The organism is Novosphingobium sediminis (assembly GCF_007991615.1).
Taxonomy (GTDB): Bacteria; Pseudomonadota; Alphaproteobacteria; order Sphingomonadales; family Sphingomonadaceae; genus Novosphingobium; species Novosphingobium sediminis.
Window position 1 is genome coordinate 1 of the sequence record NZ_BJYR01000014.1, and the last position, 54,661, is coordinate 54,661.

The 54,661-nt window shown below is 65.5% G+C and carries 58 protein-coding genes (1 of these 58 cut by a window edge); 29 read left to right on the forward strand and 29 right to left on the reverse strand.

The window, feature by feature from the left end; all coding sequences use genetic code 11:
• Positions 1–192 (reverse strand): hypothetical protein (locus tag NSE01_RS21545; RefSeq protein WP_218033267.1); only part of this gene is annotated, 192 nt, incomplete at its 3' end.
• 173 nt (positions 193–365) lie between these two features.
• Between NSE01_RS21545 and NSE01_RS11040 the strand changes: the two genes are divergently transcribed.
• From NSE01_RS11040 to NSE01_RS11060, 5 genes are all read left to right on the forward strand, one after another.
• Positions 366–1,340: a glycosyltransferase family 2 protein gene (locus tag NSE01_RS11040; RefSeq protein WP_170233818.1), complete on the forward strand. Its 975-nt coding sequence runs from the start codon at positions 366–368 to the stop codon at positions 1,338–1,340.
• A gap of 2 nt (positions 1,341–1,342) precedes the next feature.
• Complete coding sequence (locus tag NSE01_RS11045) at positions 1,343–2,866, forward strand: lipopolysaccharide biosynthesis protein (protein WP_147159670.1); 1,524 nt, start codon at positions 1,343–1,345, stop codon at positions 2,864–2,866.
• Positions 2,867–2,922: 56 nt separating this feature from the next.
• Complete coding sequence (locus NSE01_RS11050; protein ID WP_147159671.1) at positions 2,923–3,837, forward strand: aspartyl protease family protein; 915 nt, start codon at positions 2,923–2,925, stop codon at positions 3,835–3,837.
• A gap of 219 nt (positions 3,838–4,056) precedes the next feature.
• Positions 4,057–5,907, forward strand: a complete 1,851-nt coding sequence (locus NSE01_RS11055; RefSeq protein WP_147159672.1) for an ABCB family ABC transporter ATP-binding protein/permease — start codon at positions 4,057–4,059, stop codon at positions 5,905–5,907.
• 12 nt (positions 5,908–5,919) lie between these two features.
• Positions 5,920–6,573, forward strand: a complete 654-nt coding sequence (locus tag NSE01_RS11060) for a hypothetical protein (RefSeq protein ID WP_147159673.1) — start codon at positions 5,920–5,922, stop codon at positions 6,571–6,573.
• Between the two features lie 22 nt (positions 6,574–6,595).
• On the opposite strand, the gene NSE01_RS11065 is transcribed toward NSE01_RS11060, so the two are convergent.
• Complete coding sequence (locus tag NSE01_RS11065; RefSeq protein ID WP_147159674.1) at positions 6,596–6,796, reverse strand: DUF1737 domain-containing protein; 201 nt, start codon at positions 6,794–6,796, stop codon at positions 6,596–6,598.
• A gap of 92 nt (positions 6,797–6,888) precedes the next feature.
• Between NSE01_RS11065 and NSE01_RS11070 the strand changes: the two genes are divergently transcribed.
• Positions 6,889–8,265: a peptide MFS transporter gene (locus tag NSE01_RS11070; RefSeq protein WP_147159675.1), complete on the forward strand. Its 1,377-nt coding sequence runs from the start codon at positions 6,889–6,891 to the stop codon at positions 8,263–8,265.
• 117 nt (positions 8,266–8,382) lie between these two features.
• Here NSE01_RS11070 and hslU read toward each other — a convergent pair whose 3' ends face one another.
• The 3 genes from hslU to NSE01_RS11085 form a co-directional block, all read right to left on the reverse strand.
• On the reverse strand, positions 8,383–9,684 hold the full coding sequence (gene hslU, locus NSE01_RS11075) for an ATP-dependent protease ATPase subunit HslU (protein WP_147159676.1): 1,302 nt from the start codon (positions 9,682–9,684) through the stop codon (positions 8,383–8,385).
• Positions 9,685–9,788: 104 nt separating this feature from the next.
• On the reverse strand, positions 9,789–10,346 hold the full coding sequence (gene hslV / locus NSE01_RS11080) for an ATP-dependent protease subunit HslV (protein WP_147159677.1): 558 nt from the start codon (positions 10,344–10,346) through the stop codon (positions 9,789–9,791).
• 44 nt (positions 10,347–10,390) lie between these two features.
• Positions 10,391–10,897 (reverse strand): outer membrane protein assembly factor BamE, encoded by a 507-nt coding sequence (locus NSE01_RS11085; protein WP_147159678.1) that lies wholly within the window; start codon positions 10,895–10,897, stop codon positions 10,391–10,393.
• A 190-nt stretch (positions 10,898–11,087) separates the two neighbouring features.
• On the opposite strand from NSE01_RS11085, the gene NSE01_RS11090 reads away from it, so the two are divergent.
• Genes NSE01_RS11090 through NSE01_RS11100 form a run of 3 tightly spaced genes read left to right on the forward strand, consistent with a single transcriptional unit; the run spans position 11,088 to position 13,616 of the window.
• The gene (locus tag NSE01_RS11090) at positions 11,088–11,603 is read left to right on the forward strand and encodes a ubiquinol-cytochrome C chaperone family protein (RefSeq protein ID WP_147159679.1); all 516 of its coding nucleotides are present in this window, start codon (positions 11,088–11,090) and stop codon (positions 11,601–11,603) included.
• Positions 11,600–12,118: a YceD family protein gene (locus NSE01_RS11095; protein WP_147159680.1), complete on the forward strand. Its 519-nt coding sequence runs from the start codon at positions 11,600–11,602 to the stop codon at positions 12,116–12,118. Before NSE01_RS11090 ends, NSE01_RS11095 begins: the two co-directional genes overlap by 4 nt.
• Before the next feature lie 52 nt (positions 12,119–12,170).
• Entirely contained in the window at positions 12,171–13,616 is a 1,446-nt protein-coding gene (locus tag NSE01_RS11100) for an MATE family efflux transporter (protein WP_147159735.1), read from the forward strand.
• Here NSE01_RS11100 and NSE01_RS11105 read toward each other — a convergent pair.
• Entirely contained in the window at positions 13,613–14,500 is an 888-nt protein-coding gene (locus NSE01_RS11105) for a LysR substrate-binding domain-containing protein (protein ID WP_147159681.1), read from the reverse strand. The genes NSE01_RS11100 and NSE01_RS11105 overlap by 4 nt on opposite strands.
• A 145-nt stretch (positions 14,501–14,645) precedes the next feature.
• Here NSE01_RS11105 and NSE01_RS11110 point away from each other — a divergent pair, with 145 nt between their 5' ends.
• Genes NSE01_RS11110 through NSE01_RS11120 form a run of 3 tightly spaced genes read left to right on the forward strand, consistent with a single transcriptional unit; the run spans position 14,646 to position 17,020 of the window.
• Positions 14,646–15,167 (forward strand): ester cyclase, encoded by a 522-nt coding sequence (locus tag NSE01_RS11110; RefSeq protein ID WP_218033268.1) that lies wholly within the window; start codon positions 14,646–14,648, stop codon positions 15,165–15,167.
• Between the two features lie 15 nt (positions 15,168–15,182).
• Positions 15,183–16,061 carry a PhzF family phenazine biosynthesis protein gene (locus tag NSE01_RS11115; RefSeq protein ID WP_147159682.1) on the forward strand — a complete coding sequence of 293 codons (879 nt, stop codon included), beginning with the start codon at positions 15,183–15,185 and terminating at the stop codon, positions 16,059–16,061.
• Positions 16,058–17,020, forward strand: a complete 963-nt coding sequence (locus NSE01_RS11120) for an ornithine cyclodeaminase family protein (RefSeq protein ID WP_147159683.1) — start codon at positions 16,058–16,060, stop codon at positions 17,018–17,020. The genes NSE01_RS11115 and NSE01_RS11120 overlap by 4 nt, the downstream gene beginning before the upstream one ends.
• A gap of 57 nt (positions 17,021–17,077) precedes the next feature.
• Here the strand turns inward: NSE01_RS11120 and NSE01_RS11125 are convergent, their stop codons facing one another.
• The 5 genes from NSE01_RS11125 to NSE01_RS11145 form a co-directional block, all read right to left on the reverse strand.
• Positions 17,078–18,811 (reverse strand): ATP-binding protein, encoded by a 1,734-nt coding sequence (locus NSE01_RS11125; protein WP_174812035.1) that lies wholly within the window; start codon positions 18,809–18,811, stop codon positions 17,078–17,080.
• A 117-nt stretch (positions 18,812–18,928) separates the two neighbouring features.
• Entirely contained in the window at positions 18,929–19,687 is a 759-nt protein-coding gene (locus tag NSE01_RS11130; RefSeq protein WP_371863212.1) for a TIGR02186 family protein, read from the reverse strand.
• Positions 19,684–20,598, reverse strand: a complete 915-nt coding sequence (locus tag NSE01_RS11135; RefSeq protein WP_147159684.1) for a sulfite exporter TauE/SafE family protein — start codon at positions 20,596–20,598, stop codon at positions 19,684–19,686. Before NSE01_RS11135 ends, NSE01_RS11130 begins: the two co-directional genes overlap by 4 nt.
• A gap of 63 nt (positions 20,599–20,661) precedes the next feature.
• Positions 20,662–21,849 carry a hypothetical protein gene (locus NSE01_RS11140; protein ID WP_147159685.1) on the reverse strand — a complete coding sequence of 396 codons (1,188 nt, stop codon included), beginning with the start codon at positions 21,847–21,849 and terminating at the stop codon, positions 20,662–20,664.
• 13 nt (positions 21,850–21,862) lie between these two features.
• Positions 21,863–23,242 carry a glycosyl transferase family protein gene (locus NSE01_RS11145; RefSeq protein ID WP_147159686.1) on the reverse strand — a complete coding sequence of 460 codons (1,380 nt, stop codon included), beginning with the start codon at positions 23,240–23,242 and terminating at the stop codon, positions 21,863–21,865.
• Positions 23,243–23,343: 101 nt separating this feature from the next.
• Here NSE01_RS11145 and nhaA point away from each other — a divergent pair, with 101 nt between their 5' ends.
• The 3 genes from nhaA to NSE01_RS11160 all read left to right on the forward strand — a co-directional run bounded on the left by nhaA (position 23,344) and on the right by NSE01_RS11160 (position 25,564).
• Positions 23,344–24,516 carry a Na+/H+ antiporter NhaA gene (gene nhaA / locus NSE01_RS11150; RefSeq protein ID WP_147159687.1) on the forward strand — a complete coding sequence of 391 codons (1,173 nt, stop codon included), beginning with the start codon at positions 23,344–23,346 and terminating at the stop codon, positions 24,514–24,516.
• 103 nt (positions 24,517–24,619) lie between these two features.
• Positions 24,620–25,075, forward strand: coding sequence for a Dps family protein (locus tag NSE01_RS11155; RefSeq protein ID WP_147159688.1), 456 nt, complete (start codon positions 24,620–24,622; stop codon positions 25,073–25,075).
• A 3-nt stretch (positions 25,076–25,078) separates the two neighbouring features.
• A complete protein-coding gene (locus NSE01_RS11160) occupies positions 25,079–25,564 on the forward strand; it encodes an NUDIX domain-containing protein (RefSeq protein ID WP_246135169.1) in 486 nt (161 codons plus the stop codon).
• Here the strand turns inward: NSE01_RS11160 and dinB are convergent.
• Positions 25,553–26,701, reverse strand: a complete 1,149-nt coding sequence (dinB, locus tag NSE01_RS11165) for a DNA polymerase IV (RefSeq protein WP_371863213.1) — start codon at positions 26,699–26,701, stop codon at positions 25,553–25,555. The genes NSE01_RS11160 and dinB overlap by 12 nt on opposite strands.
• A 78-nt stretch (positions 26,702–26,779) precedes the next feature.
• Between dinB and NSE01_RS11170 the strand changes: the two genes are divergently transcribed.
• Positions 26,780–28,063, forward strand: coding sequence for a multidrug effflux MFS transporter (locus NSE01_RS11170; RefSeq protein ID WP_147159690.1), 1,284 nt, complete (start codon positions 26,780–26,782; stop codon positions 28,061–28,063).
• On the opposite strand, the gene NSE01_RS11175 is transcribed toward NSE01_RS11170, so the two are convergent.
• The 3 genes from NSE01_RS11175 to apaG form a co-directional block, all read right to left on the reverse strand.
• Positions 28,043–30,031 (reverse strand): putative bifunctional diguanylate cyclase/phosphodiesterase, encoded by a 1,989-nt coding sequence (locus NSE01_RS11175; RefSeq protein ID WP_246135170.1) that lies wholly within the window; start codon positions 30,029–30,031, stop codon positions 28,043–28,045. The two genes, NSE01_RS11170 and NSE01_RS11175, sit on opposite strands and share 21 nt — an antisense overlap.
• Positions 30,032–30,172: 141 nt before the next feature.
• The gene (locus NSE01_RS11180) at positions 30,173–30,982 is read right to left on the reverse strand and encodes a LysR family transcriptional regulator (protein WP_147159692.1); all 810 of its coding nucleotides are present in this window, start codon (positions 30,980–30,982) and stop codon (positions 30,173–30,175) included.
• 14 nt (positions 30,983–30,996) lie between these two features.
• A complete protein-coding gene (apaG, locus tag NSE01_RS11185; RefSeq protein ID WP_147159693.1) occupies positions 30,997–31,395 on the reverse strand; it encodes a Co2+/Mg2+ efflux facilitator ApaG/CorD in 399 nt (132 codons plus the stop codon).
• 98 nt (positions 31,396–31,493) lie between these two features.
• Here apaG and recO point away from each other — a divergent pair, with 98 nt between their 5' ends.
• Genes recO through NSE01_RS11205 form a run of 4 tightly spaced genes read left to right on the forward strand, consistent with a single transcriptional unit; the run spans position 31,494 to position 34,872 of the window.
• Positions 31,494–32,108 (forward strand): DNA repair protein RecO, encoded by a 615-nt coding sequence (recO, locus tag NSE01_RS11190; RefSeq protein ID WP_147159694.1) that lies wholly within the window; start codon positions 31,494–31,496, stop codon positions 32,106–32,108.
• A 19-nt stretch (positions 32,109–32,127) separates the two neighbouring features.
• Positions 32,128–33,183 carry a 3-isopropylmalate dehydrogenase gene (gene leuB, locus NSE01_RS11195; RefSeq protein WP_147159695.1) on the forward strand — a complete coding sequence of 352 codons (1,056 nt, stop codon included), beginning with the start codon at positions 32,128–32,130 and terminating at the stop codon, positions 33,181–33,183.
• 11 nt (positions 33,184–33,194) lie between these two features.
• Entirely contained in the window at positions 33,195–34,316 is a 1,122-nt protein-coding gene (locus NSE01_RS11200; RefSeq protein ID WP_147159696.1) for a glycosyltransferase, read from the forward strand.
• Between the two features lie 46 nt (positions 34,317–34,362).
• Positions 34,363–34,872 carry a hypothetical protein gene (locus tag NSE01_RS11205; RefSeq protein WP_147159697.1) on the forward strand — a complete coding sequence of 170 codons (510 nt, stop codon included), beginning with the start codon at positions 34,363–34,365 and terminating at the stop codon, positions 34,870–34,872.
• Positions 34,873–34,879: 7 nt separating this feature from the next.
• On the opposite strand, the gene NSE01_RS11210 is transcribed toward NSE01_RS11205, so the two are convergent.
• Positions 34,880–36,202, reverse strand: coding sequence for a phospholipid carrier-dependent glycosyltransferase (locus tag NSE01_RS11210; RefSeq protein WP_246135171.1), 1,323 nt, complete (start codon positions 36,200–36,202; stop codon positions 34,880–34,882).
• A gap of 129 nt (positions 36,203–36,331) precedes the next feature.
• Between NSE01_RS11210 and NSE01_RS11215 the strand changes: the two genes are divergently transcribed.
• The gene (locus NSE01_RS11215; RefSeq protein WP_147159698.1) at positions 36,332–37,540 is read left to right on the forward strand and encodes a trans-sulfuration enzyme family protein; all 1,209 of its coding nucleotides are present in this window, start codon (positions 36,332–36,334) and stop codon (positions 37,538–37,540) included.
• Positions 37,541–37,717: 177 nt separating this feature from the next.
• On the opposite strand, the gene NSE01_RS11220 is transcribed toward NSE01_RS11215, so the two are convergent.
• The 3 genes from NSE01_RS11220 to NSE01_RS11230 all read right to left on the reverse strand — a co-directional run bounded on the left by NSE01_RS11220 (position 37,718) and on the right by NSE01_RS11230 (position 39,524).
• A complete protein-coding gene (locus NSE01_RS11220) occupies positions 37,718–37,963 on the reverse strand; it encodes an accessory factor UbiK family protein (protein WP_147159699.1) in 246 nt (81 codons plus the stop codon).
• Positions 37,964–38,059: 96 nt separating this feature from the next.
• A complete protein-coding gene (locus NSE01_RS11225; RefSeq protein WP_147159700.1) occupies positions 38,060–38,614 on the reverse strand; it encodes a TspO/MBR family protein in 555 nt (184 codons plus the stop codon).
• A 136-nt stretch (positions 38,615–38,750) separates the two neighbouring features.
• Complete coding sequence (locus tag NSE01_RS11230) at positions 38,751–39,524, reverse strand: TlyA family RNA methyltransferase (RefSeq protein WP_246135172.1); 774 nt, start codon at positions 39,522–39,524, stop codon at positions 38,751–38,753.
• A 25-nt stretch (positions 39,525–39,549) separates the two neighbouring features.
• Here NSE01_RS11230 and NSE01_RS11235 point away from each other — a divergent pair, with 25 nt between their 5' ends.
• The 3 genes from NSE01_RS11235 (at position 39,550) to NSE01_RS11245 (ending at position 42,686) form a co-directional block, all read left to right on the forward strand.
• Positions 39,550–40,152, forward strand: coding sequence for a hypothetical protein (locus NSE01_RS11235; RefSeq protein WP_147159702.1), 603 nt, complete (start codon positions 39,550–39,552; stop codon positions 40,150–40,152).
• A gap of 425 nt (positions 40,153–40,577) precedes the next feature.
• On the forward strand, positions 40,578–41,681 hold the full coding sequence (locus NSE01_RS11240; protein ID WP_147159703.1) for a branched-chain amino acid aminotransferase: 1,104 nt from the start codon (positions 40,578–40,580) through the stop codon (positions 41,679–41,681).
• A gap of 96 nt (positions 41,682–41,777) precedes the next feature.
• The gene (locus NSE01_RS11245; protein WP_147159704.1) at positions 41,778–42,686 is read left to right on the forward strand and encodes an SDR family NAD(P)-dependent oxidoreductase; all 909 of its coding nucleotides are present in this window, start codon (positions 41,778–41,780) and stop codon (positions 42,684–42,686) included.
• 3 nt (positions 42,687–42,689) lie between these two features.
• On the opposite strand, the gene NSE01_RS11250 is transcribed toward NSE01_RS11245, so the two are convergent.
• The 5 genes from NSE01_RS11250 to NSE01_RS11270 all read right to left on the reverse strand — a co-directional run bounded on the left by NSE01_RS11250 (position 42,690) and on the right by NSE01_RS11270 (position 46,193).
• The gene (locus tag NSE01_RS11250) at positions 42,690–42,998 is read right to left on the reverse strand and encodes a hypothetical protein (protein ID WP_147159705.1); all 309 of its coding nucleotides are present in this window, start codon (positions 42,996–42,998) and stop codon (positions 42,690–42,692) included.
• A gap of 149 nt (positions 42,999–43,147) precedes the next feature.
• Complete coding sequence (locus NSE01_RS11255) at positions 43,148–43,513, reverse strand: DUF2794 domain-containing protein (protein WP_174812037.1); 366 nt, start codon at positions 43,511–43,513, stop codon at positions 43,148–43,150.
• A gap of 5 nt (positions 43,514–43,518) precedes the next feature.
• Positions 43,519–44,241 carry a serine O-acetyltransferase EpsC gene (epsC, locus tag NSE01_RS11260; RefSeq protein ID WP_147159706.1) on the reverse strand — a complete coding sequence of 241 codons (723 nt, stop codon included), beginning with the start codon at positions 44,239–44,241 and terminating at the stop codon, positions 43,519–43,521.
• Positions 44,242–44,282: 41 nt separating this feature from the next.
• Complete coding sequence (locus NSE01_RS11265; protein WP_147159707.1) at positions 44,283–44,909, reverse strand: HdaA/DnaA family protein; 627 nt, start codon at positions 44,907–44,909, stop codon at positions 44,283–44,285.
• 3 nt (positions 44,910–44,912) lie between these two features.
• Positions 44,913–46,193, reverse strand: coding sequence for a heavy-metal-associated domain-containing protein (locus NSE01_RS11270; RefSeq protein ID WP_246135173.1), 1,281 nt, complete (start codon positions 46,191–46,193; stop codon positions 44,913–44,915).
• A 119-nt stretch (positions 46,194–46,312) separates the two neighbouring features.
• On the opposite strand from NSE01_RS11270, the gene purM reads away from it, so the two are divergent.
• From purM to NSE01_RS11285, 3 genes are read left to right on the forward strand one after another with little or no spacing between them, the layout of a single operon-like run.
• Complete coding sequence (gene purM, locus NSE01_RS11275) at positions 46,313–47,419, forward strand: phosphoribosylformylglycinamidine cyclo-ligase (protein WP_147159708.1); 1,107 nt, start codon at positions 46,313–46,315, stop codon at positions 47,417–47,419.
• Entirely contained in the window at positions 47,412–48,356 is a 945-nt protein-coding gene (gene purN / locus NSE01_RS11280) for a phosphoribosylglycinamide formyltransferase (RefSeq protein ID WP_147159709.1), read from the forward strand. Before purM ends, purN begins: the two co-directional genes overlap by 8 nt.
• A gap of 11 nt (positions 48,357–48,367) precedes the next feature.
• Complete coding sequence (locus tag NSE01_RS11285; protein WP_147159710.1) at positions 48,368–49,516, forward strand: MFS transporter; 1,149 nt, start codon at positions 48,368–48,370, stop codon at positions 49,514–49,516.
• A gap of 345 nt (positions 49,517–49,861) precedes the next feature.
• On the opposite strand, the gene NSE01_RS11290 is transcribed toward NSE01_RS11285, so the two are convergent.
• Entirely contained in the window at positions 49,862–50,371 is a 510-nt protein-coding gene (locus NSE01_RS11290) for a conjugative transfer relaxase/helicase family protein (RefSeq protein WP_147159711.1), read from the reverse strand.
• Positions 50,372–50,460: 89 nt separating this feature from the next.
• Between NSE01_RS11290 and NSE01_RS11295 the strand changes: the two genes are divergently transcribed.
• Positions 50,461–51,255 carry an ATP-binding protein gene (locus tag NSE01_RS11295; RefSeq protein ID WP_147159712.1) on the forward strand — a complete coding sequence of 265 codons (795 nt, stop codon included), beginning with the start codon at positions 50,461–50,463 and terminating at the stop codon, positions 51,253–51,255.
• 132 nt (positions 51,256–51,387) lie between these two features.
• Positions 51,388–51,555 (forward strand): hypothetical protein, encoded by a 168-nt coding sequence (locus NSE01_RS21310; RefSeq protein ID WP_170233819.1) that lies wholly within the window; start codon positions 51,388–51,390, stop codon positions 51,553–51,555.
• 279 nt (positions 51,556–51,834) lie between these two features.
• Here the strand turns inward: NSE01_RS21310 and NSE01_RS11300 are convergent, their stop codons facing one another.
• The 4 genes in view from NSE01_RS11300 to NSE01_RS11315 are tightly spaced (at most 21 nt apart) and all read right to left on the reverse strand, a layout consistent with a single transcriptional unit that may run on beyond the window.
• Entirely contained in the window at positions 51,835–52,614 is a 780-nt protein-coding gene (locus NSE01_RS11300; RefSeq protein WP_147159713.1) for a sulfite exporter TauE/SafE family protein, read from the reverse strand.
• 7 nt (positions 52,615–52,621) lie between these two features.
• Positions 52,622–53,539 (reverse strand): MBL fold metallo-hydrolase, encoded by a 918-nt coding sequence (locus NSE01_RS11305; RefSeq protein ID WP_147159714.1) that lies wholly within the window; start codon positions 53,537–53,539, stop codon positions 52,622–52,624.
• The gene (locus NSE01_RS11310) at positions 53,536–54,384 is read right to left on the reverse strand and encodes a class I SAM-dependent methyltransferase (RefSeq protein ID WP_147159715.1); all 849 of its coding nucleotides are present in this window, start codon (positions 54,382–54,384) and stop codon (positions 53,536–53,538) included. The genes NSE01_RS11305 and NSE01_RS11310 overlap by 4 nt, the downstream gene beginning before the upstream one ends.
• A gap of 21 nt (positions 54,385–54,405) precedes the next feature.
• On the reverse strand, positions 54,406–54,661 hold the 3' portion of the coding sequence (locus NSE01_RS11315; RefSeq protein WP_147159716.1) for a carboxymuconolactone decarboxylase family protein. It continues 98 nt past the right edge of the window; the window shows 256 of its 354 coding nt (coding positions 99–354); its start codon lies beyond the right edge, outside the window; the stop codon is at positions 54,406–54,408.

Consider the following 54,661-nt stretch of genomic DNA (forward strand, 5'->3'; position numbering starts at 1 on the left):
TTGAGAAGGAAGCGAAACCGCCGTTCCCTGCCGGTGAAGGGGCATATATGTAGGGGGTTCCGACCCGTCAACGGCTTTCTGCATTTTTTCTGCAACAAGTCCCAAACCCCCCGAAAACTCGGCACTTTGCGAATGTTGCGCAATTGGGAAGAATCCGGTCGCCAGCGAGTTACTTTCGAGAATCGCCAGCAAATCCGGGGATTCGCATAGATTCGCCAAACGATTCGGTTTCGTAAGCAAAACCTTAAGCGCCTCAGGGTTAGTCCGAATTGGAGATGACCAGCGATTCCCCCTGGGTGCCCCCTTCCGCAACTACTGAAGGAGGGGCGAGTGTTCCTGACGTGCGCGCGCACGGGGATGCGCGCGTGTCCGTGATCGTGCCTGCCTATGGTGTCGCGCATCTTCTCGGCGAAGCCCTCACGTCGCTGCAGCGCCAGTCTTTCACCGAGTGGGAATGCATCGTCATCGATGATGGCGCGCCCGATGATGTCGCGGGGGCGGTGGCGCCCTTCCTTGTCGATCCCCGCATCCGCTTTCTCGCGACAGCGAACCACGGTGTCTCGTCGGCGCGCAATACTGCTATCGCCGCCTCCACCGCGCCGCTCGTCGCGCTCCTTGATGGCGACGATCTGTTTCGTCCCGGTTATCTCGCCGCGGTCGTGCCGATCCTCGAGAACGAACCGGACGTCCGCCTTGTCACCTGCAATGCCTTGATCTTCGGCGCGGTCGCGCGGCTGCGCACCTGCGTGGAACGTCCGCAGCCAATGCACGGCACGCTGGCGCAGGTGCTCGACCGCTCGTTCAACGTCTATATCGGCACCACCTTCCGCCGTGCAGACTTCGACGCGATCGGCGGCTTCGATACGCGCATGGCCCAGTCGGAGGATTTCGATCTGTGGGTGCGGCTGATGATGATCGGCGGCACTGCGCGCTACATCGATACAGTGCTGGGTGAATATCGCGTCCGTCCGGGCAGCGCCTCGGCCAATGCCGGGCGGATGCTGCTTGGCAATATCCGCACCTATGAGAAAGCGCGCGCTGCCCTGCCGGCCGGTGCGCCCGAGATCCCATTGCTAGACCGGCTGCTTGCCGACAGCCGCGCCGCGCTTGACTTCGAGCACGCGATAGATTGCATCGTCGATGGCGATACCAGGCGGGGGCTCGCCGCGCTTCACCGGGCCCGCAGTCAGGTCGGCGGGATTACCTGGCAGCTTTCCTTCATGCTCTGGCAACTCTTCCCCGCACTGGCCCGGCCGATGCTGCGCTGGCGCCGCCGCGCCCACAGCCGCGGCGCGGCTGGATCCGCGGTCTATCCCAGCTTCCTCGAATCCGAGGGCTGAGCATGACCCGCACCGATCGCCTCATTGCCGAGCTTGCCGAACAGCCGCCCGTCATGTCGGTCCGCACCGCGGCTGCATGGGCGTTGGTCTCGCAATACTCCTCCTTCGCGATCCAGTTCGCCACGAGCGTCGTCCTCGCGCGCTGGTTCATCACCCCGGCCGAGCTTGGCCTGTTCTCGATTGCCTTTGCCGCGATCACGCTCGTCGCATTCCTGCAGGACTTCGGCGTCACCCGCTACATCAATGGCGAGCGCGATCTTACTGCGGAAAAGCTCCACACCGCCTTCACCGTCTCGGTCGCCTTTGCCTGGGGCATTGCGCTCCTTGCCATTCTCGCCTCTGGTCCGATCGCCGCGTTCTATCACGATCCCGCGATGCGCCCGGTGGCACTGGTGATCGCCTGCTCCTATCTTCTGGTTCCGCTGGCGATCGTTCCGCAGGCAACTTGCCAGCGGCGGATGGACTACAAGTCCAACACCATGATCGAGGTCGGCTCCGCCATCGCCAATGCCGGTGTCGCGATCACGCTGGCTCTGTTCGGCTATGGCGCGCTGGCCCTCGCGTGGGGCGCCTTTGCCCAGCAAGCGGCGCGGCTGATCGTCAGCCAATGGCGCGCAGGGCTCATGTTGCCGTGGCCGCTGCGGATCGAAGGCGCGGCCCCGGTGTTCCGGCTGGGCGGTACCAACAGCGCGCAGGCCATGTGCAATTCGATCACCGGCCGTGCTCCCGAGCTCGTCATCGGCCGCCTCATCGACAACGTCGCGGTCGGCCTGTTCGCCCGCGCCTCGGGCCTTGCGCTGCAGCTGCGCCTGCTCGTTGCGGGCGCGGTAACCGGTGTGTTCTATCCCGCCTTCCGCCGCGTACGCGACAACGGGGAGCCGCTCGGCCCGCCATACTTGCGCGTGGTTGCTGCTTACACCGGGGTGACATGGCCAGCGATGGCGGGCATCGCCGTCCTCGCCGAGCCGATCATCCACCTCCTCTATGGGGAGCGGTGGCTTGCCGCTGCGCCGCTGCTTGGCTGGGTCGCGCTCTCGCAGCTCTGCTATGTCGCCATTCCGCTCAATGGCGATCTGCCCGTGCTGTTGGGCCGGATGCGCAGCCTGCTTCACCGCAACCTCGCCGAGACCGCCGCATCGGTGCTCCTCCTTGCGCTGACGGCACCATTCGGCCTGATCTGGGTTGCCATCTCGCGTTTTGGCCATGGCATAGTGTTCATGCTCATCTATGCGCCGTTCATGCGGGAGTTGCTCGGTTTCCGCTGGCGTGAGCTGGCTGTCATCTACCTGCGCAGCCTCGTGGTAACCGCCGCCGCGATCTTGCCGGTCCTGGTGGGCTATCACGCATGGGCGCCGCCGGCCGAGGCTGGCGCGCTGCAAATGCTGGTCACTGCCAGTGCCGGGGCGCTGCTCTGGCTCATCGCACTTCGCCTGATCGGCCACTCGCTGTTTGCCGAGATCACCGGGCTTCTCGGCGAACTTCTCGGCGCAATCCGCCTCCGCCGCGTGGAACCCGCAAGACCCTGAAATACATAGGCAGCGCCCAAGGAAAGGCGTATGCTCCGGCGCAGGAGAAGGACGCCATGGGTCTGCTCGCACTCGCATCAGCCGGCGCGCTTGCGCTGGCCACACCCGCACCGGTGCCTCCGGCAGAGGCCGGGTCGGGCGCGGTCGACGTCGTCAAGGCCGATATCGATCGGCACGACCGCATGACGGTCCCGGTCCGGATCGGTCAGGCTGGCCCTTACGATTTCCTCGTCGATACCGGCGCCGAACGAACCGTGCTCGCCCGCGATATTGCCACGCGGCTCCAGTTGCCGATGTCCGGCAAGGGCCTTCTCATCGGCATCGCCGGCACGCAGAGCGTCGATCTTGTCGAAGTCGACGAAATCAACCTCGGCCGCCGCAGCTTCTACGGCCTCACCGCCCCGCTGCTCGAAAGCAACAATATCGGCGCGGATGGCATCATCGGGCTCGACAGTCTGCAAGACCAGCGCGTCCTCCTCGATTTCGCCAAGAAGCGCATGACCATCGGCGATGCGATGCAGCTCGGCGGCAGCCGCGGGTTCGAAATCATCGTCCAGGCCAGGCGCCGCTCGGGCCAGCTCATCATGACCAACGCTCTGATCGACGGCGTCCGCACAGATATCGTGATCGACACCGGCTCCGATACCTCGATCGGTAACCGCGCGCTGCAGAAGGCGCTGGCCCGCCGCCACAAGGGCGAAACGACCGAGCTTCAGTCCGTTACCGGGCAGACCATCATGGCCGATATCGCCATGGCCCGCACAGTGAAGCTCGGCACGATGACGATGAGCAATTCGATGCTCGTGTTTGCCGATACCCCCGCCTTCGAGAAGCTCGAGATGGTGAAGCGCCCGGCGATGTTCATGGGCATGAACCAATTGAAGCTGTTCCACCGCGTCGCCATCGACTTTTCGACCAAGCGGATCCTGTTCGATCTGCCGGACAACGCGGAAATCCCGATCCGGTTCTGAGGTGCCTTCATTCACGAATGCCCCGCTTTTCCGGCGTCATCCCCAACCCGCTGATGCTGAGCTCATCCTGAGCCTGCCGAAGGACGAAGCATCTTGGGCGGCGGTCGTGCCAGCACCCTTCGGCAAGCTCAGGGTGAGCGGGGTTGGGATGAAGGCGTAAGAGGCGGAAAAACCCCATAAGCACTGGCGAAACGCGCCAAACCTCCTATCTGAAGGCTCATGCCGCCAGATACCGCAACCAACACTGCAGATGCCCGCCACGATGGCTGGGGCACGCTTCGCCGCTTCCTGCCCTACCTCTGGCCGCGCGATAACCCGGTGCTCAGGCGACGCATCATCGGCGCCACGCTGCTGATCCTCGCGGCGAAGGCGACCACCCTCGCCCTCCCCTATGCCTACAAGCGCGCCATCGATGCGATGAGCCTGCCGGGCGGCGTTCAGGGCCTTGGCCCCGGCACGACCAGCGGCGCCTACGCCATCGCGCTTGCCTTCGTCCTCGCCTATGCGCTCGGCCGGTTCAGCGGCGTCGCCTTCGACAACCTGCGCAACATCGTGTTCGAGCGCGTCGGGCAGGATGCCACCCGCGCGCTGGCAGAAGACGTGTTCGGCCGCCTTCACAAGCTGTCGCTGCGCTTCCACCTCGCCCGCCGCACCGGCGAAGTCACCAAGGTGATCGAGCGCGGCACCAAGAGCATCGACGTGATGCTCTATTTCCTGCTGTTCAACATCGCGCCCACGGTGATCGAACTCGCCGCTGTCGCGATCATCTTCTACATCAGCTTCGGCTGGCCGCTCGTTGCCGCCACCGCGCTCGCCGTCGTGCTCTATGCCTGGACCACGCGCACGATTACCGAATGGCGCAATGCCCTGCGTGAGAAGATGAACCGGCTCGACGGGCAGGCCATGGCCCGCGCGGTCGATTCGCTGCTCAACTATGAGACGGTGAAGTACTTCGCCGCCGAAGCGCGCGAGGAAGCCCGCTACGCGCAGGCCACCCGCGCCTATGCCGATGCGGCGGTGAAGAGCGAGAACTCGCTTGGCCTGCTCAACATCGCGCAGGCGCTTATCGTCAACCTGCTGATGGCGGGCGCGATGGCCTACACCGTGTGGGGCTGGTCGCAGGGCCGACTCACGGTAGGCGATGTCGTCTTCGTCAACACCTACCTCACCCAATTGTTCCGCCCGCTCGACATGCTCGGCATGGTCTACCGCACCATCCGCCAGGGCCTGATCGACATGGCCGCCATGTTCAAGCTGATGGACGAGCCGCAGGAAGTGGCGGATGCGCCCGGCGCCCCTGCCCTCCTGATCCGCCAGCCCACAGTCGTGTTCGACAATGTCACGTTCGGCTACGACCCGGACCGCACGATCCTCCATGGCCTGAACCTCGAGATCGCCGCCGGCAGCAAGGTGGCCATCGTCGGCCCCTCGGGCGCGGGCAAGTCAACCATCGCGCGGCTGCTGTTCCGCTTCTATGATCCGCAGGCCGGGCGCATCCTGATCGACGGACAGGACATCCGTCTTGTCACGCAAGTTTCCTTGCGCGCCGCACTCGGCATCGTTCCGCAGGATTCAGTCCTGTTCAACGATACCATCGGCTACAATATCGCCTACGGGCGCGACGGCGCCGGCCCTGCCGATGTCGAAGCCGCCGCCCGCGCTGCCGCGCTGATGCCGCTGATTGATCGCCTCCCCAAGCGCTTCGAAACCGAAGTCGGCGAACGCGGCCTCAAGCTTTCGGGCGGCGAGAAGCAGCGCGTCGCCATCGCGCGCACGCTGGTCAAGAACCCGCCCATCGTCCTCTTCGACGAAGCGACCAGCGCGCTCGATACCCGCACCGAGCAGGACATCCTGTCCACCATGCGCGGCCTTGCCGAGCAGCGCACCACGATCTCGATCGCGCACCGCCTTTCGACTATCGCCGATTCCGACCGCATCTTCGTGCTCGATCAGGGCCGCCTCGTCGAAAGCGGCGGCCACCTCGAACTGCTGCGCCGCGACGGCCTCTACGCCGAGATGTGGAACCGGCAGGCCGCCGAGCAGGCAGACCTCAGCGAAGCGGCGGAGTAGGCAAGGCGGGCGATGCTCTCTCTCGCCCTCTTCCTTGCCGCCCTGCAGGCCGAACTTGCGCCGCCGCCGCCGGTACCCTGCGCTGACAAGGGCGGCCTGCTGCCCGGTACCGGCCTCTGCCGCGCCGATGCGCTCGCCCGGCTACCACGCGGCGCGTGGGCTCCTCCGCAAGGCTGCGATGTCACCGCTCAGGAAGCCCAACTCACCGGCGGCCGCTGGCTGCTCTACGCTGCACAGCGCTGCGGCGAGAAGACCGCCCGCCTCACGGTAACGCCACAGCAAGGTGGCGCGCTCGTGCTGCGCTATGCCGAAACCGCCCGCAATACCGAGCTCATGGGCCGCAAGGCGCTGACCATCGTCGAAAGCAATCCGGCGCACCTCGCGGTCTACACCCTCGCCTCCGCCGGCCTGCCCCAGCCCCAGACCCAGCGCTGCGCCCTGCGCACGCCGCGCGGCGAGGGTTATCCCTACGATGCCTTTGTCTACGATCTCGCCGCCAGCGAATCCCGCGTGACTGCCGCACTGGACCTGCCCTGCGGTCCCTTTGGCCGTTCCGCCTGGCCTGATACCTACTGGCGCCTCTTCTCCGGCATCGGCGTCTATTTCCAGTCCGCCGGTGACCGGCCCGAGTTCGATCCGGAAAGCCTGACGGTGTTCAAGCCCTGAGCCAGCGCTCAGCCGCCCGCGCTCACTTCACCACATCGGCCTCGTGCCAAACAACCGCCTGCGCCGCCTTCATGCAGCCGCCCTCCTCGTCCCACGTGATCGTGGGCGAACCATAAAGCCGCCAGCCCTGCATCAGCGCTTCCGAAACGCGCTCGCAAAAGGCGCGGTCGTCCTTTCCGGTGAGAAGGCGGTAGATCGGGCGGTCATCGGGGGTCGTGTACATCCCCGTACCATAGGGCAATAAGCCCGGAGACGCACCGGCAATCCTTGCATTCTCCGCCGCTTGGGGCACCTTCCGCCGCGCGGAGGGCAGCAATGGACGCAAATACGGCAGCGGGTACACCCGAAAACGGCGATCTGTTCGGCCAGCCCAAGGGCCTCTGGGTGCTCGCCAGCACGGAGTTCTGGGACCGCATCTCGTTTCACGGCATGGTCGCCATGCTCGTGCTCTACATGACCGGCGACTTGCTGCTGCACCCAGACCGCGTCGCCACGATCATCGGCTTCGCGCCCTATCGCGCCGCGCTCGAGGCCCTTTCGGGCACGCTGAGCCCGCAGGCGCTCGCGCTGCAAACTTTCGGCTATTACTACGCCTGCGTGACCGGCCTGCCGCTGATCGGCGGCTGGATGGGCGACCGCGTGATCGGCCGCAAGCTCGCAGTCGGCGGCGGCGCCGCGATGATGACGGCGGGCCACTTCGCCCTCGCCTTTGACCGCACGTTCCTCATCGCACTCGTGCTCCTGATGTGCGGCGCGGGGCTCCTGCGCGGCAATCTCTCGGCGCAGATCAAGTCGCTCTATGCCGATGGCGACCCGCGCGAGGTCAACGCCTTCCAGTACTACTACCTCGGCATCAATTTCGGCGCCGCCGCCGCACCGATCCTCAGCGGCAGCGTCGCCGCGATCTGGGGCTGGCATGCGGGCTTTGCCGTCGCGGGCTTTGGCATGCTGATCGGCCTCGCGCTCTACCTCGCCGGCCAGCGCTGGCTCCCCGCCGAACAGCAACGCGCCCGCGCGCCTTCGGGCAAACGAGCCTCCCTCACCCCCGGCGAGCGCCGCCGCGTCTTCGGCCTGCTCCTTATCTGGCCGCTCGTCGTCGGATACTGGACCGCGCAGGCGCAGATCTGGAACGTCTACAATATCTGGCTGCGCGACACGGTGAACCTCGACGTCGGCGGTTTCTCCGTCCCCGTCCCGTGGTTCCAATCGCTCGATGGCCTCGCGCCGGGCCTGTTCATCCCGCTCGTGCTGTGGATCTGGAGCCTTCAGGCAAAGCGCGGCCGCGAACCGGATGTGCTGACCAAGCTTGCCATCGGCAGCGTGATCTTCGGCCTCAGCGTCGGCCTGCTCGCCGCCGGACCGCTGCTTGCCAACGCGCAGGGCCGCGCGCCCATCGCGCTGCCGCTGCTATTCCACATCACCTCGAACTTCGGCGCGATGTACTACGCCCCCGTCATCCTTGGCCTCTACGGCACCCGCGCCCCGCAGTCCTTGCGCGGCACGCTGGTCGGCGTGAATTACATGGCCGTTGCCGCCGGCAGCGTCCTCAGCGGCTGGATGGGGGGCCTCTACGAATCGATGGGCCCCGCCCCATTCTGGCTCCTCAATGCCGCGATCTGCACCGGCGCAGGCCTTGCCATCGCCCTGTTCGCACCGGCGCTGAACCGCCTGCTCGCGCAGGATGAGGGCTAGGAACCCCTACGCCTCACCCACCAGACCCGCTCATGCTGAGCTTGTCGAAGCATCAGCCGCAACGGCCGCGCCAGCACCCTTCGACAAGCTCAGGGTGAGCGGGGATCGCTTGCAGGATTACAGGATATACTTCGAAAGGTCCGCATTCCCGGCGAGACCGCCCAGCCGCTCGCTCACATAAGCCGCGTCCACCGTCACCGTCGTCCCGCGCCGGTCTTCGGCCTCGAAGCTCACTTCATCGAGCAGCTTTTCCATCACCGTCTGCAGCCGCCGCGCGCCGATATTCTCGACTGTTTCGTTCACTTGCGCCGCGGTCTTCGCCACCGCACGGATCGCGTCCTCGGTGAACTCGACCTCTACCTGCTCGGTCGCCAGCAACGCGCGGTACTGCTCGACCAGATTGGCGCGTGTCGACGAGAGGATATGCACGAAGTCATCCTCCGAAAGCGCCGCCAGTTCCACCCGGATCGGCAGGCGGCCCTGCAGTTCGGGGAGCATGTCGCTCGGCTTGGCCACATGAAACGCGCCCGATGCGATGAACAGCACGTGGTCAGTCTTCATCGGCCCGTACTTGGTGGCGACCGTCGTGCCCTCGATCAGCGGCAGCAAATCGCGCTGCACGCCCTCGCGGCTCACCGAACCGCCGCGCACGTCGCTCACCGCGATCTTGTCGATCTCGTCGATGAACACGATGCCATTCGTTTCGGCATTGATGAGCGCCGCCCGCGCGACATCGTCCTGATCCATCCGCTTTTCGGCTTCTTCGTCGACCAGCTTGTCCCACGCATCCGCCACGCGCAGTTTGCGGCGCTTCAGCGGCTTCTGGCCAAACGCCTTGCCCATCATCTCGGACAAGTTGATCATGCCGATCCCGCCTTGCATGCCCGGGATTTCCATCTGCTTGGCGGGCGTATCCTCCACCTCGATCTCGACTTCGACGTCGTTCATCGAGCCTTCAGTGATCCGCTGGCGGAAGCTCTCGCGCGTCGCTTCGCTCGCGCCGTCGCCCACCAGAGCCTTGAGCAGCCGGTCCATTGCCGCCTTGCTCGCCGCCTCACGCACGGCTTCGCGCCGCCGGTCCTTTTCCAGCCGCACCGCTTCTTCAACCAGGTCGCGCGCGATCTGCTCCACATCGCGGCCTACATAGCCGACTTCGGTGAACTTGGTCGCCTCGACCTTCACGAACGGCGCATCCGCCAGCTTCGCCAGCCGCCGGCTGATCTCGGTCTTGCCGCAGCCCGTCGGCCCGATCATCAGGATGTTCTTCGGCGTCACCTCATCGCGCAATTCGGGCGAGAGCTTCTGCCGCCGCCAGCGATTGCGCAGCGCCACCGCAACAGCCTTCTTGGCATCGCGCTGGCCCACAATATGCGCATCGAGCGCGGCAACAATGGCTTTGGGAGTAAGGGTATCGGTCATGGAATCTCTCACTTCCCTCCCACTCGCGGGAGGGCGTTTCCTGTCTTCTCCCCTCCCGCTTGCGGGAGGGGTCGGGGTGGGCTTGTTCGCGGCAGCCGCCGCGCTCAGATTTCTTCCAGCGTCACGCGGTCATTGGTGAAGACGCAGACCTCGGCCGCAACCTGCATGGCCCGCCGCGCGATCTTTTCGGCATCGTCCTCGTAGGGATCGAGCGCCCGCGCCGCCGCCAGCGCATAGTTCCCGCCCGAACCGATGGCGGCAATCCCGCCTTCCGGCTCGAGCACATCGCCATTGCCGGTAAGGATCAGCATCGTCTCGGCATCCGCGACGATCATCAGCGCTTCCAGATTGCGCAGGTACTTGTCGGTGCGCCAGTCCTTGGCGAGCTCAACCGCAGCGCGCATCAATTGTCCGCGATGCTGCTCCAGCTTGCGCTCCAGCCGCTCGAAGAGAGTGAAGGCGTCAGCGGTGGCGCCCGCGAATCCGGCAATCACCTTGCCTTCCCCGATGCGCCGAACCTTGCGCGCATTGGGCTTCATCACGGTGTTGCCCATGGAAACCTGCCCGTCACCGGCAATGACGGTGCGGCCGTTCTTCTTGACGCCGATGATGGTCGTTCCGTGCCACTGCACGAGCCCGTGGGCTGAATGGGAGTCTGTCATGCGCCCGATATGGGAGGCGCATTTTGCCATTCAAGCCGAAGCGATCAGCTGCCGTTCGGACCGGAACCCTGCGGACCGCCGCCGACACCGCCCTGGCCCGGAATCGCGCCAACCGAACCGATGTTGCCGAACAGATCCTCGAAGAAGCTGCGGTTGCGGCCCAGCGTCGGCGTCTTGTGGCCGTCCGGGTTCAGCGAGACGACCTTTTCCATGCCGCGCCGATCGACGGAGGCGACATTGCCCTTCTCGTCGAAGCTCACCATCAGCACGTTCTGCGTTTTCGCCTGCGGCCGTTTGAACGGGCGCTGCTTGGTGTCGATCGAGACGTAGTACCAGATCTGCTTGCCGAACTCGCTCTTGAAGGTCGGCTGGCCCAGCGCCCGCTCGACCGAAGTGCGGTTGTCGATACCGGGCTGGACCGAACCCGTCAGCGCCGGATCGATCAGATAGCCACGGTGGTCCTTGATGCTGGCGCAGCCGCCGGCCATCAGCGTCAGCGCACCCAGCGCCGATGCTGCCAGCAGTCTCGTGTTCCAGCCCTTGCCAAGCATGCTTCACTCCGAATTCACCGGGCCGCCGACGTTGCCGCCGTGCCCATCGGGGCGTTTGCCAATTGGCCCGCGCACCCTATATCGCCGTCTATCGCCACGTGCCTTACGGTGCACGGCGCGTTACTGCAATGGCGCTCAGCCGCTTTCCCAGCCCTGAACCGCGCCGCAAGCCAAGAAGGACGCCATCCCCATGTCATTCCTCGCCCGCCTCTTCGGCACTCGCCAGGATGATCGCGATTCGGTGCGCGAACTGTGGCACCGCACCGTCGCCATCGCGCGCGAGAAGGAATGGTACCGCGATTGCGGCGTGGCTGACACGCTCGCCGGGCGGTTCGACATGATCACGCTGGTGCTCAGCCTCGTCATGCTGCGGATGGAGCGCGAGGAAGAATTGATCGCTCCCAGCGCCCGGCTCACCGAACTGTTCGTCGAAGACATGGACGGCCAGCTGCGCGAACAGGGGGTGGGCGATGTCGTCGTTGGCAAGCACATCGGCAAGCTGATGGGAACGCTCGGCGGCCGCCTCGGCGCCTACCGGGAAGGCCTTGCCGGTGGTGAGGACACCATGGCCGAGGCCGTCCGCCGCAATGTCACGCTCACATCGGGCACCGATCCGCTCCTCACCGCCCAGCGCGCCCGCGCGTTTGCGGCGGGGCTCGCGCTGGTCCCCGGCTTCCGCGTGCTTGCCGGAGAAATCGGACGATGACCGCGCCGGAGCCGGAATACAGCCATCTGGTCGATCTGCGCCAGATCACCGATGCGCCGCTCACGCTTGTGGCCGACGAAGCCGCCCGCCGCCGCCTTGCGGGACGCTTCGGTATAACGGCCATTTCCGCGCTGGAGGCCACTGTCCAGCTCGTGCGTGAGGGCGAGCAGGTGACCGCCACCGGCCGCCTCGTTGCCGATGTCATCCAGGCCTGCCGCGTCTCGGCAGAGGACTTGCCCGTCCATATCGACGAGCCCATCCACATGCGCTTCGTGCCTCCTGCGGGTGCCATCACGCCGGACGAAGAAATCGAACTCACCGCCGACGATTGCGACGAGATCGAATATGAAGGCACTGCCTTCGATCTCGGCGAAGCGATCGCGCAGACCCTCGCGCTAGCCATAGATCCCTTTGCCGAAGGCCCGAACGCGGACGCCTTTCGCGCCGAACATGGCCTCAATGATACCGCCAAATCCGGCCCCTTCGCCGCCCTTGCGGCACTGAAGAAGGACTGATCCGGTGGACCAGCCCACGTCACCCGCGCGCACCACGCCAGGTGCGGGGCCAATGCGCGGCCCAAAGGGTGGCCACCGCGACCTGACGCAGGGCCCCATCCTCTCCACCTTGCTGATCTTCTCCGCGCCAACGCTCGCCTCGAACATCCTTCAGGCACTCAATGGTTCGGTCAATTCGGTCTGGGTCGGCCGCCTGCTCGGCGATTCCGCGCTCGCGGCCACCGCCAATGCCAATGTCGTGATGTTCCTGCTGTTCGCCGCCGTTTTCGGCTTCGGCATGGCCGCCACGGTCAAGGTCGGGCAGGCGTTCGGCGCAGGCAACGTCGATGCCGCGCGCCGCACCTTCGGCACCGCCATCGGCCTTTGCGTCGGCCTCAGCCTTGTCCTCGCGCCGCTCGGCTGGTTGCTCACCCCGCATCTCCTGCATGCGATGAGCACCCCGCCAGAAATCTTCGGCTTCGCACTCATCTACCTGCGGCTGATCTTCGTCGCGATGCCCGCGTCCACCATCACCGTCATCATGGGCATGGGCCTGCGCGGCGCTGGGGACGCGCAGACATCGCTGCGCTTCATGATCGTCTCGGTCGTGCTCGATGTCGGGCTCAACCCGCTGCTGATCGGCGGCTTTGGCCCGATTCCGCCGCTTGGCATCGCAGGCTCCGCGCTCGCCACCGCCATCGCCGCCTATGTCTCGATGGCCGGCCTCATCATCTACGTCTATGCCAAGAGCCTGCCGCTGCGCTTGCGCGGGCGGGAACTGGCCTATCTGATCCCGCACCCCGCAGAGCTGCGCTACATCCTCACCAAGGGCCTGCCGATGGGCGCGCAGATGCTGATGATCTCGGCCTCGGGCCTCATCATCATCGGCCTCGTCAATCAGGAAGGCGCGATGACGAGCGCGGCCTATGGCGCCTCGCTGCAGGTCTGGACCTACCTGCAAATGCCCGCGATGGCGATTTCCGCTGCGCTCAGCGCGATGGCGGCACAAACCATCGGCGCCGGCCTTGTCAGCCGCCTTGGCAAGATCACCCGCGCGGGGCTCATCCTCAACGTCTCGATCACCGGCGCGCTGACACTGCTGCTGCTCGCCTTCGACCGCCCGGTGCTCACCCTGTTCCTCGGCCCGACCAGCCCCGCGGTCGATGCCGCGCGCCACATCCAGTTCCTCGGGAGCTGGAGCTACATCCTGTTCGGCATGACCATCGTCCTGTTCGGCACGATGCGCGCCGGCGGTGTCGTCATCACCCCGATCGTGATCCTCGGCATCGCGATGTACCCGGTCCGCCTCGGTTTCTACGCCCTCGCCTACCCCAAGCTCGGCCCCGATGCGCTGTGGCTGTCCTTCCCGGTCGGCTCCGCCGCCGCGCTGATGATGGCCACTTACGCCTATCGCCGCCCCGGCTGGCGCCAACACGCCCGCGTCGTCGATCAGGACGAATGCAGCGAGGAAGCGCAGGCCGATGGCGATTGCTCGGGCCGCATGGCACCTTCGCTTTAGGCCGCCTCAGCAAACATCCGGGCTTCGGCCAACAGCCACTGCCTGAAAATTGCGGCACTTCGCGAAGGCGCCCGCCCCTTCGCGCAAAGCAGCCAGTAGGCAGCACCATCCGGCGCTGACACCACCGGCAGCGGCGCAATCAGGGCTCCGGTGCGCAGCCGCTCGCGAACCAGCGAGAGCCGGCCCATCGCAACCCCCTGCCCTTCAGCGGCAGCCTGCAGCACGAGGTTGTAGTCCACCAGTTGCAGCGTCCGTGCCTCGGCCAGATCCACCCCGCAGGCCTCTGCCCAGACCTGCCAATCCGTCTCACGGCGGCTCAGCAGTAGGGTGTGCCGCAAGACATCGCGCGGCTCGCGCAGCGGTTTGATGTTGCCGCTCAGCACCGGCGTCACCGCCTCGCGCATCAGGCATTCCGCCTCCAGCCCGGGCCAGTCAGGTGCGCCATAGCGAATGGCGAGGTCAGCCGTCCCTTGGCCAAGATCCACGGTTTCCAGACTGGGATCGAGGTCCACCACGATATCGGGATTGAGCGCGCGCAAGCGCGGCAGACGCGGCACCAGCCAATTGGCGGCGAATGACGGCAGCAGGCTTACCCGGACGGTAGAAGGATCGCCCCGCACCTCGCGCACCCCCGCCTCGATCGCTGCAAAACCGGCATCGACCCGCGCGAGGAATGACCGCCCCGCAGGCGTCAGCGAGATCGTGCGCCCGTGCCGCTCGAACAGCGCAGTGCCAAGGTAATCCTCCAGCTGCTTCACATGATGGCTCACCGCGCTTTGCGTGATGAGCAGCTCCTCCCCCGCCTTGCGAAAGCTGAGCAGCCGCCCGACCGCAGCGAAAGCTCGCAGCGATGGCAGGGGCGGAAGTGTAGCCGATCTTCGCATGGACAACCCGTTCCCGGTGGATGGCTCACGGCCTTACACCGCCGCCCACTCATGAGCCAGATCGATCACATCCGCACCTGCTTTGAATTGGTCCGCCCGCCACAAACGCGCGAAAATGCCGGCCGCAACAACAGGACGATGGACGATGCAGTTTCCGCTTTTGACGACTGTGATGATGATTGCCTGCGCGGCTGCACCCGCCAGCGCAAGTCCGCGCGCGCAAGAGGTACCTAAGGCGGTCGTGCAAGGCTTCCTCGATACCGTCCGCACCGGGCGCGATCCCGATGCCGCCGCGCGTTATTTCGCGCCGCAAGTCCTTGCCCATCAGATGACCTCGGAAGGCCAAACCACCGTGGTGCGCACGCCGCAAGACTATGCCGCGCATATCCGCGAATTTCTCGCAACTTACGGCCAGTTTTCCCTCGAGGTTGCAGATGTGATCGCGGATGGAGACCGGGTCTTCGTGTGGTGGCGCCAGCATGGCCATCACGTCGGCCCGGTCAATGGCGAACACCCCACCGGCGCTCCGCTGACCTCAATCGCGGCTGCGGTCTATCTCGTCCGCAGCGGCCGGATCACCGAATACTGGATCCTCGAAGATCGCAAGGGGCTCGATATCCAGCTCCAGCGGCTCGCCGAGCAATCTCCAATCCCCACTCATCCTTGATCCGCAGGTCGCCCCATGCCCAGCCTTGATTACGTTCACGTCGATGTTTTTGCCGACGCTCCACTTCGCGGCAACAGCCTGCCCGTCTTCCACGATGCACCCGATCTTGCCTCATCGACCTTGCTGGCGATCACGCAGGAGCTGCGCCATTTCGAGGCGATCTTCCTGCAACCGACTGGGGAGGCCAATTTCATGCGGGCGCGCATCTTCGATCTCTTCGAGGAACTTGCCTTCGCCGGCCACCCGCTGATCGGCGCGGCTGCCGTGTTGCAACACCGCGCCGCTCCGGCCACCTCGGGCGAGTGGACCTTCGCGCTCTCCGACCGGCAGGTCAGCGTCCGCGTGACGCATGGCGAAGGTGGCTACTTCGGCTTGCTCGATCAGGGAGCGCCCCGGTTTCTGGGCACGGTGGATGCGCGCGCGGAAATCGCCGCCGCGTTCGGACTTGGCGCCGAAGATCTCGATGATCGGCTGCCGATCGAATTCGCCAGCACAGGGCTGGACTACATGGTGATCCCACTGCGACCAGACCGCATCGGCACCGCCCGAATTGGTGCGGACATCACCGCGCTGTTGCGGGGCCACGGCGCGCAGTTTGCCGTCCTGCTCGATCCCGCCGCGCGCGAGATCCGGCACTGGAACAACGATGGCATCGTCGAGGATGTCGCCACCGGCAGCGCCGCCGGCGTCGTCGGCGCCTATTGCCGCAAGCACGGTATCACGCAGCCGGGTGAACCACTCCTTCTCGCCCAAGGCCGGTTCGCCGGGCGGCCAAGCCAGTTGGAAGTATCAGCCGAGAGCGAAGGGCAGACGATCACCCGGGTCCTCGTCGGCGGGCCTGTCGCGTTCGTCGGGCGCGGCGCGCTCGATTTCATCCCGGAGCCACTCGCATGAAGGCGCCGCCATTCGTCACCGCCGCAGAACTGCGCAAGGCACTGGGGTTTGCCGGGCTGATCGAGCCGGTGGCCGATGCATTCCGCCGAACCAGCATTGGCGAGGCGCATAACGGGATGATCATGCTTGTCCCGGGCGAAACCGCGGCGGCCGGCGATGTCTATGTAAAGACCGGTGTTCTCAAGGACGAGGCGATCTTCATCGTCAAGGTCGCTCCGTGGTTTGCCGCAAACGCTGCCGCCGGTGCGCCGCAAGGCGGCTTCGTTGCCGCGGTCGACAGCCTCACCGGATACACACGGGCGATCCTTGCCGACGAGCACTACCTTTCAGACATCCGCACCGCTGCTGCTGGCGCCGTTGCCGCGCGGTTGTTCGCTCCGGCGCAAGTCGAGACCGCTGCCGTGCTCGGCGCCGGGGTGCAGGCCTGGTGGCAGACCCTCGCGCTGTTTCACGAGCGTCCCTTCAGGCGCCTACTGGTCTGGGCGCGCGATGCCGGGAAAGCAGACAGGCTGATCGACCGTCTCGCCGCAGAGCTGCCCGATGTGGTGTTCGAACGCGCGCGATCTGCCGAAGAAGCCGTCTGCAGCGCCGAAGTGGTCATCACGGCGACACTCGCCCGCCAGCCAGTCCTGCGCGGCGCGTGGCTGCGCCCCGGCCAGCACATCACCGCAGTGGGCGCGGACGATCCCACCAAATGCGAACTCGACCGGGAAGCCCTCCAACGTGCGCGGGTGTTTGTAGATGAACGGGCCACCGCCATGGCCAACGGCGATATTCACGCCGCCGCTTCAACCGATGCCGACCGTGCCGCGCTGATCCATGCCGAAATCGGCGAGGTCCTTGCCCATCCGGCAAGAGGGCGGACATCCGAGGATGGAATCACGATCGCAAAGCTTGTCGGGATCGGGGCGCAGGATGTGGCGGCGGTGACCGCCGCGCTCAAGGCGCTGAAACTCTGACGTTGCCGGGCGCCGGAACACGCCAGCGCAGCCCGGCCACTGAAGGCGTCCCCGCCGTTACCGCGATTGCGCGCGCCAGCGCTGAACTGTCCGTTCGACGGCAAACTCCTCGCCGCCCGTCTTGCCCCACAATTCGGAGAACGAAGGGTCCGCTGATGCCGGGCGCAGTTCACCCGCCAGATCGTCGAACGCAACGCGGATCGGGATCGAAACGCCTTCGCCGCAGATGATGCATTCGCGGTTGCGCAGTGCCGGGATCGAATCGAGGAAGCCGCGCGCGCCTTCAGGCATCGCCGCCTTCACGAAGGCCTGATCGCGCTCGTTGTTGAGGCGCATGGCGATGATCGTGCCGCACTGGCTCAGCACGCCCTCGGCAAGGTCGGACGGCCGCTGCGTGATGAGGCCAAGCGAAACGCCGTATTTGCGGCCTTCCTTGGCGATGCGTGACAGGATGCGGCCAACCGAAGAGCCGTTGGAGTTCTTCTCTGCCGGCACGTAACGGTGCGCTTCTTCGCAGACCAGCAGGATCGGCCGGGTTTCCTCGTCGCGCGACCAGATCGCGTAGTCGAACACGAGGCGCGAAAGCACGGCGACCACGGTCGAGGTGACTTCCGAAGGTACGCCCGAAACGTCGATGATCGAGATCGGCTTGCCGTGCGAGGGCAGGCGGAACACGCGGCCGATGAATTCGGCCATCGTATCGCCCACCAGCATTCCCGAGAACATGAACTGGTAGCGCGGATCGCCGCGCAGTTCTTCGATCTTGGTCTTGATCCGCTGGTAGGGCACCGAAGTATGGCCCTTGTCCAGCTTGCCCATCTCGTTGTTGAGGATGTTGAGCAGGTCCGAGAGCAGATAGGGGATCGGCGAATCAACCGTGATCTTGCCGATCTGCTCCGCCAGCCGGTTCTTGTGCCGCGCCTGCAGCAGGCACTTGCTCAGGATGTCCGAATCGATCTGGCGGTCCACACCAGTCGAGGTGAGAAACACTTCGCAGTGCTCCTCGAAGTTCATCAGCCAGTACGGCATGTTGAGATTGTTGACGTCGAGCAGCTGGCCGTGATTGCGGAAGGCCTGCATGTATTCGCCGTGGGGGTCGATCATTACGATATGGCCCTCGGGGGCCAGTTCGCAGATGCGGTGGAGAATCAGGGCGGCGCTGGTCGATTTGCCGGTACCGGTCGAACCCAGCAGCGCAAAGTGCTTGCCCAGAAACGCGTCGACATAAAGCCCGGCGCGGATATCGCGGGTCGGGAAAACCGTGCCGATGGTCACGTTGGTGCGTCCGTCGCTGGCATATATCTGGCGAAGGTCGGTGCTGGTGGCGGGGTAGATCGGCGATCCGGGCACCGGATAGCGCGTAACACCCCGGCGAAAACCGTAGATCTTGCCGGTCAGGCGCTCTTCGTCGCCTTCGCCGAGGAAGTCGACCTGCGCGATGATCACGCCGTCGTGGCCTGCAGTCATGTCCTGCCGCTGGGTGCGAACGCTGGCGAGCAGCCAGCCGGTACCGACGCGAACCTTGAGCTGGCTGCCGACCTGGCCTGCCAGCGATATCGACGGATCGCCGTCCGCCATGCATTCCTCGAGCCGGGTCAGATCGAGCGCGATGGCGCTGCCTGCGCCCGAAACTTCGAGCACATAGCCGATCGGGCGGCGGGCATTGTCCGCAGCCGGACGCGGCGCGCCGCGTGCATCGTTGCTGACTGCTGGACGCGCACCGTTAGCCGCGAGGTCGGCGGGAGTTGCCCTGCCGGCACTATTCAGGCCGTTGATGCTCATATCGCTCATTGCCACTTGTTCCCCGCCAGACACGGCTTCGTGTAGGCAAGGACTAACCTTCGACGGTTAAAAACTGCCTAAGCATTCGCAGCCGGAAGGCTTTTGCCAATCGGAGCGCGGCAATTCCTAGATCAGCGCGAAAAGTCGGCCGGCAATCCACCCCATCGAGATCGAAACGATCACGGCAAACAGGCCATAAAAGAACCCGTTACGCTCGGCATTGTAAGCCACCAGCCGTTCAAAACCTTCCTTCCGAACCGTAACGCGCGAGATCGCCGAGGCGACCACACGGCCCTCGCGCACGGCAAAGGTTTCTGCGGTATATGTGCCTGTCTGAACGCTCGACGGCAGGGAAATCCGCGCCTGATAAAGCACTTGTCCGCTGATTTTAACCGCGCCTTCGTTTTCCTGATAGAGGCCCTGCCGCCGCATCAGATCGACCAGCCCTTCGGAAAACCGCTTTTGCTCCACCGGATCGATCACCCCCACCGGCGAGAGTTGCAGCCATTTGAGGCCCATCTCATAGATCGCTGCCGTCTTCCCATCGACCAGCGAGCCGACCGGCCGCGATGAAGCCATCGCATAGAAACTCGGCGCGGAACGGAACTCGGTGCTTTCGGCATTGATCCAGATGCCTGCCACCTTGCGCTTCTCGCGCACCACGATCGAGCGCGCCGGCCCTTCGAGCAGTACGACGATATCGTAGTCCCCCGCGGCACGCGCGCCTTCGGGCGTAAGGATCGCGCCGAACAGCAGCAGATCCGCCCCGGTAAAGCCCTGCCGCACCTGGATCTCGTGCTGCGAGATTTCCGGCACCAGGATCGGCCCCCGTGCGCCGGTGCACGCCAGCAGGGCGAGCAACAGCAAGGCAAGGCGGCCGATCACTGTGTCACCACGGTGTAGATCTCGTCCGGCCGGTAGCCGAGCCCGAGCGCCATCCGGATGGCGACGCCCAGCACGATTACCGCGAGAATCAGGCGCAGTTGCTCGGGCTTTGCCTTCTGCGCGAACTGCGCGCCGACCTGCGCGCCCGTCACCGATCCGATCAGCAGCATGACCGCGAGCACGATATCGACCGCGCGCGTCGTCAGCGCGTGCATCATCGTCGTCGCCATGGTCACGAACAGGATCTGGAACAACGAGGTGCCGACAACCACCGTCGCCCCCATGCCGAGGATGTAGAGCATCGCAGGCACGAGGATGAACCCGCCGCCGATGCCCATCAGCATCGTGAGAATGCCGGTGAATATGCCCAGCAGCAGCGGTGCAAGCGGTGAAATATAGAGGCCCGAGCGATAGAAGCGCCAGCGCAGCGGCAGGCTGGCGACGAGCGGATGGTGCCGCCGCTTGCGGGGCGGCTGCGGCCTGCCGCTGCGCTCGGCCCTGAGCGCGCCAAGGCTTTCGTGCGCCATCAGGCCGCCAATTCCGCCCAGCATCAGCACATAGAGAATGTTGATCACGGTATCGATCTGGCCGAGCGATTGCAGCAGCCGGAACAGCAACGCACCAAGCCCCGTGCCGATGACCCCGCCCGCCACGAGCACGCCGCCCATCTGGTAATCGATGCCGCCGCGCCGGGCATGGGCGAACGCGCCCGAAACGCTGGCGCCGGTCACCTGGCTTGCAGCCGATGCCGCCGCCACGGTGGGCGGCACGCCATAGAAGATCAGCAGCGGTGTCGTGAGGAAACCGCCGCCCACGCCGAACATGCCCGAAAGCAGCCCCGTGAGCGCACCCAGCGCGACGATGACCAGGCCGTTGACCGAAAGATTCGCGATGGGGAGGTAAACATCCATCCTGAGGGCAAGGCTAGCCGCTCTGTCGCCGCTTGGGAACGCTCGCGCGCGGGTTTTTCCCGATCAGAATCCCGCCGCCACCGTCAGCGCCGGGCCCGATCCCGGCTCGGCCTTTCCGGCTACACGAAAACGCCAGTCGACACCGACCCGCACCCCGATCCGCCGCCGCGGCGGACCAAGCATCCCCCGCAGTTCAAGGCGCGGCCCGACATCGAGCCGCGCCGCCCCGCGTTGCCCGCCGCTCCACACGCCGCCACCCGCGCTCAATTGCATGCCTGCGAGCGGATGCAAAACGCGGCGCTGCGCCGTGGCGGAAAGATCGTAGAACAGCGTCGCATCGCGCCCGCCAGCCCATCCGCCCTGAACATAGGCCTCGGCTTCCACACCATAGGGAAGACGCATCGGCGGGAGTTCGGTGACCCCCATGACGACGGGCCGCATCCGGGTCTGTCCCGGCTGGCGCTGCAATCGCCACTCACCCAGCAGCGCCAACGGCAAGCGCCGCACCGGGCGGATCATCAGGCCGAGCGCCACCTCGTTCTGCTGCACCCCGCTGCCGATCGCGCTGGAAGCGCGAAGATAGGCCTGCGGTCGCAGCGCGCTCCCTGGCGCGAACCCGTAGCGGAGCACGGAGCCGGCCTGGCTCCCGCCATAACCGGCCGCGCGCGCCGCCAGACCCGGCGCCTGATTGCCGCCGCGCGCCAGGAGCCAGCCATCGGCAGACCAGCGCGATGCGCGCAGCGGCACCTGATCGGGCGCGGATTCCGGCATTTCCGCGCTCGCTGCCGCGCCATATGCCAGGCGCGGACCGCTCGGCCCGGTGTCATCGGACAGATCTGTCAGCTGGAATTCAGAGCCATGCAGCGCGGCGCCACCCGCCCTCCCACGCGCAGGATGCGCGAAATCGGCTGCGGCCACCTGCCCGCTATAGCGGGCGCCGGCGCTTGCGCTGCGGCGAGGCGCATAGGGCAAGGAAAGCGAGGCAAGCCCGGCACAGCGCTGTTCCAGATTGTCCAGTGCGTTCGGAACATTCGGACGCGGCGCGGGCACGACTATCGGATTCGGCTGGGTAATGCGGGCCAGTTGCCAAGCGTCCTCACGCTGAAGGGCAACCGGCACCACGCGGCCCTCCAGCGCGATGAAGGTCATCCGCATGGCGATCCACACCGCGAGGATCATTGCGAGGGCAATGACCGGCTGCCCGCGCGGAACCCGTCCTCCGCGCTCCACCGTGCTGAGGCGGGGCGTCATCCCGGTGCCGGAGTCAGCGGACGGAGGCCAGCGCGGGGTGGTTCAGATGGACCGTATGGTCCCATTTGACCCGGCCGCTGTAGAGCGAGACGAGATAGGCCGAGAGCGCGCGGCGCCCAGCCATGATCGCGATCACGTTGGCCAGCGGCATTCGCAGCACCGCCATGATCCCCTCGCCGAGCGAGTATTCATGCGCCGTGAACGCCGCGCGCAGCAGGCAGCGCCACGCAAGCCCGGCAAAATTGGCGATCAGCAACAGCTTCAGCAGCGGATCGATGGGGCGCGATTGATAAACTCCCAGTTGCGAGGCGATGTAGAGCAGCGGCGAGATAATGAGCAGTATGTAAGCGCAAGCCAGCACGATGGCGGTCAGCGGCGCGCGGCGGTCGCGCAGCCGCATCCACAGTTCGAGCGGACGCGCGTCCCAGCCCAGCCGGTCCCAGCCCTGAAACGCGATGCCATGCATCCAGCGCGTCTTCTGGCGAACCGACGGGCCAAGGCCAGCCGGAAAGAACTCGCGCGTGGCGACAAGATGCCCATCGTGATCGCGCATGCGCAGGAACTTTGCCGCCCCGCCGATCTGGCCGACCAGCAGTCCGCACTCATAGTCTTCGGTCAGGCATTCCGCGGCAAAGGGCTCTGCGGTCCCGCGCCGAACCGCAATGGCTTCCACCGAAGCGCGGCTGAATGCGCAGCCAACGCCCGCCGAGGGCAGGCCGACACCGAGCCAATCGCGCACCACCATTGCCTTGCCGTGGGATTCGGCAAATTCGTCGCAGTAGTGACCGGCGATCCAGCGTGAGCCCGCCTGCGGTTCGGGCCGCACCGGAAGTTGCACGAAATCGGCATCGTCCAGCCCGCGGTCGAGCAGCGTCAGCGCTGCGGGGTGCACCATGTCCTCCGCATCATGGAGTATCACGCTGCGCGCCCTGAAGCCGCCGCGCGCCTCATCCTCGGTCAGCGCGGCATAGAGCCGGTTGAGGCAATCGGCCTTCGTAGTCGGCCCCGCACAATCATGCACCACGATGCGCAGCCGCGGATCGCGCGCTGCGGACACCATCGCCATCAGCGTTCCGGCATCGTTGCGATAGCACCCAGCGTAGATGCGCAGATCCTTCTGCGGCCATACCTTGAGCGTATGCGTCAGCATCGCACCGACCACCGCCGCTTCCTGCCACGCCGGAACGAGGACAGCCGCAACCCCTCGGAGCGGTGCATCGATATCCGCTGGCGCCTTGCCGGTTTGGACACGTCCGCTGAGCCGCAGCCACAGCCACAGCAGGTCGATTCCGAGTTCATCGAGTGTGCCCACCGCGAACCAGATCGCGGCGAAAAGAAGAAGCTCATGCTCGGCACGTCCGAGCCACTCCAATGCCGTGTAAAACGGCGTCATTACCTTGCCCTCGCGCCAAAAGAGGCACTATTCCCTATGACTTGAGTTACGCCCGATTATTTAACGTGGCAACGACACCAGACCAAAGGATTGGTTCGAGAATGGCGAGAAACCATGGCTCCGGCGGGCTCCGCACCAAGCTGGCCGCAAGCGAGGCAGCACCCGGGCTGATCCTGATGGCTTGCGCTGCAGTGGCCCTCGTGCTGGCCAATTCGCCGCTCGCTCACGGCTGGCACGACGTGTTCCTGCACGCCTTGCCGTGGAGTCCCGTGGCAAAACTCGCAAACCTGCACGAATGGATCAACGATGGCCTGATGGCCGTATTCTTTCTCGTCGTAGGGCTTGAAGTAAAACGGGAATTTGTAATGGGCGCGCTGTCGGACAACGCGCGCCGCCGCCTGCCCGTAATCGCGGCGATGGCCGGCATGGCGGTGCCTGCGCTCGTCTATCTCGCTGTCACCGGCAGGCACCCGGAGTTGCGTGGCGGCTGGGCCATACCCGCGGCGACCGACATCGCCTTCGCGCTTGGCGTGCTGGCCTTGCTGGGCAGCCGCGTGCCGCCATCCGTGCGCTTGTTCCTGCTGACGGTTGCGGTCGTCGATGACATTGGCGCAATTGCTGTCATCGCCCTTTTTTACACGACATCGCTCAATCTGATCTGGCTTGCACTGGGATTTGCGCTCTTCGCGGTGATGGTTGTTTTTAACCGATTCGGTGTGCGGGCGCTACCGCCCTATCTGGTTCTTGCCGCTGCACTGTGGTTCGCGGTGCTGCATTCGGGCATTCATGCCACGGTGGCCGGCGTGCTCGCGGCCTTCACCATCCCGGTAGCGCTCGATCGCCATGGCGACAGCCCCCTGCTGCGGCTCGAACACGCACTTGTCGGCGTCAGCGGCTTTTTGATCGTGCCGCTGTTCGGCCTTGCCAATGCCGGCGTTGCGCTCGGCGCCGGCAATCCGCTTGCGCCGCTGCCGCTGGGCATCGCGCTGGGCCTTATTCTCGGCAAGCAGGCCGGGGTGATGCTCGCCGTGTTTGGCTGCGAGCGATTGGGCATCGCATCGCGCCCGGCCGGTGCCACGCTCCTGCACGTGTGGGGCATGGCGCTGCTCTGCGGGATCGGCTTCACCATGAGCCTGTTCATCGGCGCCCTCGCCTTCACCGCGGCCCCTCAACTCGTCGAGGACGCCAAGCTCGGGGTGCTCGGCGGATCGCTCATTTCCGCGCTGCTAGGCGCCGCAGTGCTGCGTCTCGCCCCGCGCGCGGTACCGCGCTGATCGACAGCGGCGATCACGCAGACCCGAAACTTGCGTGAAACATCGCGGCGCAAAGGGTGTAAAGCATTGTGTACGCCACACATTCAAGGAAAGGACGCGGGACATGCCCGGTGACAATGCTTCCAAGGCCCTGATCGATACGCTCAACGGCCTCCTTGCGGATTACTTCGCGCTCTATCTCAAGACCAAGAACTACCACTGGCATGTGAAGGGCCCCCAGTTCCACGATCTCCACCTGCTGTTCGATGCGCAGGCGGCCGAGCTGTTCGCGCTCACCGATGTGATCGCCGAACGCGTCCGCAAGAACGGCGGCAATACGCTGACCTCGATCGGCGCGATCGCTGCGCGCAGCACCATTGCCGACGATGACCGCAACGGCGTGGATGCGGCAGCGATGATCGCCGCGCTGCGCGATGACAATGCCGCGCTGGTGGAGCGTATCCGCGCCGCCAAGGCTGCGGCGACCGCAGCCGGTGATAACGCCACCGAGGGCATGGCCGACGACTGGACCGATCAGGCGCAGCAGCGGGTGTGGTTCCTCAGCTCGATCCTCGGCTGACGGGTGCTTTCGCGGCTGCCGCCTTCGCTCCACCGCGCGCTGCTGCGGATCGGCCAGCCGGTCCGCCTGCGCGTGTGGGGCCTGCTGCGCCGCGAAATGCGTGGCTGCGGCGTGCTCGCTTTCGACCAGGCGGGGCACCTTTTGATGGTCCGGCACAGTTATCACCAGCGGGATCGCTGGCTGCTGCCGGGCGGCGGACTGGTGCGCGGCGAGGATCCGGTTCGCGCCGGCACGCGCGAACTGCTCGAGGAAGCGGGCTGCCGGCTCATCGACGGGGCGTGGATCGGCACCGACTTGCGGCAGATGCCCGGTGGCTGGATCAACCGGATCGAACTCATCGCCGGACGCAGCGAAGGCATACCCCACGCCGACGGGCGGGAAATCGCCGAAGCCGCGTTCTTCCCGCTCGATGCCCTGCCGCAATCGACCGGCGAAGTCGTCCACGTCGCGCTTGGTATCTGGCGCAACTGGCGCGCCTCAGAACGGTAGGCTGCCCTGTGCCGGATTGGGCCCCGTCTCGTCGGCCCGCGCCGGCACTGGCGCGCCGGCTTCCCCTTCCAGCGCCGATAGCGTCAGGCCCATCAACCGCACCGGCTGCTCCAGCGGGAGGAGCGCATCGAGCAACCCGCGCGCCGCTTCGGCGAACTGCGCTTCATCTGCCACCGGCCCCGGCAGCGATTTCGCCCGCGTGATCGTGCGGAAGCCGGTGTCCTTCAGCTTGAGCGTCACCGTCCGCCCCCGCGCGCCGCTGCGCTCGATCCGCTCCCACACCAGGCTGATGATCCGCTCCAGCACCTCGCGCAGCGCCGGGCCGGTCGCGATGTCGCGCTCGAACGTGCGCTCCCCGCCGACCGACTTGCGCGGACGATCCGCCCGCACCCGGCGCAAGTCGATCCCCCGCGCCGCGCGGTAGAGGTAATCGGCCTGCGATCCGAAATGCTGGCGCAGGAAGGCCAGGTCGCGCTGCGCAAGATCGCCCCCCGTCTCGATCCCCAGCGCCGTCATCTTCTCCGCCCCGCGCGGACCGACCCCGTGGAAGCGCTTCACCGGCAGCTTGGCCACGAATGCGGCGCCCTCGCCCGGCCGGATCACGCAGAGGCCATCGGGCTTGTTCTGGTCGCTCGCGATCTTGGCGAGGAACTTGTTGTAGGAAACCCCCGCGCTCGCCGTAAGTCCGGTTTCGGCCTTGATCCGCGCGCGGATCAGTTCGGCGATGCGCGTCGCCGAGCCGATTCCGCGCAGATCATCGGTCACGTCGAGATAGGCCTCATCGAGCGACAAGGGCTCCACATGCGGGGTGAAATGCAGGAAAATCCGCCGGATCTGCTGCGAGACCACCTTGTAGACATCGAACCGTGGCCGGCAGAAAATGAGCTCCGGACATAGCCGCACCGCGCGCACCGAAGGCATTGCCGAGCGCACACCGAACACCCGCGCCTCATAACTTGCCGCTGCCACCACGCCCCGCGCAGAGGAACCGCCCACCGCGACCGGCTTGCCGCGCAGTTCGGGATTGTCGCGCTGCTCCACGCTCGCGAAGAAAGCGTCCATATCGATATGGATCACCTTCCGCAGACCGCTGGTGGTCTCCTCTTCATCCGGATCGGTGGGCGGCTGCGCAGACATAGCGAGCATCCTACCCCTTTTCGCAGTGCAGCATAAAGCGCTGGGAACAATTGTCCGACATGCCTATAGGCTGCCAGCATGACGTCCCTTAATTCCGCCTCCGCCAGCCGGCCCGGCGCATCCCGAATGGGCCCGCGCGAGTTCGTGGTACTCATGGCGATGTCGATGGCGCTGCAGGCGCTGGCGATCGATGCCATGCTCCCCGCGCTTGCCGGAATTGCGCAGGATCTCGGCGTGAGCGATCCCAATCGGCGCCAGCTGATCGTCGGCATCTTCCTGATCGGCAGCGGACTTGGCGCGCTGATTCCGGGTTCACTGGCAGACCGCTACGGCCGCCGCCCCGTGCTGCTCGCAGGCCTTGCCGTCTATATCGCCCTTTCACTGGGCTGCGCGCTCGTCACCGATTTCTCCTCGCTTCTTGTGCTGCGTGCCGCGCAGGCTGTCGGCAGCGCCGGCCTTTCCGTCCTGCCCTCGGCGATTATCCGCGACAGCCACGGCGGGGATGCCATGGCCCGGCAGATGTCGACGATCACGGTGATCTTCATGCTCGTGCCGATGGTCGCGCCCAGCATTGGCCTCGCCGTGCTCCTCGTCGCAAGCTGGCGCTGGATCTTCGCGCTGCTCGCCTTGATGGGGGCCATCGTCGCGCTGTGGGTCTGGTTTCGCCTTGAGGAAACCCTCGATCCCGCCAACCGCCAGCCGATCCGCCCGATGACGATCGCGACCAACATGGTCACCGCTGCATCGGACCGCGCCTCGTTCGGCTATGTCATCGGCGGCGGCCTCATCCTCAGCGCGCTTTTCGGGTACGTGAACTGCGCTCAGCAACTGGTTGGCGAACACTTCGGCGCGGGGGCGTACTTCCCGCTGATCTTCGGCGCGACAGCACTGTGCATGGCCTTCGCCAGCTTCTTCAACTCGCGCATCGTCGAACGCTTCGGCGCGCGGCGAGTCAGCCACGCTGCAGTGCTGATATCGATAACCTTAAGCGCACTTCAGGTCTGGAATGCATCCAGCCCGGGCGAGACTTTGCTCGAGTTCATGCCGGTGATTGCGCTCAATATCTGCATGGTCGGCTTCATCGGCGCAAACTTCAGCTCGATCGCGCTGCAGCCCTTCGCACACATGGCGGGGGCAGCCAGCTCGGTGCAGGCGTTCCTGCGTATGCTGATCGGATCGGGCATCGGCATGGTGATCGGCCTTGCCTACGATGGCACCGCCCGCCCCCTCGCTCTCGCCTTTCTGGGCTGCGGCCTCAGCGCATTGGTGCTGGTGCTGTGGAGCGAGCATGGCCACCTGTTCCGCCGCATCAACCCGCGCGGCACCATGCGCGAAGTGCCGCTACCCGACACTCATTGCTGAAGCGGGGCCAAGCAGCCCCGCATAGAGCCGCAGCGCCTGCATGGCGGGCTCTGGCCGCCCGAAGTGGTAACCCTGCATGAGATGAATGCCGAGGGCCCGCGCGGCATTTGCCTGCGCTTCGCTTTCCACGCCCTCGATCGAGCAGCCGATGCCGAGTTGCCACGCCAGCGCGACGATCATGCCGGTCACCGCCCGCGCGCCCGGATCGCTGGAAAGCGCGCCGACAAGCTGGCGGTCGAGCTTGATCCGGTCCAACGGCAGGTCGCGCAGCTGCGACAGGCTCGACCAGCCTGCCCCGAAATCGTCGAGCGCGATGCGGAAGCCCTTGTCACGCAGCGCCACCAACTGCGCTGCCGCGCGCTTCGGATCTATCTGAAGCGCGCGTTCCGTCACCTCGAGCATCACCGAGGACGGGGCAGCACCAGCCTCGGCGACAATTTCGGCAATCGTGTCAGCCAGCCCCTCGCGCGCCACATCGCGCGCCGCGAGGTTGATCGAGACTTCGAGGCCCGTTTCCCATGGCCGGCATTCGGCAAGCGTTCGTGCCAGCACCAGCCGGGTCAGCTCGCCAGTGCGCCCCGTCGCATCGGCAATCGCCAGAAACTCGCCCGGCACCTGCCATTCGATTCCGTCCGGTGACCAGCGCGCCAGTGCTTCCATGCCCACCACGCGGCCATCGCGGCAATCAAAGATCGGCTGATAAAGCAGCCGCAGGCGGTCTTCGAGCGCGCAATCGTTGAACTGGCGCATCACGGCGATGTGCTGCTGCAGCGCAACCTCATCGTCCGGCCCGAACGCGACGATCGCCCCGTCACCGAGCTCCTTGGCCTTGTAGAGTGCCGCGTCCGCGCGTTCCAGGCACGTCGAAGCGGTATCACCATCGGTGCGATAGAGGCCGATCGAACCGTAGAGCCGAAGCGTTGCACCATTGAACGGGATCGGCTCGCGAACAGCATGCGAAAGCCTGCGCGCCGCCGCGATCACGGCATCGGCATCGCATGTTCCATCGAACAGGATGGCAAACTCGTCTCCGCCCAGGCGGCCGTGGGCCGTGACCCCTTCGATCAGGCCGATGCGGTGGTTCACCGTTAGCAACACATGATCGCCCGCGGCATGTCCGAACGTATCGTTGACGTGCTTGAACCCGTCGAGATCGAACAGCGCCAGCCACGGCCTGATCGCATCCTCGGGTGCGGCGAGATGCTCCTCGAGGCAGGCGAGGATGGCCCGGCGGTTGCGTCCGCCGGTGAGGTGATCGACCGTTGCCTGCCGGTAATGCGCGCTCGCCAGTTCGGCGGTCTGCCGCTCGCGCCGCACCAGCAACTGGCGCGACAGCTCCAGCCGCACGAAATCGCGGTGCTGGATCTGCGTCATCGCCAGCAGGATCACGGTGATGAACACCTGCGCCAAAGCGATTGGAACCGCATTGGGATGGCCGCTCGCCAGCAGGAACAGGCTCCACGGCAGTGTGAAGGCCATACCGAGGCGCAAAGCCGTCTGCGGCGAGTTGGCCATGCCGAGCACGGCCGAGAACATCGTGACCGCGATCACGAAGTGCAGCAGTTCGCGCTGGCCGGGATCGCCATAGGGATAGAGCCCGAGCGACCACGCGACGAACAGGAGCGCCGCCCAACCACCGAGTCGCTGCATTCCCTGAAGATCGGCACGCAGGCGCTCGACCGGTCGCTGGGCAACCTTGTCCGGCATCCAGTGCCATGCGCGATGCACGGCAACGAGGCTCATGACCGGACCGATCAGCACCAGCACTGGCGGCGCCGTGCCGTAAAAGCAGCTCGCCACGAGCAGCGTATTGAAGATCACGACAAGGTACAGCAGCGGCGCGCGGTGAGAGACGCTGAGCGCATAAGCTTCGGTGAAGGCATCGCCCGGACGCTGCTGCCAGTGGCGCCCATAGCATCGCAGGCTGCGGACAAAGCCGCGCAGCCAACGCCGTGCGCTGCCATGCACACCGGATCTTGGTTCGCCACTCACCATCGCGGTGGTTTACTGCGGGGAGAGTTAACGCCTTCTCAAACTCCGGCGTGAATTATCAATGGAATTGGAGAACTTTAACACCCGAAACGGACCAAATCTGCTCCGCAGTAATGGTTACCCCGCCGCACCCGTCAGCACCGCGACAAGCGCCTTGACCTTCTTCTGGCGCCACTGCGGCAGCGGAGCCACCAGCCAATAGGATCGGCGGCACCGGTCTGGCGCCCCCAGCGGCACGACCTTGCCCGCAGCAATCGCGCTTTCCGCCAGCATCAGCGGCACGCGTGCCTTGCCGAGGCCTGCGGCCGCCGCGCTGATGGCCGTGCCTCCGTCGCCGACCGAGAACTGGGTTTCGCGGGCCTCGCCCTCTGGCGCGGGATCACCCGGCCATGCGATCCAGGGCGCATCTTCGCCCGCATCCGGTGCTGCCACGACCTGCATCAGCGGCTCACCCAGCGAAATGCCTTCAAGATCCCCGGGCCCTTCCGCCCAGCGCACGGCAAGGTTCAAATTCGCCTCGGTAAAATCGAGTTCGCCATCGCCAACAAGCGCGAACCGCAGGCCCGGATTGGCGAGCCGGAACGCGGCAAGACGGGGGCTCAGCCACGCCGCAAAGAAATCGCGCGGGCAGGCCACGGTGTAGACGTGGCTCGATTGCCCGGCCTGCATCGCCTGCACGCCTTCCTCGAAGCGGAGGAACCCCTCACGGATCGCGTCGAGCCCAGCTGCGGCCTCGTCGGTCAGGACCAGCCCCTTGGTCGTGCGGCGAAACAGCACCACGCCGAGCAGGTCTTCCAGCGCGCGAATCTGCTGGCCGACCGCTGCGGGGGTCACCGCCAGCTCATCCGCCGCGCGGGTGAAGGAAAGGTGCCTGGCTGCGGCATCGAGCACGCGCAAGCCGTTGAGCGGCAGATGGGTCCGCTTCATCCTGCCCTGCCCGGTCAGTTCGCGGTGGCGGGAGCGGCGAGCGGGAAGAAGGGGATCGCCACATCCACCATCGAGCCATCCGCCCGCTGCATCGTGTAGTGGCCTTCCATGCTGCCATGCGGCGTGCCGAGCGGGCAGCCCGACACATAATCGTGCGAGGCGCCGGGGGCGAGCAGTGGCTGTTCGCCAACCACGCCCTCGCCATCAACGAAGTTGATCATCCCCCGCCCATCGGTGATGCGCCAGTGCCGCGAGAGCAGGCGAATCGATTGGTCGGAGCCGTTTTCGATCCGGATATGATAGACCCAGAACCATTTGCCGGCATCGATGCGCGACTGTTCGGGCAGGAAATTGACAGCGACGCGCACTGTCACTCCCTCCGTCACGGCAGCATGCTGGAAGAGTTGCTTCATAACGCACAAGCTAACGCAAGTTGGCGCTGGTTCCAACGGGGGATTCATCCATTCACCGCCTTGCCGCAACCTGTGGCAATCTCCACACGTGGCATTCAATGCTCATCCGCGCCCCCGCCATTCTGTGCGCTTCGCGTGCCCACGGTGAACACGGCGCGGTCGTGCGGCTGCTGACGGCGGACCACGGCCTTGTTGCTGGTTATGTCGCTGGTGCACGGGGGCGCACGCTGCGGCCCGTGGTGATCCCGGGCAATCTCGTCGCCGCCGAGCTTGTCTCGCGTTCCGCGAGCCAGCTGCCCTCGGCCAAGCTCGAACTCGTCACCAGCCGTGGTCCATGGCTCTCCGAACCGCTCGCAAGCGCCGGAATCGGCTGGGTCACCACGCTGACCACGCGCGCCCTGCCCGAAGGTCAGCCGTTCCCGGCCATCCACGCCGCGCTGGAGGCCGTCCTCGATGCAATCTGCCACGCGCCATCCGCGCGCGGCTGGGCCCGCGCGGTTGCAGCCTATGAAGCGCTGCTGCTGCATGAGGTCGGCTATGGCCATGCCCAGCCTCCGCCGGCAGACGAACCCTGGGAAAGCCTGCTCGCCCGGCTCGATCGGCAAGGCATCGCGCTTGCAAAGCACCTGCTTGCCGATCCGCGCCGCGATGGTATGGCGGCCCGCGCCATCCTGATCGAGCGATTCAGGCGGATCGATGGCGGCGCGCACTGATATCTCAGGGATGGTATTGATGAAGATTGCAGTTCTGCCGGGCGACGGCATCGGCCCCGAAGTGACGCGCGAAGCGCTGCGCGTGCTCGATGCGCTGGACCTCGGCATCGAACGCGAGGAAGCGCTCGTCGGCGGCGCGGCCTATCATGCCAAGGGCCATCCGCTGCCGCCCGAAACGCTCGCCCTTGCCGAAGCCTCTGACGGCATCCTGTTCGGCGCGGTCGGTGATCCCACCTGCGATGCGCTCGAACGCCACCTGCGCCCCGAACAGGCGATCCTCGGCCTGCGCAAGGCGCTGACGCTGTTCGCCAATCTGCGCCCGGCCAAGGTCTTCGCCGGTCTGGAAGATCACTCCGCCCTCCGCCCCGAAGTCGCTGGCGCGATCGATCTGCTAATCGTGCGCGAACTCAACGGCGACGTCTATTTCGGCGAGAAGGGCTTCCGCACCACGCCTTCGGGCGAGCGCGAGGGCTGGGACATGATGTCCTATTCGGAAAGCGAAGTGCGCCGCATCGCCCACGCCGGCTTCCGCGCCGCACAGGGCCGGAACAAGCGCCTCTGCTCGGTCGACAAGGCCAATGTGCTCGAAACCTCGCAGCTCTGGCGCGACGTGGTGATCGAGGTCTCGGCGCAGTATCCCGACGTCGCGCTCGAACACATGTACGTCGACAACGCCGCGATGCAGCTGGTCAAGAATCCCGGCCAGTTCGACGTCGTCGTCACCGGCAACCTGTTCGGCGATATCCTCTCGGATCTGGCCTCGATGTGCGTCGGCTCGATCGGCATGCTCGCCTCGGCCTCGCTGGGCGAACGGCAGACCGCGCATGGCACTTTCGGCCTCTACGAGCCGATCCACGGCTCCGCGCCCGATATTGCCGGCAAGGGCCTCGCCAATCCGATGGCGACCATCCTTTCGCTCGCCATGCTGCTGCGCCACTCGCTTGGCCTCGCCGAAGCGGCGGACCGCGTCGAGGCGGCTGTCGCGCGCACATTGGCAGACGGCGTTCTCGGCCGCGATCTGGGCGGAACCGCCGGCACCACGGAAATTGGTGACGCGGTGCTCGCAAGGCTGTAAGCGCGCGCTCCATGCTGCAACTCGCTGTCATTCTTCCCACGTTCAACGAGCGCAAGAACATCGCGCCGATGGTCGAGCGCCTCGACGCCGCGCTCAAGGGCCTCGCGTGGGAAGCCATCTTCGTCGACGACAACAGCCCTGATGGCACCGCTGAGGAAGCGCGCCGCATCGGCCGCGATGATCCGCGCATCCGCGTGATCGAGCGTATCGGCCGTCGCGGCCTCGCCTCTGCTGCGATCGAGGGCATGTGCGCCACTGCCGCGCCCGTGGTCGCGGTGATGGACGCCGATCACCAGCACGATCCGGCCCTCCTCCCCGGCATGTACGAGGCGGTGAGCGGCGGGAACTACGACGTTGCCTACGCCTCGCGCTTTGCCGAAGGCGCCAGCACCGAAGCGTGGGGCCGTCCGGACCGCGTGAAGGCATCCGGCCTTGCCAACCGCATCGCCCGCCGCGTGACGGGCGTGCAGCTTTCCGATCCGATGAGCGGCTTCTTCATGCTCCGCGCCGAAACCCTGCGGGCCGACGCGCACCGCCTGTCCGGCGTCGGTTTCAAGATCCTGCTCGACATTCTTGCCACGGTCGACGCGCCGCTCCGCGTCAAGGAATTCCCGTTGAACTTTGCCGCCCGCGCCGAAGGCGAAAGCAAGCTCGATCGCACCGTGGTGTTCGAATTCCTGATCGGCCTCTACGACAAGTGGCTCGGCCGCATCATCCCGACGCGGTTCGCCCTGTTCGGCACGATCGGCGGCCTCGGCGTGATCGTCCACATGGCGGTGCTCGCCTCAGTGCTCGGCGCGTTCGGGCAGAAGGTGCTGTACCACAACTGGTCGGACCAGATCGAATTCATCATCGCGCAGACCTCCGCCGCGGTGGTCGCGATGACGTTCAACTTCGTCCTCAACAACGAACTGACCTACGCCGACAAGCGCCTGCGCGGCTTCGTGCCCCTGCTGCGCGGCTGGGCCAAGTTCGCCGCGACATGCTCGGTCGGCCTCCTCGCCAATGTCGGCGCCGCGGCCGCGCTGATGCGCATGGGCTTCCACCCCTACCCCGCCGCGATAGTCGGCATCGTCGTGGGCTCGGTGTGGAACTTCGCGCTGTCCAGCAAGTTCGTCTGGGGCAAATACTGAGCTTTCAAATACAGAGCTCAAGATATACCCTCCGTGCGGAATGGCCTTGGCTATCTTCAGGTCCAGCGCGCGGCCCCGTCGTATCTTTCTGATTGCAGCGGCAATCGGGATTGCCGCGCTTGATCTTTGGCTGCTTCTGCCCGCTAAGGCCGCAGAGCCCCCTATCTCCGTCAAGATCTCGTTTCCCTGGCTGTATCCAGACCGTCCCCTGCCGCAAAGTTTCCCGGCACAATCTGCCCTCTCCGGCTTCCATGTGCCGGATGAAGGCGATGAGGATCTCCCACCCCGTGGCGAAGTAGCCGATGCATCGCGAGTTCTCGCCGATGATGTTGCCACGCTGGGTGCCAACGCAACCTACGGCAGGGCCTTGCAGGCCATGCGCATCTTCGCCGAAAACGGAAACTGCCTTTTTGGCATCATGCGCGACCCGGATTCGGACAAGGTAACGCCGCATATCGCCTGGATGGAGGTGGAATGGGTGCGCACCGCTCCCGGCAAGCACCTCGTTTGCCGCGCCGAAATGGAAGCCTTACACTTCCAGCTACAGTTCGATTGAAGTTGCTCTAACGCCAGCTATCGAGCCACGTATAATCGCGGTACGATAGCTTCCCCGGCAGCGCGCCGGCTGACAGGATCGGGTAGAACACGACGAACAGCATAGCCGACAGCACCACCGTCAGCGCCCCAGGCCAGCGCCGCCCCTGCTCCCACCACCCGGCCAGCACCAGCGCCAGTGCCGCCATCAGGAACACGCTGGCCAGCGCATAGTGGTAGTAGAACTGCACCGGCTTGCCGTTGATCGCCCAGAAGATCAGGCTCGCGATATAAAGCACCACCACCGCGCCGCGCAGCCGGTCACCCTTGCGCAGCCCCGCCCACAGGCACAGCAGCAGCGCCGGAAGCCCCGCCAGCATCGTGAACGGATTACCGAGGCACAGCACCCCGCGCTGCGCTCCGTCCCACGGCGAATAGAAGAACCAGATCGGGCGGATGTTGAACACCCACTGCCACCAGCGGCTCTGGTAGAGGTGCGGCTTCACCACGCTGTCCTGCAGCTTCAGCATATATTGCTGCCACGGGATCAGCCCCTGTACCGTCAGCGGCTGCACCTTGTAGAAAAACGCGGGCGCAAAGGTCGCGAAATAGGCGATCAGCGGCACCACGCCGAGCCACAGCACCGCTTCCAGCAGCGAAACGCCGGGAATTGGCCCAGCATCGCGCGCAGTCAGGAAAGCGCGCCGCCGCCCGGCCAGCGCCCACCAGCGGTCCCACGCAAACAGCAGCCCCGGCAGCGCAAGGATCGGTGCGCCGTTCCATTTGCCGCCGAGCGAGAGGCCCAAAAACACCCCGCACAGCGCCAGATGCAATCGGCTGCCTTTTCGAAACGCCAAAGCCGCCTGCCAGAACGCCACCGCCATCATGCTCGCCATCGCCATGTCGAGCATCGCGATCCGGCTGAGCACGAACCAGATGAAGTTGGTCGCGAACAGGAACCCGAACAGCAGCGTCGCCGGGCGCGACAGGCTCGCCCACCACAGCGCACGCATCGCGGCAAACAGCCCCAGCGTACCGAGCAGCGCATTGGGCAGGCGCCAGCCGAACGGTCCGTCCCCCGCCACCAGCATGCCCAGCGCGATGAATTCCTTGCCGAGCAGCGGATGCTCGGGGTTCAGCCGACTCGTCAGCGCGATCAGCCGCCGCGCCGCGGGGAGGTAGTGCACCTCGTCGAACATGATCCTCGAAGGGATGCCCAGCCGGTGCAGCACCAGTACCATGAAAGCGAGCGTGATCGCCCAGCACCACACCAGCGGATCGCTTGTCGCGCGGCGCGGTGCAGTCAGCGGCGAAATGATGCGGGAAAGCAGCGTCATGGAAGGCGCGCGCATACCCCGTTCCGGGCCATAAGGGCAATGGCGGTGCTTGCACCGCGCTCCCTGCAAAGCGTTTAAGATCGCATCGTTTTAAGCGAAAAACCGGTTCCCACTTTTTCGCACGATGCTCTAAGGCCTTCGCCCATGAAACGCACCACAGGTCAGGACCGCTCGATCACCGCCAACTGGCGCCCCGCAACGCAGGCCGTGCGCGGAGGCACCTGGCGTTCGGAAATGGGTGAGACTTCGGAGGCCCTCTTCCTCACCTCCGGCTTCACCTACGATAATGCCGCCACGGTCGCTGCGCGCTTCGCGGGCGAAGAAGACGGCATGACCTATTCGCGCCTGCAGAACCCCACGGTTGCCATGCTGGAGGAACGCATCGCCCTCCTCGAAGGCGCCGAGGCGTGCCGCGCGCAGGCGAGCGGCATGGCCGCGATGACCACCGCCCTCCTCTGCCAGCTTTCCGCGGGCGATCACATCGTCGCCGCAAAAGCCGCGTTCGGCTCGTGCCGCTGGCTGGTCGATAACCTGCTGCCGCGCTTCGGCATTTCCGGCACGACGATCGACGCGGGTGACAATGCCGCGTGGGAAGCCGCAATCCGGCCCAACACCAAGGTTTTCTTCTTCGAAAGCCCGGCAAACCCGACGATGGACCTCGTCGATCTGGAGTTCGTCTGCACCCTTGCTCGCCAGCACGGCATCACCACCGTGGTCGATAATGCATTCGCCACCAGCGCGCTCCAGCGCCCGCTCGATTTCGGCGCGGACGTCGTCGCCTACTCCGCCACCAAGATGATGGACGGCCAGGGCCGCGTGCTGGCTGGCGCTGTCGCAGGCTCGAAGGAGTTCATCGACGGCAAGCTCCTCCCCTTCCAGCGCAACACCGGGCCGAACATCGCCCCGTTCAACGCATGGGTCGTGCTCAAGGGCCTCGAAACGCTGGATCTGCGCATCCGCCGGCAAAGCGAGAACGCGATGAAGGTCGCCGCCTTCGTCGAAAGCCGCCTGCCCACAGTGCGCTATCCGTTCCTGCCCAGCCACCCGCAGTACGAACTGGCCAAAAAGCAGATGCAGGCTGGCGGCACGATCTTCAGCCTCGAAGTACCCGGCGGCCGTCCGCAGGCACACGCGCTGCTCGATGCGCTGAAGCTCGTCGACATCTCGAACAACATCGGCGATTCGCGGTCACTGATGTGCCATCCCGCCTCGTCCACCCATCACGGCGTCGGCGCCGAAACGCGTGCAGACATGGGCGTGACCGAAGGGATGCTGCGGCTGAACGTGGGCCTCGAAGACCCGGAAGACGTGATCGAGGATCTGGATCAGGCGCTAACGGCAGCCGGGCTTTAAGGCCCCCATTCTTATACTTCCAACCCGCTCATGCTGAGCTTTTCGGAGCATCATACGCTACCGTCGCGTCGGCACCCCCTTCGGCTGGCTGCTTGCAGCAGCCGCTCAGGACAGGCTTCGACAAGCTCAGGGTAAGCGGGATTGGGGTATGAACGGCACGAAAGGCGGAGTGCGTCCTCAGCCCAGCTTCGCCTCAAGCGCGTCGATCCGGGCCTTCAGCGCATCGGCTTCCTCGCGCGCGGCGGTGGCCATGTCCTTCACCACCTCGAATTCCTCGCGGCTTACGAAGTCCATGCCGCCAAAGGTCTCGCGCAGCTTCTCACGCGCGGTTTCGCCCGCTTCGCGGCCCATGCCGGCGAGCGTGCCCGCGGCGCTGTTCAGCAGCTTGACGAAATCGGCGATCATCGGGTTCTCGGACTGCATGGCTCTGGCCTTCGATACGAATTCACTGCGCCGCAAATGGGGCTTTGCGCCGCGCGGCGCAAGGCGTGATCCGGGGCAAACGGATATCGTGCGTTATCAGATCTGCATGCGCACCGCAGCGCCACTACCCGCTGCGCCATCGGCAAGCGGGTTGAGCGCAATGAACTGATAGTTGAGCGCCGCGGCAAAGCAGATCCACGCCAGATAGGGCAGCAGCAGCGCACCAGCCGTCGGCCGCACGCGCCAGAACAGCAGGATCATGATCAGCGTCAGCACGATCATCGCGCCGATGATCCCAAGCGCCATGGTCATCCGGTGCATGCCGAAGAACACCGGGCTCCACGCCAGATTGAGCATCAGCTGCACCACGAAAATCGCGACTGCGATGCCCCGTCCGGGCGCGCCACGTGCGGAGGCGACCATCGCCAGCGCCACGCCGATCAAAACGTAGAGGATTGACCACACGATCCCGAAGGTCGCCGGCGGGGGATAGAGCCCCGGCTTGGACAGCGCGGCAAACCAGGGGTTCTGCGGCCCTGCGTCAGAGATGAGGCTGGAAATGAACCCGAGCCCGAGCACCGAAGGCACCGTGAACAGCGACCAGCGCAGCAGGCTGGCGCGCAGCTGGGCAGGTGAAGCGAGATAACGCATGTGCTCGAAGTGTCCCCCGGAGCGCCCTGGTAAAAAGCGATTCGTTGCCAGTAGCGGCAAGTAGATATTGGCTGCGCCGCAGCAACTAGGCAATCTCCGCAGCGTCATGGTGCCCCAAGGCGGGACAATTGGCACACTATGCCCCTCTATGGAGCGCCGAAATCAGGAATTCCACGTTGCCCTCAGGCCCGGTTATCGGGCTCGTGGCAATCCCTTGGACGTCCCACCCTTCGCCTTCCAGCCAGTCCTGCACTTCGCGGCAGACGCGCTCGTGCAGCGCCGAATCGCGCACCACGCCGCCCTTGCCCACTTCGCCGCGCCCCACCTCGAACTGCGGTTTTATCAGCGCGACCAGCCGCGTCGGCCGTGCAGCCAGCGCCAGCGGGACTTCCAGCACCTTGCGCAAGGAGATGAAGCTGGCATCGCACACCACCCAAGTCGCGGGGCGATTGATCTGCGCCGAGGTCAGGATCCGCGCGCTCGTTTGCTCCAGCACAGTCACGCGCGGGTCCTGGCGCAGTTTCCACGCCAGCTGGTTTGTCCCGGAATCGACCGCAAACACGTGCTCGGCCCCGTTGGTCAGCAGCACATCGGTAAATCCACCGGTTGAACTGCCGATGTCCATCGCAGTCACCCCCGATGGATCGAGCGCGAAGTGATCCAGCGCATGCGCCAGCTTGATCCCCCCGCGCGAAACCCACGGGTGATCGCGCCCGCGCACTTCGATGGGCGCATCGGGCGCGAGCGCGTGACCCGCCTTGGTCAGCTTGGTCTCGCCCGAATAGACATGCCCCGCCAGGATGAGCGCCTGCGCCCGCGCGCGGCTCTCGGCCAGCCCGCGCTCGACGAGGAGCTGGTCGATCCGGAGCTTCGATTTGCCGGATGTGTGTGCGGAGCTTCTTGAGGTCACCGCCGCTCTCTTCCATACCCGGGGCATGAAGATCAACCTCGCGGTCCCGCTGATTGCCTCGGTCCTCGCTCTGGGAGGCTGCACGGTCGTGCCGCCGCAGCCTGCTCCCGCCGCGCAGGGTGGCGCCGCTGCCCCGCAGCCCAAGCCGCAGCTACCCGTCCCGCAGCCCCGCCCCGCGCCGCCGCCAGCTCCCGCGCCGCGGGCCGATGCTGCCAGCTGGCGTGATCTGCCGCAGACCCCGGGCATGTGGACTTATGCGGCCGAGCCCACCGGCAGCGTCGTCCGCTTCGGCCAGCCCGGTGCGGGCTCGCTCATCCTGATCCGCTGCAATCGCACGCGCCCGGCCATCGAGTTGCAGCGCGCAGGCTTCGGCGCCAGTCCGGTTCCCGCGACGATTTCCACCAGCAGCACCCAGCGCCGGCTCACCGCCACGCCAGCAGGCACCAGTACGGCGCCAAACGCCGCCATTCCCTTTGAAATCGCCTTCTCCGTGCGGGATCCGCTGCTCGATGCGATCGCGTTCAGCAGGGGCCGGTTCATGCTCGAAATGGGCGGCGTGCAGACGCTCGTCCTGCCGGTCTGGTCCGAACTGGGGCGGGTGATCGAGGATTGCCGCCAACCGGGGTGACTTATCCACCAAACCGGGCGCGAAGTCTCAATTCTGACGGCAAAAAAATTCAATGCAAGACTTGTTCTTGGAGGCCGGATGAATCACATTCCACTCAAGGCCGGAACAGGGCTGCAATCCTCCGGTCGAGCCGCATACCGATGTCATTGAGGTTGGGAAGGCGGCACTTGGCTCAACAGCGCGAAAGGAGGTGATCCGATGTCTCATGGTTCAGCAGAGGGGTCGGCATTGCGCATCGCGGAGCATTATCGCTAGTTTGTTCAAGCGATAGAGGCACCGTGGGCGGCACTTCCGGCCGCTGACCATGCGAAGGGCCGCTTCCGACTGCCGGAAGCGGCCCTTCACATTTGTTCCAAATCGCTTGCCATTTGCGCAACAATAGTTCACGGCGCGTCGCAGAGCTAACAATCCCGAAGGACCGCCCGATGGCGACGCCCGATACCGCCGCACCGTTCACGTTTGCACACCAGCCCCATCCTTCACCCATGGCGGCGGACGTGCGCGCGGAAATCCTCGCCAATCCGGGCTTCGGCACTGCCTTTTCCGATCACATGGTCTCCGTCAGCTATGACGAGGGCAAGGGCTGGCACAGCGCAGAAGTCGTGCCCTACGGCCCGATCCCGCTCGATCCGGCGGCGGCTGTCCTCCACTACGCGCAGGAAATCTTCGAGGGCCTCAAGGCCTATCGCCTCGCGGATGGTGGCATCGCCCTGTTCCGCCCCGAAGCCAACGCCGCGCGCTTCAACGCCTCGGCCGAGCGGCTTGCCATGCCGGTCCTGCCCGAAGGCCTGTTCGTTCAGGCGGTCGAAGAACTCGTGAAGGCCGACAAGGACTGGTTCCCCACTGTCGAGGGCGGCTCGCTCTACTTGCGTCCCTTCATGTTCGCGAGCGAGGCCTTCCTTGGCGTGCGCCCGTCGAAGAAGTACAAGTTCCTCGTGATCGCCAGCCCTGCCGGCAACTACTTCAAGTCGGGCGCCCCCGCCGTCTCGCTCTGGGTCAGCGACTACAGCCGTGCCGCGCCCGGCGGCACCGGTGCGGCCAAGTGCGGCGGCAACTATGCCGCCAGCCTCGTGCCCACCGCCGAGGCCTTCTCGCGCGGGCACGATCAGGTGCTCTTCCTCGATGCGGTCGAACGCAAATGGATCGAGGAACTGGGCGGCATGAACCTGTTCTTCGTGATGGCCGATGGCTCGCTCGTCACGCCCCCCCTGGGCGGCACGATCCTCCCCGGCATCACCCGCGAAAGCCTCATCAAGCTCGCGCGCGAGGAAGGCCTTGCCGTGCGCGAGGAGCGCTATTCGCTCGCCCAATGGCAGGCAGACGCCACCTCAGGCGCGCTCATCGAAACCTTTGCCTGCGGCACCGCTGCGGTGGTCACGCCGGTCGGCAAGGTGACGAGCGCCAGCGACAGCTTCGTGATCGGCAGCGGCGGCCCAGGGCAGATCACCCAGAAGCTGCGCAGCCGCCTCGTCGCGATCCAGCGCGGCGAAGCGGCAGACACCCACGGCTGGGTCCACCGCATCGGCTGAGGACGCGGTTGCCAAGGCCAATTCGCCATGGCATCGCCTGCGCCGTTAATCGCCGCGCCAAACACCGAATAGCGCGGCGTAAGGGAGAGCATTGCCATGAGCATTTCGTTCAAGGACAAGGTCGCGATCGTCACTGGCGCGGGCGGCGGCATCGGGCGTGAATACGCGCTCGAACTCGGCCGGCGCGGGGCCAAGGTCGTCGTCAACGATCTCGGCGGCGCGCGCGATGGCACCGGCCATTCCGACGCTGCGCTCAAGGTCGTCGAGGAAATCCAGGCCACTGGCGGCGAGGCCATGTCGAACGGCGGCTCGGTCAGCGAATACGAGCAGATGGTCGAAATGGTCGCCAAGGCCAAGGAGAAGTGGGGCGGCGTCCACGTCCTCATCAACAACGCCGGCATTCTGCGTGACAAGAGCTTCACCAAGATGGACCCGGCCGATTTCGAAATGGTGATCAAGGTCCACCTGATCGGCTCGGCCTTCGCCACCAAGGCCTGCTGGGACACGATGCGCGAGCAGAACTACGGCCGCATCCTGATGACCGCTTCCTCGACCGGCCTGTTCGGCAACTTCGGCCAGGCCAACTACGGCGCCGCCAAGCTCGGCCTCGCCGGCCTCACCAAGACGCTCTACCTCGAAGGCGCAAAGAACAACATCAAGGTCAACACGATCGCCCCGGTCGCCGCGACCCGCATGACCGAGGATATTTTCCCCGAGGAAGCCTTCAAGCTGTTCGGCCCGGAACACGTCGTCCCCGCCGGGCTGTTCCTCGTCTCGGAAGATGCCCCGACCAACGCCATCGTCGGCGCGGGCGCGGGTGCCTATCACTCGGCGTGGGTCACGATGAACAAGCCCGTACTGCTCTCGCCGGATGCACGCTCCGTCGAAGACTTCGCGGCGCATTGGGACCAGATTTCAGACCGCACCGGCGATTTCGTCCCCCAGTCGGGCGCGCAGCAGAGCCAGGCTATCCTCGTCGAACTTCAGGCAGCGATGAAGCGGTAAGCCTCAATTGCGGGGGCACGCACCGCGCGTCGCCCCCGCAAGTTGCATCGTCTTGAGCCGCGCCTGTACTTCAGTCTCGCTCAGCACCCGCACCGCACCGGTGTGCGCATCGACCAGCAGCGGTGCGGCACAATCGCTGCGTATGGCCGCACGCTGCCCCTTCTCCGGCACCATCAGCACCATTTCGGACTCAGTGTCGCGGTAGATAACGCGCAGTACGGGCGAGCCTTCGTCGGGCTTTTGGCGATCCGCAGGTGGGGCTTCGCATCCCGCAAGCAGCAGTGGTGCGATCATCGCGGGAACAAACCGCAACGCTGCACCACCCTTTGATACTATGGGGATCCCCGCAACTCCGCTCACCCTGAGCCCGTCGAAGGGTGCTGGCGCGACTGTCGGGGATGATGCTTCGACAAGCTCAGCATGAGCCGGTTTGGAAAATGAAGCGGGGAAACGAGGCCGCCTCAATCCTCGACGATCTTCAGCAGCTTCCGCTCGAGCACGGACAGCACTCCCGCAAGCTCGTGCCCGCGCTTCAGCACTTGCCCCGCCTCGCCATACAGCGTCCACATGCCCTGCTTGGCGCGCAGCGCGGGGCGCTTCTCGATGCGGGCGGAAGGGCGTTCCGCCGTCCGGCGAAAGGCCGCAAAACTCGCAGCATCCTTGTCAAAGCCCATGGCATAGTCGCGCCATTCGCCGGCAGCGACCATGCGGCCATAGAGATCGAGAATGCGCTGCAGTTCCGCCCGATCGAAGCCGACCTGCGGTTCACCGCGCACGTTGGGAAAGCTCAGAACCGTGGGGCCGTTCGCCCCGTCACCGGCGCCGATCACGCTCAGCTGCGGCTCCTGCGCCGGTTGCCGCCACCGACCGGAGCGGGCGCATCGGTGCTCTCATCCTGCGCTGCGAGCAAGGCCGCGACTTGCGCCTTCAGCAGCGCAACTTCGGATTCGAGTTCGTCCACCCGAGTGCCGCCGGTCGGCTCGCACGGCTCCTTGCAGGGCGTGCCATAGGGGATGAAGTCCTTGAGCCAGGTCTCCACCGGCACCAGCGTGGAGCGCGCCTTGAGGCCGACCATGGTCGCGCCTTCAGGCACGTCCTCCGTCACCACGGCATTGGCGCCGACACGGGCGCGCGGTCCGACCGTGATGGGACCGAGGATCTGCGCACCCGAACCGATGATCGCATTGTCGCTCAGCGTCGGGTGGCGCTTGCCGGGAACGCCGTTGGCGGGGTTGGTGCCGCCCAGCGTCACGCACTGGTAGATCGTCACGTTGTCGCCGATCTCGGCGGTTTCGCCGATCACGGTGAAGCCATGGTCGATGAACAGGTGCTTCCCGATCTTCGCACCCGGATGGATGTCGATGCCCGTGAAGAATCGCGCCAGATGATTGACGAACCGCGCAAGGAAAAACAGCCGCTGCGTGAACAGCCAGTGCGCCACGCGGTGGAAACCGACGGCATGGAGCCCCGGATAAAGCAGGATTTCCCAGCGCGAACGCGGCGCAGGGTCACGTGCGCGGATCGAGTCCAGATAGGCAATAAGGCTGTCGAACATGCGCGCAGATACCCCCGTTTGGGCTCCTAAATCAAGCGCGCCTAGAGAAGCCTAGGTTGCCGCTCGGCTTCGGGTACACCGTGTACCCTCTCGGCCAGAGCGTCGCGCGCAAGGGATATGGTGACGGCTGCCTTGCGCTCAAGGGACAGGCGATCAATTGTTTCTACCAGCGCCTCGGCCGCGGCATGGCTGCGTTCCAGCCGGGGCAGGATATAGGCGAGCACCGCCTCGCCCAATGCCAGCCCGCGCCGCGCCGCATGGGTTTCGACCAGCGCGCGCAGCAGTTCGTCATCCGGTGCGCCGATCTCGATCATCAGCGCCGCGCCCAGCCGCGAGGCAAGGTCCGGCAGCGTCACGGCCCAGGCACCTGGCGCCTTGTTCGAAACGATCAGCAGCGGCCGCCCATCCGCCTGCGCGCGGTTCCAGCGGTGGAACACCGCGTCCTCGGGCAGGCTGTCGGCATCATCGAGCACATCGCCCAGCCCGCTCGCGGCGAACCAGCGCGCCAGCAGGCTCTTGCCCGAACGCGGCGGCCCCGCCAGCACGGCCGCACGGAACGGCCATTCCGCCGCGCCAGCCAGCAGCGCCAGCACCGGCTCGAGGCTCGGACCGGTCAGGACCGCATCGGCGCTGGTCGCCGTTACGAGAGGCAGGGCAATCTGGCTCATGTCCTACTTGCGGATGGAGAGCGCGCCGGCCCCTTGGGTCACGCGCCAACCCTGCGCACGCAGCGCGGCGGCAAGGGCATCGATATCGCCGGTGAAGGTCACACGCATCACCGATGTCCCGCCGATGGCAAGGCTGGAGGTTGCCGCCTCCTTGACCCCGTCGACCCGGCGCACCGCAGCGATGCCGGCATCGACAGCCGCCGCATCCGGTGTGGCAAACTGCACCGTCACCATGGTCGTCGGGACCGCCGCCGTTGTAGCAGCCGCATCAGGCCCCGCCGCCGATGTAGCGGAGGGCGCAGGGCCGAGCTTCGCGACAATGCTGTCAACCAGCGCAGGATCAAGATCCGGGCGCATCGACAGCGAGGAATCGGGCGCGAGTTGCCCAGCGGCCAGCGCGCCGGCGTAAAGCCCATCGAGCCGGGTGATCGCTTCCGCCAGCATCTGGGGCAGCTTGTCCTCGGAAGGTGCGGTCAGCTCGAAGCTGCCGATGAACTTGTTGTCCGGTCCGCGCCGCGCGGTGAAAATGCCGTGCACCGGGCCGCCCGGCCAGCTCCGCTCCAGCCTCGCGATCGGCATGATAACGTCTGCGGCGCCGAACGAATCGAGCACCAGCCGCCACCAGTTGCGGCTGCGGCGGCTGATCTGCCCGGCGGTCAACAGCAGCGAATCCGCGCCCGCGCCATTGGGGCGCACATAATCGATCACGCTGGAGCCGGTGCGAAACTCGGCCCAGGCCTTCTGCCAGGGGGTGCGCGTCTCGAACACCGAGGTAACGCCGCCCTCGATCAGCACCGGGATCACCAGCATCGGCGCGGAATGCGCGATCTGTCCCTGCATGCCGAGGTAGCTGCTGGTTCGCGTGCGATCGAAGATCACGCCAAGGGTCGCGATATAGCGGTGCGGGCCGATCTGCTCCTGCCCGACGACAACGGCAGAGACCATGCCGTCAATCGTCGCGGCATCGAGCGCGGGGGCAGCGCCGCCACCCAGCCCGTTGGACTTCCATAGCTTCTCCCACGCCAGCCGCTGCGCTTCCTTCCAGCCGTTGGCGCGGGCTTCTTCGGCGGTCTTGCCGGTTGTGTTGACCTCGATCCCGCTCACTTCGAAGTCGCCATTGCTGGCAATCGGCGCGATGCCGCGGTCGCCCTCGATCTGCGCATAGATCGCCGCGCCGCCGCCCGCGAGGACGAGGCCAAACGCGGCGAACAAGCCCAGCCGCGCCTTGCGCGAAAGGTTCAGCGGCAGGATCAGCTTGGGCAAGGATGGGCGCAGGGCGGCCAAGGGAACTCCATTCGGGGACGCATGCATGCGCTGGTATCTGGCGCGTGCCAATCGGCTGGCTGCGCTTTTGCCCAAAGGCAAGTGGAAATCCAAGCGGGAAAGCGCTAGGCGCGTGCCCCATGGCTTCCAACGACGAAACGCAGCAGTCCTATTCCTACGCCAAGGCCGGGGTGGACATCGCCGCCGGCAATGCGCTGGTGAAGGCAATCGGCCCCCTTGCGAAGATGACCGCGCGCCCCGGTGCGGATGCCGAGCTCGGCGGCTTCGGTGCGTTCTTCGATCTCAAGGCGGCCGGTTACAAGGATCCGTTGCTGGTCGCGGGCAACGACGGCGTCGGCACCAAGGTCAAGCTCGCGATCGACCATGATCGCCACGACGCGATCGGCATCGATCTCGTCGCCATGTGCGTCAACGATCTCATCGTTCAGGGCGCGGAGCCACTGTTCTTCCTCGATTATTTCGCCACCGGCAAGCTTGATACCGGGGTTGCCGAGCGGGTTGTCGCCGGCATTGCAGAAGGTTGCCGCATGGCAGGCTGCGCGCTTATCGGCGGCGAGACGGCGGAGATGCCCGGCATGTATGCAGCGGGCGACTACGATCTCGCGGGCTTCTGCGTCGGCGCGGTCGAGCGCGGCGAACAATTGACCGGCGACCGGGTTGCAGAAGGCGATGTGCTGATCGGCCTTGCCTCCTCGGGCGTCCATTCCAACGGCTATTCGCTCGTCCGCCGCCTCGCTGCCGACAAAGGCTGGAAGCTCGAACGCCCCGCGCTGTTCGATAACGAACGCCTGCTGATCGACTACCTGATCGAGCCCACCCGCATCTATGTGAAGAGCCTGCTGCCCTTCATCCGCAGCGGCAGGATCAACGCGCTGGCCCACATCACCGGCGGCGGTCTCCTCGAAAACGTCCCCCGCGTGCTGCCCAAGGGCCTCCACGCCCGGATCAACGCCGATGCGTGGGAACAGCCGCGCCTGATGGCCTTCCTTCAGGCGCAAGGCGCAATCGAGCCCGGCGAAATGGCGCGCACGTTCAACTGCGGCGTCGGCATGATCCTCGCGGTCAATCCCGCCGAAGCGCCCTCCCTGATCGCAGACCTCATCGCCGCTGGCGAAACCGCCTTCACCGTGGGTGAAATCGTCGCGGGCGAAAAGGGCTGCACCGTCACCGGCAGCGCCGAGGCATGGAGCGCGCGCGAGGCTTGGGAAGCAGCGCACTTTGGCTGAACAGCGCGCCAGGGTCGCCGTCTTCATTTCCGGCAGCGGCACCAATATGGCCGCGCTGCTCTACGCGAGCCGGCTGCCCGACTGTCCCTACGAAATCGTCCTCGTCCTCTCCAACAACCCTGAAGCCGGCGGCCTCAAGCTCGCCGCGGCTGAAGGCATCCCCACCTTCGTCCTCCCCCACAAGGGCGTGCCGCGTGCCGAGCACGACGCGGCGATGGAGAGCGAAGTGCGCCGCCACGGTGCACGGTGGATCGCGCTTGCAGGTTACATGCGCATCCTCAGCCCTGATTTCGTGGCGCGCTGGGAAGGGCGGATGGTCAATATCCACCCGTCGCTGCTGCCCAAGTATACCGGCCTCCACACCCATGAGCGCGCGATTGCGGCAGGCGATACGCACGCCGGCTGCACCGTCCACCTCGTCACCGCCGATCTCGATGAAGGCCCGGTGCTCGGCCAGATCGCGGTCGCCATCCTGCCCGGCGATACGCCCGATGCGCTCGCCGCCCGCGTCCTTTTCGCCGAGCACCAACTCTACGCCCGCTGCCTGGCGCAGCTCGTCACGCGTGAGGCCGATCCGGCGTGGCTAACCGCACAAGTCCGCGAACGGGCGATGCAACTCCCCGAAGCCGAGGAAAGCCTGAGCCACGGCATGGCCTGCTTCGGCATCGTCAAAGGCAAGAAGTTTGCTTACGTGGCCACCAACCACCACCATGACGGGCGCAACGCGCTGCTGGTCAAGATCAGCGGAGCCGACGAGCAGGAACAGCTCATCGAAAGCGATCCCGAGCGCTTCTTCCGCCCCGCCTATTTCGGCGACGGCTGGATAGGTATTCGTATTGACCTCGGCGACGTGGACTGGGACGACATCGCCGAATGGCTGCGCCGCTCGTGGCAAGCCGTCGCGCCGCGCAGACTTGCCGCGATGATGGAATTCTAGGCTCCAGACCCATGCCCTCAAGCGCTTTGACCCCGCTCCAGCGCGTTTATCTCCACTCCGGCCTGCAATCGTTTGTTGAGGCCAGTGGCGGCATCTTCATCGCCGGCTTCCTCGTCAGCCGCGGGTTCTCCTATCCCGCCGCGCTTGCCAGCTTCGCGATGATCGTGCTCTCGCGCTTCGTGCTGCGCCCGCTGGTGCTGCCGCTGGCGCTGCGGTGGGGATTGCTCGGCACCCTGCTCACCGGCGTCGCGATTCGGGCAGTCAGCTTTGCGCTGCTTCCCTTCGTCACCGGCGTCGGCCCGCTGCTAGCGCTGTTCCTCGGCGTCAGTGGGATCGGCGGCGTGCTTTACTGGACGTCGTGGCACGCCGTGATGCCAAGCCTCATGGAAACCGGCAAAGGCGGGCAACAGGTCAGCATCCAGCAGGCAACCAGCGCGGTTGTCGGCATCGTCGCGCCTGCCGTGGGCGGCGTGCTGCTCGCTGTCGCCGGTCCCGTCCCCGCGTTCCTCGCCATCGCCGCACTGCAATTGGCAACCGCGCTGCCACTGATCGGCGCGCCCAATCCTTCGGTCGATCCCAACGCCCAGCTCGACCGCGCCGTCGCAGCCCATGCGCGGCGGCTCTATCTTGGCGAAGGCTTCCACTCCGGCTGCAGCGTGATGATCTGGAACCTCGCCCTGTTCGCCTCGCTGGGCGAACATTTCGATGCGTTCGGCGGCGCGATTGCAGCGGCCGGAGTCGCGGCGGCCATCGGCAGCCTCGTCGTCGGCCGCCTGATCGATACCGGCCGCCCGCGCCACTCGCTCGCGGTGGCCTATGGCGCCGCCGCGTTCGCGCTGGTGCTGAAGGGCGCAGCCTTCGCGCACCCGGTGCTCGCCGTGGTGGCGACCGCACTCGGCGCCCTCGTCGTGCCGATGACGGCGACTGCCATGCTCGCCCCGCTCTATGCCATGGCCCGGCAGAGCCCCTGCGTGCTTCGCTTTTCGATGGCAACCGAAGGCGGCTGGGATCTCGGCTGCGCCTCAGCCTGCCTGATTTCCGCCGCCCTGCTGGCATCAGGCGCCAGCTTCCGCCTGCCTATCCTGCTCGGCCTCGCCGCAATCGCCGCAATGGCCTCGATGCTCAACACCTGGTACGCCCGCCAACCGGCAGCGGCCTGACGTATTCCAATCTGGTATCCGAGGAAGTTTCCAACCCTGCAAAGTAGCTGAAATATGACGCTATTTTGGGGAAGTGGTGCCGGGGACGGAGTCCCCTATAGGGCTTAAATAATTGGGAAAGTGCTCTTAAATAAGATCGTGATGGTATCGATATCCATCAAAAATACCATCAGACTGCAGTTTATACCCGGTTCGATTCCAATTTGCGTCCAAATGGTGTTTTATGGCGACGAATGGATTGCTGATAGCATTATCAGTCGCCAGTGCGAAGTCTCACAGTTTTTTGCCAGACTTGAGCCGATGAGCGGTTCGCTAAGCGCGAAAGTTTTCAATCGCTAGCCACCCTCAGATCCCCATCTCGAACGGCAGCACCTTTGTGATCGTGCGCTCAAGCTCGAGCGGCTCTTTTCCCTTTGGCTCGGGAGCTGGCGCTTTTCCGGCAGCCTGCCCTCTGGCGGCAGCGGCACCAAGCCGTTCGGTCACCTCCAGCGCGGACGTCTTGTCGCCGAGGTTGCGACCGATCCCCACCCCGACCTTGTCGCGGTTGTCGACGATCAGCGTTAGCTCATCGCGCAGCCGAGTGATCGTGACAAGGAAGTTCCGGGCCGAGAGCAGCTTACGGGTCTGACTGTCCATCACCGCGATGCCTTTGTCGGATGTCAGCCCCTGCGCCATGTGAGCGTTAAGCGCGTAGGCCAGATCGACCCGAGCCAGCATCGGGTCATCGCGCTTGAGGAGGTGCTCCATGCCAGCCGAGGTCTTCACCGCGACGCCCGCATCGGTGATAGCAGTGACCTTGGCTCGGTCCGCATTGATCAGCCCGCGCTGGTGATCGTTCGCGGTCCAGCGGATCAAGTCGCCGGTGTAGAGCGAGATCGGCTTGCGCTCATGAAGCTGGATGGCCTGGCTATCTCCGACAACGCCGAGGCGGCCAGCTGACGCGATTGGCGGGGCAGCTCGGCGGGCGTTACGGCGAGATCAATCTTTGGCCATTTCAAATAGGCGAATTGACTACGAATATCGCCACGAAGCCCGCGCCATTCGACTTCGGCGCGGTTGCGGCGCAAACAGCCGCGCGATCGCCATCGTCCATCCACCATGACGTTCAACAGCGGATATGGCTCCGGGGCGGTTTTCCTGACAGCTATCTCGCCGAAAGCGAGGAGGTCAGCCTCGAATGGCGATCGAATTACCTGCGCTCGCTCACCGACCCGGCGTTCATTCCCGAAGGGATGCTCGCGAGACCGGATTTGGTCGGGCCGATGTGGGAGCATCTGGCCATCAATCAGGGCGAGCCGATGCTCGTGGACAAAGCCGCGCAGCGGCTCGGGTGCAAGGCCGATGTCGTGCGGGAACTCATCGCCCACTTGCGCATGACCCGGCTCATCCGCGAGCTGCGGCCGTGGTTTCCGAATGAAGGCAAGCGGATCGACAAGCCCGCGCGCTACTTCATCCGCGATAGCGGGTTGCTTCATGAGAACTGGAAATTCGCTGTCATTGACGACCTGCGCGCCAGTCCGCTTTGTGGAAAGAGCTGGGAAGGGTTCGTGCTCGAAGCTCTGTCCTCGCGCATACCGAAGGCCGCCGAACTCTATTTCTATCGCAACGACAAACGGCAGGAGATCGATATCATCGTTGATTTCGGCGCAGGCCGACGCTGGGCGGTTGAGGTCAAGCTGGGCGAGGATACCTCGCCGAAAAGGCGGCTTCTACGAGGCGCTGGGCGAAGTGGCGGCTGAACGGGCGTTCGTGATCAATGGCGGACCTGAAAGCATCGAGGCCGGCAATGGTAAAGTCCCGATTTATTGCCTGCCGGATGCCCTTGCCCTGTTTGACCAGGCTGGGCGTGGCTAGGCTGGCAGGTGATGTCCATGAGCCCTGATATCCATGCTTTGTCCAAGCTGTCCGAGCGCGGCATTGCCCGAATGGACGATGGAGAAGCGCTCGCGCTTATCGCCAAACTCATAGACGGGTCGTTCGATGCGTCGTTTGAGCGGGGCGCGAAGCGCGCCCTTTGCTGCCAGGCGGTACCGCACTGAACGAATGGCGGGTTCTGACAAGAGCTGACACTCAACCTGCAGCATGGGAAAGACGGGTTTGTCCCACTTCGCGCCCTTCAGGAGAGCCGGCAACTGTCGACCAGACCCGTTCGCTCCACCATAGACCTTGGACGTCCGCTCCGGGTGAAACCTGTCGTTGCCATCAGTCCGACATGTGGGCGGAGGGTGCTTTGATCGTGGCTGATTGAGGAACAGGCGGGTGAGGGAAATTTGCGCTATCCTCACTAGGATGAGTGCGCCACGGAAAGACGCAAACGATCAGATGGCAAGCCAACTCTTCCAGATCATGTAGCAGGCAACGCAGAAGATCAGCGCGGCAAACACGGTGTTGAGCAGACCTTTGTGTGCCGCCAATCGGCGTGATGCAGCGGCGCCGACAAGGCCTCCGAGCACCCCGCCGCCGATGAACGCGGCCGCAAGGCCCCAATCGATCAGCCCCGAAGCCGCATAGTTGAGCGCAGTCGTCAGTCCGAAGGCAGCGACGGCAACAAGCGAGGAGCCGACTGCATTGAGCATCGGCATGCCGGTCGACGCCATCAGGCCCGGCACGATCAGGAAGCCGCCACCAATCCCGAAAAACCCGGAAAACAGACCCGTCGCGCTGCCGAAGGCGATCACCTTGGGTGCATTCTCCCGCCGGCATTCGACATTCGGGTTGCCCGTCTGACCGCGTCCTTTGAGCATCAACCCGCCGACCACCAGCATCAGCAGGGCGAACAGGAACAGCAGGCGCTGGCCGTCGAACGCCTTGCCGAGGCTCGATCCGGCATAGGCACCCGCCACGCCTGCAAGGGCATACATCCCAGCACAGCGCCACTTTACCGAGCCCTGCCGCGCATGCGGCACGAGATTGGCCCCGGCATTGGCAGCAACCGCCAGCGCGCTCGTGCCGATGGCCACGTGCGGCGAAGTGACGCCCACCAGATAGACCATCAGCGGGACGGCCAGGATCGAGCCGCCCCCGCCGACCAGACCGAGGGTGAAGCCCACCAGCGAGCCCGAAGCGCCGCCGAGGAGATACTGGAGGGGCTCGAGCATGACCGTGCTACAGCCGATTCAGCGGCAGTTTGAGGTAGCGCGTGCCGTTGTCCTCGGGCTCGGGCAGGTGGCCTGCGCGCATGTTGATCTGGATTGAGGGCAGGATCAGGCGCGGCATGCCCAGCGTTGCATCGCGCGCCTCGCGCATCGCCACGAAAGCGTCTTCGCTCACGCGGGGATGGACGTGGACGTTGTGCTCCCGTTCTTCGGCGACTGTCGTTTCCCAGACGAACTGGTCGCGGCCCGGCGCCTTGTAGTCGTGGCACAGGAACAGCCGGGTCCGATCGGGCAGGGCAAGCAGGCGGTGGATCGAACGGAACAGCGTGCGTGCGTCACCGCCGGGAAAATCGGCCCGTGCGGTGCCATAATCAGGCATGAACAGCGTATCGCCGACGAAGGCTGCATCGCCGATAACGAAGGCCATATCTGCTGGTGTGTGCCCCGGCACGTGGAGCACGGCCGCCTCAAGCGAGCCGAGCTGGAACCGCTCGCCATCCTGCAGCAACCGATCAAACTGCGAGCCATCGCGCGCGAATGCGGGGCCTTCGTTGAAGAGCGCGCCGAAGACCGACTGCACCGTCAGGATATCCCGCCCGATCGCCAGCGTGCCGCCAAGCCGTTCCTGCAGATAGGGCGCGGCAGAAAGGTGATCGGCATGGACATGCGTTTCAAGGAGCCATTCGACCGTCAGCCCTGCCGCTTCGACATGGGCGATCACCTTGTCGGCCGTTGTGGTGGAGGTACGGCCGGAAGCAGGATCAAAATCGAGAACGCTGTCGATGATCGCCGCCTTGCCAGTGGCGGGATCGCTGGCGATGTGAGTTGCGGTGAACGTAGCCTCGTCAAAGACGGTATGCACGCGGACACTGCCGGGAGGCGATGCCTCAACGATGCCCCGTGCAGCAAGGAGCGCCTGATCGTTCATGCCATGGCTCTCACCAGCCAGGCCTTGCCCGGCACCTGCACACCGTCCGGCGTTTCGAACTGGCGGAAGAAGGCGATGACCTTTTCCCGGATCGCTTCCTCAAGGCCGGCTTCAGCGCCCACCAGCACCGTGGCGAACGAAAAGGCGCGCAGCGAGAACTCCGCTGCCTTTGCAGCATCGCTGCCGGTCCCGCCTACGCGGATCGGGCCGTACCATGCCTGCATGTCGACCTGCGAGAAGCCCGCGTCCCTTAGCAGCGACGCAAAGCGGTCGGGATCGGCCAGCGCAAAGGGGCCAGGCGCGAGGGGATCGGCCACAGGCAATTCGATATGCTCGGCCACGATCGCGCGTGCGCCGCTCATCCACACATTGTCCTGAGGAGCCGCCCAGACCGCGAAATCGGCTTGCCCGCCGTCCTTGAGCAGCCGGCGCAGATTGGCGAACGCCGCTGCGGGATCGGCGAAGAACATGATGCCGAGACGCGAAAGCAGCCGGTCGAACGGAGCGCCTTCGGGCACAAAGCTGGCGGCGTCACCCGTGCTGAAGCGAAGATTGCGCAGGCCCTCTGCCTCGGCCCGGCGCGTGGCTTCCGCCATCAGCATCGGAGCAATATCGACCCCCTGCACGCTGCCTTCCGGCGCGACCAGATGCGCGGCGAGACGCGAGGTACGACCACCTCCGCAGCCGATATCAGCCACGTGCTGACCGTTCTCCAGCGCAGCCCGGTCCAGCAGCGCAATACCCAGCAGCTCCAGCATCTGTTCGTAGGAATCGAGCTCCGCCAGCCACAGTGCGCCGCGTGCATCCGCCCAGTCTTCGCCACTCGTGCCATGGGAATCAGACATGAAATACTCCTCGGGTGTTGTTCAGGCGCCAGCCTTTGCAGCAAACTGGTCATAGGCCTCGACGGCCTGCGCGGCGTACATCAGGCTTGGTCCCGCACCCATGTAGAGCGCCATGCCCATGGTCTCCATCAGCTCTTCGCGGGTCGCACCCTGACGCACTGCCGCCTCGCTATGGAAGGCGACACAGCCATCGCAGCGTATCGCCACCGAGATGGCAAGTGCGATCAGTTCCTTGGTTTTCGTATCAAGTGCTCCGGCTTCCGTGGCCGCCTTGGCC

What these genes read in the sequence shown, in the direction of transcription:
- NSE01_RS11045 (WP_147159670.1), top strand. Translation starts at nt 1,343, where the DNA reads ATGACCCGCACCGATCGCCTCATTGCCGAGCTTGCCGAACAGCCGCCC.
- NSE01_RS11050 (WP_147159671.1), top strand. Translation starts at nt 2,923, where the DNA reads ATGGGTCTGCTCGCACTCGCATCAGCCGGCGCGCTTGCGCTGGCCACA.
- NSE01_RS11055 (WP_147159672.1), top strand. Translation starts at nt 4,057, where the DNA reads ATGCCGCCAGATACCGCAACCAACACTGCAGATGCCCGCCACGATGGC.
- NSE01_RS11060 (WP_147159673.1), top strand. Translation starts at nt 5,920, where the DNA reads ATGCTCTCTCTCGCCCTCTTCCTTGCCGCCCTGCAGGCCGAACTTGCG.
- NSE01_RS11065 (WP_147159674.1), bottom strand. Translation starts at nt 6,796, where the DNA reads ATGTACACGACCCCCGATGACCGCCCGATCTACCGCCTTCTCACCGGA.
- NSE01_RS11070 (WP_147159675.1), top strand. Translation starts at nt 6,889, where the DNA reads ATGGACGCAAATACGGCAGCGGGTACACCCGAAAACGGCGATCTGTTC.
- hslU (WP_147159676.1), bottom strand. Translation starts at nt 9,684, where the DNA reads ATGACCGATACCCTTACTCCCAAAGCCATTGTTGCCGCGCTCGATGCG.
- hslV (WP_147159677.1), bottom strand. Translation starts at nt 10,346, where the DNA reads ATGACAGACTCCCATTCAGCCCACGGGCTCGTGCAGTGGCACGGAACG.
- NSE01_RS11085 (WP_147159678.1), bottom strand. Translation starts at nt 10,897, where the DNA reads ATGCTTGGCAAGGGCTGGAACACGAGACTGCTGGCAGCATCGGCGCTG.
- NSE01_RS11090 (WP_147159679.1), top strand. Translation starts at nt 11,088, where the DNA reads ATGTCATTCCTCGCCCGCCTCTTCGGCACTCGCCAGGATGATCGCGAT.
- NSE01_RS11095 (WP_147159680.1), top strand. Translation starts at nt 11,600, where the DNA reads ATGACCGCGCCGGAGCCGGAATACAGCCATCTGGTCGATCTGCGCCAG.
- NSE01_RS11100 (WP_147159735.1), top strand. Translation starts at nt 12,171, where the DNA reads ATGCGCGGCCCAAAGGGTGGCCACCGCGACCTGACGCAGGGCCCCATC.
- NSE01_RS11105 (WP_147159681.1), bottom strand. Translation starts at nt 14,500, where the DNA reads ATGCGAAGATCGGCTACACTTCCGCCCCTGCCATCGCTGCGAGCTTTC.
- NSE01_RS11110 (WP_218033268.1), top strand. Translation starts at nt 14,646, where the DNA reads ATGCAGTTTCCGCTTTTGACGACTGTGATGATGATTGCCTGCGCGGCT.
- NSE01_RS11115 (WP_147159682.1), top strand. Translation starts at nt 15,183, where the DNA reads ATGCCCAGCCTTGATTACGTTCACGTCGATGTTTTTGCCGACGCTCCA.
- NSE01_RS11120 (WP_147159683.1), top strand. Translation starts at nt 16,058, where the DNA reads ATGAAGGCGCCGCCATTCGTCACCGCCGCAGAACTGCGCAAGGCACTG.
- NSE01_RS11125 (WP_174812035.1), bottom strand. Translation starts at nt 18,811, where the DNA reads ATGAGCGATATGAGCATCAACGGCCTGAATAGTGCCGGCAGGGCAACT.
- NSE01_RS11135 (WP_147159684.1), bottom strand. Translation starts at nt 20,598, where the DNA reads ATGGATGTTTACCTCCCCATCGCGAATCTTTCGGTCAACGGCCTGGTC.
- NSE01_RS11140 (WP_147159685.1), bottom strand. Translation starts at nt 21,849, where the DNA reads ATGACGCCCCGCCTCAGCACGGTGGAGCGCGGAGGACGGGTTCCGCGC.
- NSE01_RS11145 (WP_147159686.1), bottom strand. Translation starts at nt 23,242, where the DNA reads ATGACGCCGTTTTACACGGCATTGGAGTGGCTCGGACGTGCCGAGCAT.
- nhaA (WP_147159687.1), top strand. Translation starts at nt 23,344, where the DNA reads ATGGCGAGAAACCATGGCTCCGGCGGGCTCCGCACCAAGCTGGCCGCA.
- NSE01_RS11155 (WP_147159688.1), top strand. Translation starts at nt 24,620, where the DNA reads ATGCCCGGTGACAATGCTTCCAAGGCCCTGATCGATACGCTCAACGGC.
- dinB (WP_371863213.1), bottom strand. Translation starts at nt 26,701, where the DNA reads ATGTCTGCGCAGCCGCCCACCGATCCGGATGAAGAGGAGACCACCAGC.
- NSE01_RS11170 (WP_147159690.1), top strand. Translation starts at nt 26,780, where the DNA reads ATGACGTCCCTTAATTCCGCCTCCGCCAGCCGGCCCGGCGCATCCCGA.
- NSE01_RS11180 (WP_147159692.1), bottom strand. Translation starts at nt 30,982, where the DNA reads ATGAAGCGGACCCATCTGCCGCTCAACGGCTTGCGCGTGCTCGATGCC.
- apaG (WP_147159693.1), bottom strand. Translation starts at nt 31,395, where the DNA reads ATGAAGCAACTCTTCCAGCATGCTGCCGTGACGGAGGGAGTGACAGTG.
- recO (WP_147159694.1), top strand. Translation starts at nt 31,494, where the DNA reads ATGCTCATCCGCGCCCCCGCCATTCTGTGCGCTTCGCGTGCCCACGGT.
- leuB (WP_147159695.1), top strand. Translation starts at nt 32,128, where the DNA reads ATGAAGATTGCAGTTCTGCCGGGCGACGGCATCGGCCCCGAAGTGACG.
- NSE01_RS11200 (WP_147159696.1), top strand. Translation starts at nt 33,195, where the DNA reads ATGCTGCAACTCGCTGTCATTCTTCCCACGTTCAACGAGCGCAAGAAC.
- NSE01_RS11210 (WP_246135171.1), bottom strand. Translation starts at nt 36,202, where the DNA reads ATGCGCGCGCCTTCCATGACGCTGCTTTCCCGCATCATTTCGCCGCTG.
- NSE01_RS11215 (WP_147159698.1), top strand. Translation starts at nt 36,332, where the DNA reads ATGAAACGCACCACAGGTCAGGACCGCTCGATCACCGCCAACTGGCGC.
- NSE01_RS11220 (WP_147159699.1), bottom strand. Translation starts at nt 37,963, where the DNA reads ATGCAGTCCGAGAACCCGATGATCGCCGATTTCGTCAAGCTGCTGAAC.
- NSE01_RS11225 (WP_147159700.1), bottom strand. Translation starts at nt 38,614, where the DNA reads ATGCGTTATCTCGCTTCACCTGCCCAGCTGCGCGCCAGCCTGCTGCGC.
- NSE01_RS11235 (WP_147159702.1), top strand. Translation starts at nt 39,550, where the DNA reads ATGAAGATCAACCTCGCGGTCCCGCTGATTGCCTCGGTCCTCGCTCTG.
- NSE01_RS11240 (WP_147159703.1), top strand. Translation starts at nt 40,578, where the DNA reads ATGGCGACGCCCGATACCGCCGCACCGTTCACGTTTGCACACCAGCCC.
- NSE01_RS11245 (WP_147159704.1), top strand. Translation starts at nt 41,778, where the DNA reads ATGAGCATTTCGTTCAAGGACAAGGTCGCGATCGTCACTGGCGCGGGC.
- epsC (WP_147159706.1), bottom strand. Translation starts at nt 44,241, where the DNA reads ATGTTCGACAGCCTTATTGCCTATCTGGACTCGATCCGCGCACGTGAC.
- NSE01_RS11265 (WP_147159707.1), bottom strand. Translation starts at nt 44,909, where the DNA reads ATGAGCCAGATTGCCCTGCCTCTCGTAACGGCGACCAGCGCCGATGCG.
- purM (WP_147159708.1), top strand. Translation starts at nt 46,313, where the DNA reads ATGGCTTCCAACGACGAAACGCAGCAGTCCTATTCCTACGCCAAGGCC.
- NSE01_RS11285 (WP_147159710.1), top strand. Translation starts at nt 48,368, where the DNA reads ATGCCCTCAAGCGCTTTGACCCCGCTCCAGCGCGTTTATCTCCACTCC.
- NSE01_RS21310 (WP_170233819.1), top strand. Translation starts at nt 51,388, where the DNA reads ATGAGCCCTGATATCCATGCTTTGTCCAAGCTGTCCGAGCGCGGCATT.
- NSE01_RS11300 (WP_147159713.1), bottom strand. Translation starts at nt 52,614, where the DNA reads ATGCTCGAGCCCCTCCAGTATCTCCTCGGCGGCGCTTCGGGCTCGCTG.
- NSE01_RS11305 (WP_147159714.1), bottom strand. Translation starts at nt 53,539, where the DNA reads ATGAACGATCAGGCGCTCCTTGCTGCACGGGGCATCGTTGAGGCATCG.
- NSE01_RS11310 (WP_147159715.1), bottom strand. Translation starts at nt 54,384, where the DNA reads ATGTCTGATTCCCATGGCACGAGTGGCGAAGACTGGGCGGATGCACGC.